This is a genomic window from Brevundimonas sp. LM2, assembly GCF_002002865.1.
Taxonomy (GTDB): Bacteria; Pseudomonadota; Alphaproteobacteria; order Caulobacterales; family Caulobacteraceae; genus Brevundimonas.
The window spans coordinates 1,077,697-1,135,367 of sequence record NZ_CP019508.1 but is presented as its reverse complement, the minus strand read 5'-3'; the positions used below and the strand labels follow the sequence as shown (position 1 = coordinate 1,135,367).

The window sequence follows — 57,671 nt, the reverse complement described above, 5'->3', positions numbered from 1 at the left end:
TCTCGATCGCGGTGGCCGCAGGAGCGGCGGCCCGGTCGGGCACGCCACGAGAGGGTTCGGCCCCGGACTCCAGCCGCGCGTAGCGACGCAAGGCGATCGCCTCGGCGATATGCAGGTTCACCAGGTTTATCAATTGGGTGATCGCCAGCCCGATACAGACGCCCATCAGGCCGAACTTCGACCCGATGAAGACGGCGATGACGGCGAAGATCGCCGCGAAAAGGCGGGTCGCGAACATCAGGCGGCTGGCGCGGCAGACGATCAGCAGCGTCTCGGAGGGCTGGTTCATGCAGATGATGAAGAAGGCGAGGGCCAGGACCCGGATCTCATTGGCCTGTCCGCGATAGGCATCGCCGAAGACCAGGCCCAGCAGGGGTTCGGCGAACAGGGCCACAAGGCCGAGGTAGGTTCCGGTCAGGCCCGCCAGCAGAATCCGGGTGCGCCGGATCGACGCCTTGAGACCGGCCACGCCCCCCCTGGCCAAAGCCAGGGCGGCGCGCGGCTTGTCCATCGAATCGATCGCGGTCACCATGCTGATCGCGGGGTTGGTGATGGTCCGCGCCGCGGTGAAGGCGGCCGTGGCCAGAGCCCCGCCGAACGCCCCCACCAGAAGCACGGCCGCGCTGTTGTAGATCGAATAAGGGAGATTGGTCAGGGCCTGCCACATCGCGAAACCGCGGTTGGAATACCATTCGGCCAGACCGGTCCGCACCTCCGGCCGACCCGGCCACATCGACAGGGCGCTGAGCGCCGCGGAGGCCAGGCCCCCGATGACCCAGGTCGCGGCCCCCGCCTGAGGCGTCCGGAAATACAGCAGCACGATCAGCGCCCCGCCCGCGTTCAGGACGAAATAGACCGTGGAACACAGGGCCGCAGTCGCCGGTCGGTGAGCCTGATAAAGCATGCGGCGCCCGAACTCCGCCAGGATCAGGCTGGGCGACACCACCGCGGCCAGCTGCAGGGCGGTTGCGATCCACGCCATTTCCGGACGCCCCCGCAGCGCGAGGGTCGCCACCAGCGCCACCACGCCGAGCAACAGGAAGATAAACGCCCCCGACAGCAGGTTCACCCACCACCAGTCGTTCCTCGGAGCGTCGCCCCGCGCCTCGGCTTCCGCGCTGGTCAGGATGTAGGGCAGCACCAGGGCGCTGCGGTGCGTGCCCAGGACGAAATAGTGGACCCCCAGCATCAGCCCGATCGCGGCGAACCCCTCCTGGCTCAGGCAGCGAGCCAGAATCGCGCTGACGACGACGTTGCCGACCCCCTGTATGCCCTGGTCCGCGAACGATGCGAGGCGACCCTTGAGGGTGTTCAGTTTGGCGCCGCCCGGCAGGCGGGCGATCAGCCGCGTCAGCCAGTCGTCAAAATTGAACATGAGCGTCCTGGTCACGCGCCTGCGAGATCGCAGTGCAGCATTATCGCCGCACTGGTCAGGCGGAAAGCACAAAGATTACCCGCAGAACCGCGGTCACCGCTTCATTGGCGTCTGTCGTCACCTTGCCACACCGACCGTTACGGTGGTCTACGGGAAACGGGGCGGCAGGAGGAACGGGTGTCATTCGACGTATCGAAATCGAGGGACAGCCGATCGCTGATTGCGCCGACGGAAGGGTGCGGCTTTGTTCTCGGCCTGTTGATCGCGGCCTTCACGCTCGTCGATTTGGTCTTCCGCCCCAGTTTCATTCCGATCCACATCGACTCCGACGACGTCTTGCGCGGGACGCCACCGATCGTCTCGATCCTGCACCTGGCCGTGAACGCAGCGTTCGCGCTTCCGGTCATCTATGGGGCCCTGAAGTATGGATTCGACCTGAAGCGGGTCTCCAAGTTCGCGATGGTCTGCGCGGCCCTGGTGGCCGTCGTGCTGATCAGCATCGTCGGAGTCTTCGATCTCGAACTCCTGGCCGTGGTCGTCATCCTCGTGGCCAATCTTGTGCTCGCCGCCCTGTTCGCGGCGACGAACTACACGCGCGACAGCGGACTGTCCGGTGTGTTCAAGGGCATGGCCATCGGTGGCACGCTCGTTCTCGTGGGCGTGCTGGCCGTCGGCGAATACACCTGGGGTCGGCTGTCGTCGAACGCCGGTCCCAACTGGTGGGGCGCGCTGGCCTTCATCAGCCTTCTGAGCGCCCTGGCCTTGCGCGGGTGGGTGGTCAAGACGGCCGTGGCCGCGATCTGCCTGGCTGTTCTCGTCCTGACCTCGTCCCGGGGCTCGATGATCGCAGTCGGCGCGGGGGGCGTTCTGGCGGCCGTCCTGTTGGCGCGCGGCATGCGGGGCAAGTCCGGCCTGCTGATGATCGCCGCCACCCTGCTGCTGCTGATCCCGTTTGTGATCGCCGGACCCTGGCTGGCCGAAAGCCTGTTCCACCTGTCTGACCCGGCGCGCGGGCTGAACTCGGGGGGAACCGGTCGATCCTACGGATGGCGTGATGCGTGGCGGCTTTTCGAGAGCCGCCCCATCTTCGGCATCGGGTTCAGGCGGCACGAGCTTTTCATGACGCGGACCAGCACCGCGCACCAGGCCTATCTGGCCGTGCTGGCAGAACTTGGCCTTGTCGGCTTCGCGGTGTACATAACCCTCGTCTTCGGCGCGACGATCCAGGCCTTGCGTAGAGCCCTGGCGTCGATTGCGCCGGTCTGGATTGCTGCATCCGCCTTCATGGCTGGCTTCCTGGCCATCGGCTTCGTGGAATCCAGCTCGCTCATGATGGGCGTGCCGACCTGTTTGCTGATGGTGATCGTCGTGGCCTGCGCGTGGGCGACTCGGCGTAGGGGGCCTCGACAAGACTTCTCTCTGGCGTCCCGTTCAATGAGGCCGATCTCCAATGACCGCCGCCACTCATAACCGCGCCCACATGCCGGAGCTGCAATCGCTGCGCGGCATCGCCGCCTGCATCGTGGTGATCGGCCACTGTATTTCCTATTTCGAGGCGCCCGACTGGTACGATCTGGTCAAGCGGCTGGTGAACACCCAGGCGTCGGTCGAGATCTTCTTCGTGCTGAGCGGCTTCGTTCTGGCCCTGTCACTGAAGCGACGCGGGTTCGGAAAGGTCGCCCTGGGCGCCTACTACGTCCGGCGGTTGTTCCGCATCTATCCCGCTCTGATCCTGGCCAGCGCCCTGGCCCTGTCCTACGTCGCCCTGCTCCACTACAGAATTCCGGGGCCGCACGACTCGGTCTGGATCACCGAACGGTTCCGCGCGGATCGGTACACCCCCCTGCACATCGCCGCATCCTTCGCGGGGATGCTGGCCTATCTGATCCCGCCGGTGTGGACGATATTCGTGGAGATCGTGAACTCGGTGCTGCTGCCGCCCGTAGCGTGGCTTGCGACGCGGCTCGAGCGCGGCTTCGGGCTGGTCGTGGCCGCCCTCGCCGCCCTGGGCGTGATCCTGGGCGGGTCGCTATATTACCATCTGGATCTGTATTTCTTCAACTTCGCGCTCGGGGTCGCGCTGACGCTGCCCCTGCCGCGCGTGATCGCCTTCTGTCGTCGGCTGCCGCTCAAGACCATCGTCGGGCTGGCGGCGCTCCTGCTGCTGATCACGCGCGCCTTCGTCGTCGTGCCGATCTACGACCCGTGGATGAACCTCTATGAGACGGTGCTGGCCGCGGCGATCATCTTCGCCCTGGGCCGGCTCGGCGTGGAGATCGCGGCCCTGCAGGGCCGGTTCATCGAATGGATCGGCGACATCTCGTTCAGCATCTATCTGCTGCACTTCCCGATCATGATGTATTTCAGCAAGGCGATCTATGTCTTCACGCCCGGGTTGGTGGATGCCATCGGCCCGATCGCGGCCGGCTTCGTGCTGCTGGTGCTGACGATGGCGACCACCATCGCGGCGGCCGGGCTCAGCTATCGCTTCGTCGAGCTGAACGGCATCAAACTGGGCAACCGCCTTCTGGTCGCTCTGGGCCTAGGTCGGGTCAAGGCGCCCGCCCAGGTCCAGATCACCTGATCTGGCCCCCCGTCCCGCCGTCCGACGCTCCGCACAGGCCCCCCCACCTCCGACGACGGCATTCCTCGACCGCACCACTTCCCGATTGAAAAGCCATACCGCAAGTGCAAAATCCAAAGCGTATGCGGACCCATCGCCTCAACGTAGACCGAAAACGCTGAAAATGGCTCAAGTCCGCACAATGCGCATGCCCACGCTGAGCATCGATCGTTTCCGCAAAAGGCCTGAGAAGGCCTCGTTTGATGCGCACCCGCCGCTCGATGACCGAGAGCGCTTCGTCGTTCGAACCGTTACCTGGGGCTATGCGCTGATCACGGCGACCCAGAAGGTCGCGCTCCTGCTGTTTCCCGGCACGGCCCTTCAGATTGCCCTGCTCCTGACCATGGGCCTGATCGGCATTCTGTGCTGGCGTGGCGGGATGGGGATCGATGTTCGCAAGGCCATGCTCTATCTCGCATTCGGTGCAGCCGCAGGCGTTACGGCTCTGGCAAACAACATTACAGCCACTACACTTCCGTCGATGCTGTTTGTGTATGCCGTCTACTCGATTTTTATATTTAGCGTTCCCTTGAGCAAGGGGGCATACGGAAAGATTCTGGATAACATCGTCTTACTGGGCGCGATCGCCGCCGGTCTCGTCTACATGGATTGGGCGGTCCAATTAGTCGGAATGGAAATGCCCAGCATGCATTCCATCCTTCCAGAACAGTTCCGGTTCTTCAACTATATCTATATTCAACCTATCGAATGGGGATCACCCTGGTATAAGCCGAACGGCTATTTCTTCCTTGAAACGTCGTTCGTCTCGCAGTTTACGGCTACAGCGCTGGTCATCGAGATTTGCCGGCGTCAGCGCCTGCTCTACCTGGCTGTAACCGCCAGCGGCCTGCTTCTGAGTTTTGGTGGCACGGGCCTGGCGCTCCTGGCGCTGTCGCTTCCGGTTGTGTTCTTTTATGTGCGCCCTCGCCTTCTTTTGATTGGGATCATGATGCTGCCGCTCCTGTTCGGTGTGGCGCTGAAGGCTGGCCTGGTTGACAACATCGAGACCCGAACCGGTGAGTTTTCGCAGGAGGGCAAGAGCGGGAACCAGCGCTTCACCAAACAGGGCGAAGTCATCGCGGCTACGCTCATGGGTCCAACGCGCGAGGCGCTCGTCGGCATCGGGCCCGGTCGCATGCCGCAGCGATTGAACCTGCTATGGATCCCCGCGACGAAGGTCCTCGTCGAATACGGGCTGTTCGTCTCCGTTCTGTTTTGGGTGTTCTATTTCTATTCCATCTTCGGCCGCGGCGTTCCGATCTTCGCTTCATGGGTCGTCGCCATGCAGTACCTGTTCCTGAACGGCTCGTTCCTGGTCCCTCTTCTCTCGGTCATCTGCGTCATCATCGCGGGAATGTACCGGATTGAAGACCCCGAGAAAGTCGCCAGCGCCGCTTCGCGGCGAAGGGCGCCGACGCGGCTTCGCAGGCCGATCCGGCGCCCGGCGGATGCGGCGCCGGCGGCCGAAACCCCCGGTTAACCGTCCCGACAAACGCTTCACTAAGCAAGACGCGCTACAACGGCTCCATCGCCACGGAGACCTGCAATGAGCGCCGCACGCAAGACCGAGACCGTCGTCACCGCCGCGCCCGAGACGGCAGCGCCCTCCGTTCCCGAGGTTCGTCGCGCCGGTCCCTCGGGCGCGCTCGATCCCGCGCTGTCGGGCTTCAATCCCCTCGCGGCCCAGCACCGTCTGCTGGAACGCGAGTTCCACAACGAGACGACCGATGCCGACGTCGGCCATTATTCGGCCGCCACGCGCCTGGGCATCGTCGTCGGCGGCGCCGCCGTGTGCTGGGGCGTCGTGATCGGCGTGATCGCCGCGATCGGGCTCCTGTCCTGACACCGGCGCGGCGGTGTTGGCAGGTCGTAGAACGACATGATACCGTCATCTAGCCAAAGCATTCTGCGACGGCACAGAACACGTCGCCCCTTCGGCGTGCGCTGCGAACAGAGGAATCGTCCGTGCGTCCCGCGGCATCGGGATCACAGCCCGGACGCAATCGGCTTCGCGCCGCTTGCGATCGCCGGGCGCCTTCGGGCCATGCTACCGATCCCACTGGCGTAAGTTGCTCGCCTGGGCTAATGCTGCAGTGCAGCGAAGAGGCCGTCCATGACACAAGAGCTTGCTTCCATACCCTCCAGCGCCAAGGTTTCGTCGACATCCGGCCCTGCGACTTCGTCGGCGAGCTGGTCCCCGACCGCCCGCGTGGATTGGGAGTACGGCGTGAACGCCACGCTCGCCTTCATCATCCTGATCGCCCTGGCGCCGCTGATGTGCGCCGTCGCCCTGATGGTGTTCCTGCAGGACCGCGGCCCGGTCTTTTTCGGCCACCGCCGCATCGGTCGTGACGGCCGCACCTTCGCCTGTATGAAGTTCCGCAGCATGGCCGTCGATGCCGAGGCCCGGCTTCAGCATCTTCTGGCGACCGACGAGAACGCGCGCCTTGAATGGGCGGCCGACCACAAGCTGCGCAAGGACCCTCGGATCACGGGTCTGGGCGTGTTCCTGCGCAAGTCGAGCCTCGACGAACTGCCCCAGCTGTTCAACGTTCTCCGCGGCGAAATGAGCCTGGTGGGCCCGCGCCCGGTCGTGCAGGCCGAGGCGGAACGCTATGGCCGCTGGTTCACCCACTATTGCGCGGTGCGCCCCGGGATCACCGGCCTCTGGCAGGTCAGCGGCCGCAACGAGGTCAGCTATCGCAAGCGGGTCGCGATGGATGTCCTGTATTCGAAGCGCAAGAGCGCCGGTCTGGACCTGTTCATCCTTCTGAACACCGTGCCCGCCGTGCTGCTGCGCAAGGGCTCCTACTGATCGTTCGGGTGGGTGTCGGCAGCGCCTAGTTTCCGGGCACCGGCAGGCGCTGAGCGTTGCGCCGCGTCGAACCGAACCATTCCGACGCCGGACGTGCGGGCGGCGAAGCCTGCGGCGCGGTCTCGGACGGGGCCGACGTCGACGCCGGCTGGTCCACGCCATCCCGCCGGGGCTCGGACGCCCGCGCGGCCGGCGGCGTCTCCGTGATGTCCGCGACGACCACCGTCGGTGCCGGAACGGCCGCTGCGGCGGCGGCGGCGGCGGCGGCGAGCCCCTCGGCCTCGGCCGCGGCCAGGGCATCCAGATAGGTCTTCGAATAGGGCTGGAGCAGCAGCGGCAGGATCTCGACCCCCGAGCGCTGCCCCGTGAAGGCGGCCGGCGTGCCCCAACCGCCCGTCCAGCGATAGAAGATGTGCAGGCCGATCTCGCGCACCTTCACCAGACTGTCGGCCCAGTAGGGCACGACATACCCCGCATGGTAATGCGTCGCCATGCCCACCGGCGCATAGACGTCGCCCTCCAGGCTCTTGACGGCGATCGCCCTCAGCCGGTCCCAGACCACCGGGTCCGGCATCATCGCCAGGGCGCCGTCGCAGGTGAAGCTGAACTGGCAGCCCGAGTACCGCTCGGCCCCCTGGAAGACCACGCCGCAGACCGTCTTGGGATAGGCCGGATGCCGCAGCCTGTTCAGGACGACCTGGGCGACCGCCCGCTGCCCATCCACGGGTTCGGTCCGCGCCTCATAGTACAGGGCGGCCGTCAGGCAGTCCGCCGCGTTGTTGACGTCGAGCGTGTCGGCGGTGCCCATGACGAACGGTCTGGCGGCGGGGTTCGGCAGGGTGGAGACCGGAATACCGCGATTGTAGGCCAGCGCCTCCTCGAAGCTGAGCGCCCTGAGATCGAAGGGCGTGATCGCCTCGCTGTCGCGTTCCATCGCCGCCTGATCCGGAGCCCGGGGCACCGGCGCCGACGGCCGGGTGGGCGCGGGGGGCACGTCGAACTGTCTCCAGGCCAGCCATCCGCCCGCCGCGACGACCACCGTCCCCAAGGCGCCGATCAGGAGCAGCCGATGTCGGTTGGCACCGGGGATCTGGTCGGCCGAGTTTGGCAAGCGGAGTCTCGCGGCTGGATTGATGATCGCAAAGGAACGGAAAACGTCGGTGTGCCCGACCGCTCGGCGACGGTCATGGAACAGCGATGAAGGCCTAACATGAACCGATGATTGCGGCGAGGGCAACAGCCGATGGATGCGTCGGCCGTGGAGGGCGCACCCGCAACGGCGGCTGACGACGCGCCGCAGGGTACCGGTGCCGAGGTCGCCTCGCTCTCCGGGCTCGCTTTGCGTTGCCTCATAAAGACCCCGTGTTGCGACGATACTCGATCCCCTGTTCGTATCCGCCTGGCAGGAGACTGCGATGCTCGCGCCTATATGGCCCCTTCTGATCGGCATGGCCGCCGGACTGTTCCCCGCGGGCGACACCCCGGTACGCCAGGATGCCGCGCCGTCCGAGACCAGGCCCGCCGACGAAGCCGCGGCGTCGACGTTTCGAAATGTCGACGGCCGCGCGCTGACGCTGTCGCCGTGGGGGCCCGGCAAATGGGTCGCCACCGTGGTCGGCGGCACCCTTGCCGGTCGTCAGACCGACGACACGCTTCAGGACCTGGGGTTCAGATCCACCCTCCGGGGTGCCGGCGGTCATGACACCTATTATGTCGTCGATCCCGGGACGACCGTGATGGAACGCGCGGACCAGGGCACGGACACCGTCTTCGCCTACCGGGACTACCGGCTGCCGGCGAACGTCGAACACGTGATCGGCGCCGGTAACGGCTATGCCTACGTCGGCAACGCCCTCGAAAACCTGGTCATCAGCCGCGGAACCCGCAATGCGATCGCCGGGGGGCGCGGCAATGACGTCCTGGTGGACGAGAGCCCGTCCACGACGCGCTTCGTGTTTGGGGCCGGGGATGGCCGGGACGTGGTGTTCGGCTTCACCGCCCGCGGCCCCGGCTTCGATCTGATCCGGCTGGACGGCTACGGATACCGCGACTTCAGCGACGTACGGCGGCGCATGGCCCAGGCGGGCCGGGATGTTGTGATCCATCACCCCAACGGCGACCGGGTCGTGATCAAGGACATGCAGATGACCAGCCTGTCCGCCGCGAACTTCCTTCTGCCGATCGATCTCTCCCACTATCGTGTGACCTTCCGCGAGGAATTCGACACCCTGAGCCTGGTCGATCCGACCACCGGAGCCGGTCTCTGGAAGACCCAGTACGCCTCGGGATCGCAGGACAGCATCTGGACCGGGTATTCGAGTCGGACGCTCGCGCCGAACGAAGAGCTGCAACTCTATGTCGATCCCCAACTGACCGGGAAGGGGAACAGGGCCCTCGGCCTGAATCCCTTCCGAATCTCCGATGGCACCCTCCGGATCCGCGGGGAGCGGACACCCGAAGCGGTCAAGCCGATCCTGTGGGACTATGCCTATACGTCCGGCTTGCTGACCACTCAGACATCGTTCGCCCAGACCTACGGCTATTTCGAAATCCGCGCCCGTCTGCCGTCCGGTCAGGGCGTCTGGCCGGCGTTCTGGCTGCTGCCGACGGAGCCGAACGGGATCTCCGAACTCGACGTCTTCGAACAGCTTGGCGGCACCACCATCCACCAGACAGCCCATTCCGGCACGACGTCCGCCCCGGTGCGCGCAGGGTTCGCAACCCAGGTTGCGACCGCCACCTCTTACTTCCACACCTATGGCGTCCTTTGGACGGCGCAGACCGTCACCTGGTACATCGATGGCGTGGCCTCCGCCGCCATGGCGACGCCCCCGGACATGCATCAGCCGATGTACATGCTGGTCAACCTCGCCATCGGCGGCAGCTGGGGCGGCAATCCTGGGCCCGACTTCGTCGGCGCCGACTTCCTCGTCGACTACGTTCGGGTCTATGCGCCGAACGGCACGGCGCCGTCCCCATCGGCAGCGCCGCGTTGAATCGAGCCGAGCGGATCGCTTGGCCAGCCGCAGACAGCCCTGCGCATGGCTTCATCGGCGCGTTCCGGATGGGGCGATGTCGCGGAGGCCGCCGTTGATGCGCCGGTCCACACCGACACCCTCGGACCGCGCATTGCCCGGGCGTCACACTGGCTTTCGGGCAACAACCTGGGCATGAGCGTGCGCGCGGCCGTTCAACCGGTCTGGCCGGCTGTTTTCACTGCCCGGCGCGATTCATAATTTCTTGCGGTCCACTCCCTACAGTCAAGCTCTCGGTTTCATCGCGTTGCGTAACGATCCTAACCTAGGGGTGTGGGCCGCGAAGTTTTAAGCTCGATTTCTAAACCTGTTTAGGCCAACGTTAGCACTGGAAGGCTTCTGAGCGGTGACTGGCCTGAGGAACAATCTGCAATTGCCGGGCAAGCCTGTTCTTGTTGCGATCTGGACGCGCGATCTTGATGGCGTAGCCTTGGCGGGACGCCTTCGCATCGCCCATTCCATCCGGGACGCGTTCCGGGAGCGCTTCGACCTGCGCGAGATCACCGCAAAATCGGCGGTGCAAAACCCCACGCCCGGCCGTATTGCGGGGTCGATCCTGGCTTATCTGACAAGCCTGTTTCGCGGCCAGGTCCTGCCTTTCCAGTCTGCGATCTTCGCCAGCCACGCGGAACTGGCCGCCATCGAGGCCCGCATTCCTGACGACGCGAGCTATGTCTATCTGGACGGCGTGCGGCTGTTTCCGCTGCTCAGCCATCTGCGCCGCCACCGCCCAAACCTGCGGTTGGTGGTCGACTTTGATGACCTCATGTCTCGGCGCTTCCAGCAGTTGTTCGACCGCGGCGAAGCGCCGGCCCCTGGCTATCTGGCGGGCAACCTCCATCGTCGGATACGCCAGCTCTTGGACTGGTCCATCTTCGGCCGCCTTGTGCTGCGCCACGAGGCGAAGACGCTGGCGGGACTCGAGAAGGAAACGCTGAAGCTCGCGGATGCGATCGTCCTACTGTCGCTCGCCGAGACCCAGCAGCTTCAGGCCCTGGCGACGCAGGTTCCAGACGCCCGCGCCGAAATCTTGAACATCGGCCCCTCGGTCGCGATGCAACACACCAACGCCGTGCTCAAGCCGCTGCGGTTCATCTTCGTCGGAACCGATCGCCTGACCCAGAACCGTCTGACGATCGACTACCTGATTGACCTGTGGCGCCGCTTGTCGCCGTCGGCGTCGCTGACCATCTATGGGCAGCAGGTGCGGGACCTCCCGCTCCCCGACGGGGTGTCGGTTGCCGGCTATGTGGACGATCTCAGCGTCGCCTACGATGATCACAGCGTGCTGCTGACGCCCTCCTTTCTCGCTGGCGGCGTCAAGACCAAGGTGCTGGAAAGCTTCAGCTACGGGCGCCCTGTCGTCGCCAACCCCACGACCTTCGAGGGCATGAACCTGACCGGATATCCACTTGTCTTCGACCGCGCCGACGACCTCGAGGCCTTCGTGCTCGCCCCAGACGATCACCTGGACGAGGCCGCCAACGCCGCCGACGTGGGAGCCGCCTATCTGATCAGAAGCCACGCTCCGGACCGCACCGCCGCCGCCTGGTGCAAGGCGATGTTGGGCGACTCCGCAGGCGCGGTGAAATGACCGTCACGGCCCCCCGCGCGGATCGTCCCGCGATCGTGGCGATCGGTTACGACCGTCCCGATTGCCTGCAGCGCCTGCTCACGTCGATCGGCGGCGGACACTTTCCGCCGGAAACGCCCCTGGTCATCAGTCTGGATCAATCCGGCGTGGAGGCTGTGTACGATGTCGCGGCGGCCTTCGACTGGCCACACGGTGAAAAGCGCATCATCCGCCACGCCGAACGCCTGGGTCTGCGCGCGCATATCCTGGCCTGCGGCGACCTTTCGAGCCAGTACGGCGGCGTCATTCTGTTCGAGGACGACATCGTCGCCGCGCCCTTCTTCTACGACTTCGTCGTCGGCGCGATCGGGGCATACGGCCAGGACGACCGGATCGCGGGGATCGCCCTCTACCACTATCTTTTGAACGAGTTCGACAATCAGGACTTCACGCCGGCCGAAGACGGTTCCGACGTCTATTTCTTGAAGGTCGCGGCCTCCTGGGGCCAGGCCTGGACCGCTGCCCAATGGCGCGGCTTCCGAGACTGGTACGCCAGCGCCAAGGATCGTTCCATCTCCACCCGCGACCGGGTTCCAAAGCAACTTGAGGCGTGGAAACCGTCGTCCTGGAAGAAATACTACATCAAATATCTGACCGAGACGGACTGCTGGTTCGTTTATCCGCGAGGGGCGCTGTCGACCAATACGGCCCAGCCGGGCACCCATACCAAACGCCAGGTCAGCATCTATCAGACGCCGCTCGACCTGCGTCCGCGTGACTGGCGCTTCGTCGGTCTGGATCAGTCCCTGGCCCGCTATGACGTCTTCTACGAGCCGGACGCTGATGTCCTGCGGCACGTCCAGCCGGCCCTGGCCGGGCAGGATTTCGACGTTGATCTGTTCGGCGCGAAACACGATGACGCCCTGTCCCGACCGCTGCTTCTGTCTTCGCGGCCGTGCCGCAAGCCGTTGATGGGGTTTTCGGTGGTGTCTGGCGCCGCGCCGGAGGCGGCGATCGATCTCGGCCGCGCCGGGCGGTTCTTCAGTCTCGGAAAACGAGAAGATTTCGGCCGAATGACGATCCGGCGAAAACTGGCGCTCGCCCGCGCGGTCCACCGCAGCGATCATGTGGGCAGGCTGGCCTTCCAAATCCTGAAACCCATCCAGACCGAGCTTCTGGTGCAAAAAGCCAAGCGAGCGGCGGGAGGGCCCCGTGGCTGAATCCCGGATCGTGGTGACGGCGGTTGTCGCCGATCGACCGAACGTGCTTGCGCGCGATCTGTCTGCCGTCAGGCCGGCCAAGCATCTCGTGGCTGATCTGGTGCTCCGCGGGCACCACGCCAAGAAGGTGGCACAGGACCTTAGCTGGTCGTGCGGCGACGTGCTGACCCAGGTGCCCCCGCAGGCCCTGAACCTTAACCTCGAACGCGGCATCACCCTGTCGCCGTTCGCTCTCCTTTTCATCGAAGCGGCCCTGCCCCAGGCGCAGGACGCGCGGCTGGCCGCCATTTCGCTGACGAGCTTCAGGAATCGCGGACCGGACGAGCCCTTCATGCCGCTCCAGGACGGGTCCGACGTCTTCTATGCGGCCGTCGCGCCTGGTCCGGCGGCGCTTTCCCTGGGACAAGGGCGCGGCGACGTCAGCCTCTTCCCCCGGTCGCCGCTCGCGACGATGCTGGACAACGGCCTGGTCGTCAGCATGGACCGGGCCGCGCGGCAATGGCGCATCGCGGGCATCGATGACAGCCTCGCCGTCTACGACCCGCGGCTCGAACTGACCGCCGAGGCGCTTCGACGCGCCGCCCCCTGGCTACCGCAGGTCGATTTCGCGGTCGATCTGTTCGGTGACCGTACCGAGACTTCGGCCCCCTATCTTCTGTCCTGTCGGCCGTGCCGACAGCCGATCGCATCCTGGGGGCTTCAGATGACCCCGGTGGAGGCGAATATCGTGCTGAATTGCCCCGGCACGGTCTTTTCCCTGGGGCCGACGGCCAGTTTCGGCGCGCTCGATCCCGTCGTGCGTCTCCAACTCAGGCGGCATCTGAACCGGCATTTCGACATGGGGGCCTTCGTCGGTCAGTTCCTCGGTCCGCTTGCCGGACTCGTTCGCAAACGGGCCTGAAGCGGTTGTGCCACCGCCCCGTTTGCGGCGAAATATTCGCCGTCACCCGTCGGATCCAGCCCACTAAATTTTGCGCTGCAGCATGAACCGGGCTAAGCAAGCCAGACAATAAGGAGAACGGCATGCGTATCGCAATCATCGGCACCGGCTATGTCGGTCTTGTGTCTGGCGCCTGCTTCGCCGACTTCGGTCACCAGGTGACCTGCATCGACAAGGATCCCAACAAGATCGAGCGGTTGAACCGCGGCGAGATCCCGATCTTCGAGCCCGGGCTCGAGCAGTTGGTGGCCGACAACGTCGCCGCCGGTCGTCTGTCGTTCACCCTAGAGGCCGCCGACGCCATCCGCGAGGCCGCCGTGGTCTTCATCGCCGTGGGCACGCCCACCCGTCGCGGCGACGGCCACGCCGACCTGTCCTACGTCTATGCCGCCACCGAAGAAATCGGCGGGCTGATCGACGGCTTCACCGTGGTGGTGACGAAATCGACGGTGCCGGTCGGGACCGGCGACGAGGTGGAGGCCATCCTGAGGCGTGTCCGCCCCGACGGCGATTTCGCCGTGGTCTCCAACCCCGAGTTCCTGCGCGAAGGCGCCGCGATCGAAGACTTCAAACGGCCGGACCGAGTGGTCATCGGCACCGAGGATGATCGCGCCCGGGCCGTCATGGCTGAACTGTATCGGCCGCTCAGCCTCAACGACTTTCCCGTCATCTACACGTCGCGCCGCACGTCGGAACTGATCAAATATGCCGGGAACGCCTTCCTGGCGATGAAGATCACCTTCATCAACGAGATGGCCGATCTGTGCGAGAAGGTCGACGCCAACGTTCAGCAGGTGGCCAAGGGCATCGGCCTGGACGGCCGCATCGGCTCGAAATTCCTGCATGCCGGACCGGGCTACGGCGGATCTTGCTTTCCCAAGGACACCATCGCCCTGGTGCGCACGGCGCAGCAGTATGGGGCACCCGTGCGGCTGATCGAGACGACCGTCGAGGTCAACGACGCCCGCAAGCTGGCCATGGCCGACCGGGTCAAGGCCGCGCTCGGCGACCTGAACGGCAAGACGGTCGGCGTCCTGGGTCTCACCTTCAAGCCCAACACAGACGACATGCGCGACAGCCCCAGCCTGGCGATCATCCCCGCCCTCCAGGCGATGGGCGCATCCGTCAAGGCCTATGACCCCGAAGGCATGCATGAGGCTGAGCACCTGTTCACCGGTCTCGAGCTGACGACCGGTCCGTATGAAGCCGCAGAGGGGGCCGACGCCCTGGTGCTGCTGACGGAGTGGAACCAGTTCAGGGCCCTCGATCTGGCGCGCATCAAGGACGCGATGGCGCAACCGATCATCATCGACCTTAGAAACGTCTACAAACCCGAAGAAGTTCGCGCCTTGGGCTTCACCTATTCCAGCATCGGGCGCGCCTGATCCGATCCAAGCGGCTCGTGGTTTTCAAGGTCTGCCGCCGGCAGGCTTTGGCGGCCATGAGCCTGTCCGGATCGGCGGTCCATCCAAGCGCTTCGCCCGGTGCGCCTGCGCCACGCGGGGGACGTCTTGATCCACGCAAACGCGGCTTGGCCCCCACGCGACCGGTGTGATGACGCGCACGTGAAAGGGGTCGCCGCGACCGAATCACTCGACTGACCGAGGGCGATGCGGGGCCGACGCACAGGTTTCCGCGAAGCCTGCGCGGCCAACGATGGTCTTCAGAGACCGAAATGCGACAATTTAAACCCAAGGGACGGTGGCGCGGGGCGTCACGCCGCAATTTTTCACGCGGTTAAGCTACCTAGGTCATAAAACGGACTTTTCTGTCGGCCTGAATCAGCTAGACATAGGGAACTCCCCGTAAGAGGGAATTTTTCAAGACTAGGGAGACGATTGTGAGACTGATTGACGAACGATCCCATCAGTTCGACATGCATCGCAAGGACCATAAGGGCCGCGCGATCATGCTGGTCCTCGCCCTGCTGGCGAGTTCGGCGGTGTGGATCCTGATCATCGCGGCCTTGACGCGCGTCTTCTAGGACGTCCCGTCCCGAGCGATGCAGGCGTTAGGCCCCCGCCCCTGATCCGGCGGAATGTCGGCTTGGCGTGACGACGGCCGGGGCCTTGACCCTGCGCCTGCGCGTACGACGGTCGTATCGGCGGATGTCGGCGAACGACATGTAGGGATTGCTGCGGACCTGGTGGCGGAGCCGCTCGACCAAGCCCGGCAGGGTGGCCGCGAGCACCCCTGCTCCGTCGGCCAGCAAATCATGGACCGAAGCGCTGCGGCCGGTCATGCCCTGCAGGACTTCGACGGCCACCCCGATCGCCATGGCGACGATGGCGAGGTCGGTGCGCCGCCAGCGCGGGAAACAGAGAAACAGCCCCATGGACAGGGCATAGAAGGCGATGGCGTGCGCCATGGTGTCGGTCAGGCCGAAAGCCTTTTCCGCCCCCTGAAACGGCCCCAGCATCAACACCTGAAGGGCGACGCCGCCGACGATGCACAGACCTTGCACGATGCGGCAGACCTGGAGTGGCGTGAGGGTCAGGAACATGCCCGCATCTTGGGGCGCGCCTTATAATTTCGGATGAAACCGCATGGTGTGCAGGACGTAAACGCCGTCCGCGCAGCGTCGCGATACGCGCGCCTTTGCCAAGTCGTCAACGATGCGGAGTTGGGTCAGCGTCATCCGGATATCTTTCGCCTCGCGGTCGCAACAAAGCGTCGCAGGATGGCGACAAACCTCGAGATGGCGCGTTCGACCCTTCTTTCAGGAGACTTCCATGATGAACCCTCTCGTTGTCACCTCCGTGCTCGCCTTGTCTGTCCTGACCGCCGGTCCGGTGCTCGCCGAGGCCGCGCCTGCAGCCGCGCCCACGGCCGCGTCCGAGGCCGATGCCGCCGCCGCCTTCACCTTGCCGGCCCTGCCCTATGCCTATGAGGCGCTGGAGCCGGCGATCGATGCGGAGACCATGCGCATCCACCACGGCCGGCATCACAAGAGCTATGTCGACAATCTGAATGCCGCGGTGACGGCGGATCCGGCGCTGGCCGGAGCCTCCATCGAGGATCTGATGGGCCGGGTCTCGACCCTGCCGACCGCCATCCGCAACAACGGCGGCGGGCATTTCAATCACAGCCTGTTCTGGACCCTGCTGGCGCCGGTCGGTCAGGGCGGCGAGCCCTCGGCCGCGCTCGCCGAGGCGATCACCCGCGACTTCGGATCGATGGACGCCTTCAAGACCGCCTTCAACCAGGCCGCCACGACCCGGTTCGGGTCCGGCTGGGCCTGGCTGATCGTCAAGGACGGCAAGCTGCAGATCGTCTCGACCCCGAACCAGGACAACCCGCTGATGGACCTGGCCGAGGTGAAGGGTGCGCCTGTGCTGGCCGTCGACGTGTGGGAACACGCCTACTACCTGAAATACCAGAACAAGCGGGCGGATTACCTGACCGCCTTCTGGTCGGTGGTCAACTGGAACACGGTCAACAGCCTGTACGCCGACGCCTCCTAGGGTTCGGGCGCTCGCGCCGGGTCGCCACGGCGGCCCGGCCCGAGCAAGGGCTCACCTTCCGCGATGGGCGATCCGGGCTTGCGGCGAGGTATGTTATTTCATAACACGTGGCATCCTCTCCGCTTGGACGTGATGTCATGACCGCTCGCCGCCTTACCCGCCCCCTCCTCCTCGCCGCCGCCAGCTGGACCGCCCTGGCCGGCGGCGTCCACGCCCAGGACGGCCGGGCCCCGGGTCAGGCCCCGGCGATCGAGCTGGAAGAGATCGTCGTCACCGGCGTCCCCTATGGCATCAGCCAGAACGCCACGACCATTGCCACGACCGTTCTGGACGAGGCCCAGCTGTCCGTGGCCCCGGCCGCGTCGCTGGGCGACCTGCTGAACGGCACGCCGGGCGTGCGCTCGACCAGTTTCGCGCCGGGTGCCAGCCGGCCGGTGATCCGCGGCCTGACGGGGCCGCGCGTCCAGGTCCTCACCAATGGCGTCGGCCTGATCGACGCCTCCTCCGTCTCCCCCGACCACCAGGTGGCCACCGACCCCGCCGAGGCCAATCGCATCGAGATCGTGCGCGGCCCGGCCACCCTGACCTATGGCGGGTTGGCGATCGGCGGCGTTGTGAACATCCTCGACGGCCGCATCCCCGAGGCCCTGCCCGAGGGTGGGCTGGAGGGCCATCTGTCGGCCCAAACCTCGACGGTCGATGACGGCTCGCTGTTCGGCGGACGCGCCGACATCGCCCTGGGCGGAGCCTTCGTCCTGCATCTCGACGCGCTGAAGAAGGAAAGCGACGACTACGAGATCCCGTCCTCGCCGATTTCGCAGCGTCTGGCCGACGCCGAGGGGGTCGCGCGCGACGACACCGGCGTCCTGCCCAACAGCGGCTCTGAGCTTGAGGCCTACGGTATCGGGGGCTCCTTCATCGGCGACAACGGCTTCCTGGGGGCGTCCTACAAGGAGACCGACAGCACCTATGGCGTCGTCGCCGAGGAGACCGTCTTCATCGAACTGGAGCAGCAGCGGTTTGACGCGCGCGGCGGCTATCGCTTCGATCAGGGGCCGTTCCGCGAGGTCCGGGCCACCTATGGCCAGGCCGACTATACCCATACCGAGTTCGAAGACGTCGGCGAGCCCGGCACCATCTTCGCCTCGGACGGCTATGAGGCGCGTGCCGACCTGATCCAGCGCGCGCGGGGCGGCTGGAACGGCGCGATCGGGGTCCAGACCCTGTCGCGCGACTTCTCGGCCATCGGCGACGAGGCCTATATCCCCTCGACCGGCATCGAGGAGGCCGGGATCTATACGGTGCAGCGGCTGGACCGGGACAGCTATGGCTTCGAGGGCGGGCTTCGCTTCGACCGCCGCACCCTGACCGCCACCCCGTTCGGCGCGACCGACGAGGTGGAGCGCGAGTTCGACAACCTGTCCGCCTCGGCCGCGGTCTTCTTCCGACCGGCCACCGGACTGTTCGCAGGCCTGAGCCTGTCGCGCACCCAGCGCGCGCCTTCGGAAGTCGAACTGTTCGCCGACGGCCTGCACATCGCCACCGCCGCCTATGAGGTCGGCGACCCGACCCTGGACAATGAGACCGTCACCACCCTGGAGGGCACGCTGCACTATGACGGCGGGCGGTTCCGGGGCGACCTGCACGTCTATGCGTCGAAATTCGACGGCTTCATCGACGTGCGCGACACCGGCGAGACCTTCGAATTCGACGAGGACGGCGAGATCGAGCAGTTTCCCATCTTCGCCTATCTGCAGACGGACGCCGACTTCCGGGGCTTCGAGGCCGAGGCGGCGTATGACGTCTGGACCCGCGGCGCGCGCGTCGTGACCCTGGAAGGCGCGGCCGATTTCGTGGACGCCGACACCGATCTGGGCCCGGCCGCCCGCATTCCGCCCTACTCGGTCACCGGCCGCGTCCGCTACACCTCGACGCCGGTGGATCTGAGCCTTGAAGTACGCCACGTCGGAGAGCAGGACGAGGTCGCAGAATTCGAACGGCCGACCGACGGCTATACCCTGGTGAACCTGTTCGGCGCCTGGCGGCCGTTCGCGGATCCGGCGGTCACCCTGTTCGCCGAGGGTCGCAACCTGACGGACGAGGAGGCCCGCGAACACGCCTCGTTCCTGAAGGACATCGCGCCCCAGCCGGGCCGCAACCTGCGGGTCGGGGTGACCTACCGGTTCTAGGATCGTCGATCCGTCGGCTCAGTCGGCGGCGCGGGCGGCGGTGACCTCGATCTCGACCAGGAAGCCGGGCGCGGCCAGCCCGGCGACCTGGACCGTGCTGCGGGACGGGCGATTGGGCTGCTCCGCCGTGCCGAAATAGCGATTGTAGGCGCGCATCATGGCGGCGAAATCCATCCGGTCCGATCCCGGAGGCGCGACCAGATAGACCGTCATGGAGACGACGTCGCCCATGGTCAGATCACGGGTGGCCAGCAGGGCTGAGATCTTGGCGAAGGTCGATTCCGACTGGGTCTCGGTGTCGCCATAGGCGGCCACCGTCCCGGGCGCGGCGGTGGTGTCGGCCACGTCGGGCAGCTGTCCGCTGAGGAAGATGATCTCCGAGCCTTCCGGCACCGTCACCGTCGAGGCGATGAAGGCCGTCGGCGAGGGATAGGTGCGTTCGATCTCCTGCGCCGTGGCCGGAAGAGCGGCTCCCAGCACGCAAAGGGCCGTGGCGAGGGTGAGGTGGGCGGTCATGGATCCGGTCTCCGGTTCAGGCGGCAAGGGCAAGACGGCGGGCGGCGATGGCGTTGACGGCGCGCCAGCCGGAGACGATCGCTCCCTGCTGCCAGGCTCCGACGTGGCTGAGATGCTCGCCGGCGAACAGGTAAGGCCCGTCGGGCTCACTCATCAAGGCATAGCCGGCCGGATCCTGCTGCGCGATCGGACCCTCGATGCCGAGGTTGTAGGGGATCTTGCCCCAGTGGACGGTGACGCCGTCGCTGAGCTTGCCGCCCTGGCCCGGATGCAGCCGCTCGACCGTCTCGCGGGCATAGGCCTGGCCCTGCGCCAGCGGCAGGGACCCGAGCCGGGTCGCCGCCTCGCCGAAACTGTAGCCGGCGACGAGGATGCCGGTCGGATGCAGGAACCGGCCCGACGGATACCAGGTCATCAGGGTGTCGCGGTCGGTGAAGCTGAGACCGCCGTAGATCTGGTCGTTGGCTTCCCAGAAGCGCGGCGCCTGGAAGGCGATCTTGACCGAGTCGTGGTAGACGGCGGCCTTGATCACCGCCTGGCGATCAGCCGAAAAGTCGTTCGCGATCCCCGTCAGGACCGGGAAGGGGATGGTGCAGATACAGTGGTCGGCCGTGACGGCGTGGACCCCTCCCGCTGCGTCCTTCCAGGTTGCCTCGACCCCCGATCCCCTGCGCTTCAGACCGGTGATCTCGGCGTTCAGTCGGATGCTGTCGCCCAGCCGCGCGGCGAAGGCCATCGGGATGCGGTCCATGCCCCCGACCGGCTGCATCATGGTGGCCTGCATGTCGATCAGATCGTGAAACGCGGGCGCGCCCCAGGCCATGGGATGCAGCAGGGCCGACAGGATCATGGCGTCGCGCGGCGTGCCGGTCACGTCGCCGGCCGCGGGTTCGATGGCGAAGCCCGACATGACGCTGTGGCGGAACATCAGGTCGGGATCCAGCTCGCCCCAGCCGATCAAATTCTCGACCAAAAGGGCCCGGTCTTCGGCGCTGAGGGCGGTGTCGACGCCCCCGTTCTGGATCCCCTTGGCCAGCAGGGAGGCCACGTTGCCGCGCACGCCGTGAATGGCCTGGCGCATCTGCAGCGGCTTGCCGCCGTTCAGCCCGTCGGCCTGGATCAGGGCCGAATGGGAGTGGTTGACCAGCACCTCCATCTCGACCCCCAGCTCCTTGCAGTATCCCAGCGTGGCCTGGTGGTGGCTGGGGATGCGGGCGGGCCCGGCATTGAAATACTGGCCCTCCTCGAAGCCGCAGACCTGATCGGCCCGGTCCGTATGGGCGATCTTCGCGCCGCGCCGGACGGTCCAGTTGCGGCCGCCGACGCGGTCGCGGGCTTCCAGCACGGTGACGGCATAGCCGGCCTTCTTCAGCTCATAGGCCGAGGCCATTCCCGCCAGGCCGGCCCCCAGGATGAGGACGCTGGACCCGTTGCCCGACCCGGGGGCGAGGGCCGGTGTCTGGGCGTGGGCGACCCCGTCATCGACCAGACCCATGGCCCGCATGGCCGTATACATCCCGCCCGTGCCGGCCACCGCCGCCAGCCGCGTCAGGAACGCCCGCCGTGTACCGCTCATAATCCAACCATCTCTCTCGCCACGGCGAGACAGCACTTCGGCTGAATTCGCACGCCCGATAAAAACAACGAGGCTTGGCCGAGACGCCCAGCCTCTACACAAGACCTATTGGCGGAAGGCAGGCGGGGCGCGGCCGCCTGTGCGACCACGCCCCGCCCCCCAGCCCCTAGTATTTCACGCCGATGCGCGCGAACCATAAGCCGCCGTTCATGCCGAACGGCCCGCCCGAGCGCGGATAGATCTGGCCGTCGGCGGTGCCGCCGGTCAGTTCGTAGATCGGGTTGGCCGACGTGCCGATGATCTTGTCCGGATACTCGTCGAACAGATTCGTGGCCCCGACCGTGACGGTGTAGCGGTCGTCGATGGTGTAGCTGACGTCCAGGTCGGCGGTGACCTTCGCGCCGAACTCCTGACCCGGATAGTCCTGGGCGCTGAGCCAGCTGCTGTAGTAGTTGGCGCGGCCGTTCAAGGTGAAGCCGCCGACCTGCCAGTTGGCCGAGAGAATGGCGCGGTGCTTGGGTGTCAGGTTCTCGATATCGGTGATCCGGCCTGTGTCGATGGCCACCGGATCGAAGTCCGTCACTTCGCTTTCGTTGAAGCTGTAGGCGAGCGTCAGGCTGAGAGGCGCCTCCAGCAGTTCCGTCCGATAGCTGGCGACGGCGTCGATCCCGCGGGTCTCGGTGTCGAACCCATTGGTGAAATACTGCACCGCACCGTCCACCCCGACGGCCGCCAGGGCCGGCTGGGCGACGATATCCGCCGCGACCACCGTGAAGGGGCTGGTGATGCTGATCCGGTCCGTCACCTCGATCAGATAGGCGTCGACGGTCAGGGTCAGGGCGTCGGTCGGCTCGAGGATGAAGCCGGCCCCGTAGTTGACCGATTCTTCGGGCGTCAGCGTCCCGGCCCCGAAATACTGGGCGATGGGGCTGACGACCGGATAGGTGCCGGTCTGGACCTGATCGCCGCCGGGCGAGAAGGCGGTGGTCAGGATCTCGGTCGCGCTCTGGCCCGGCGACGGGGCATGGAATCCCGTCCCGACCGTGCCGCGCACCGAGAAGGTCTCGGAGACCTGATACAGTGCGTTCACCTTGCCGACGAAGGTGTCGCCGAAGGTGTCGTAGTCCTCGTAGCGGCCGGTGACGCCCATCGACAGCGCGTCGGTGATGTCCGCCTCGGCACCGATATAGACGCCGTAGCTGGTCTGGGTCGTGACGTTGGCCGAGGTCGGGCTGGTGCCGCCATAGCCGCTGGCGCCCGGCGACTGACCGGCGGAGGCCTGGACGGTCGAGCGCGCGTACACGCCGGGAGCGATCTGGTCGTACAGTGCTTGAGAGGCGTAGGGGCCGGCCCCGTAGGACTGGGGATCGCCGGCCGTCGCCTCATATTCCTCGCGCCGATACTCGGCCCCGCCGGAGAGGGTCACCGGGCTCGCGAAACCGAGATCGATCGGATAGGTCAGATCCAGGTTCATGTTGGCCTCGCGCTGGATCAGCTCGCCGAATTTGAACTCGGTCTGGCTTTGCGGACCGAACGAGGCGTTCAGCGATTGCGTCATCGCCAGGTCGAGCGAGTTCTGCGCCAGGGTGGCCGATAGGTCGTAGGTCATGCCGTTGTCGGCGACGCCCCGGGTGCCGAAGGTCCCGTAGAGCTGGTCGGCCTCGCCCTGGAAGCGGGGCGTGAAACCCGCGGGGTAGATGCTGGTGAAGCTGAAGGTATTGGCGTCCCGAACGAAGCCGCCCGCCGGGCAGGTCGCGTTTCCGGTCGGGCAACGCGTCAAGAAGATCGGCGCGAAGGCTCCGTTCCGGCCCGGGGACCGCGTCGCCGGGCTGCCTGACCCATCGTCGACCGCCAGCGGCGTCGGAGCCGAAATCGGCGAGCGATAGTTGAAGCTCTGGTCGGCTTCGCGGTGACCGACGTTGACGGTCAGATACAGGCTGCTGTTGGCCGTGAGGTCATAACCGGAATTCAGGAACAGCTTGTAGCCGTCGGTCGGCGAGGAGCCCCAGATCTGCACCGGGTCGGGGAAGTTGGGCAGTTGGTTCGCCAGCGACGGATTGTTCGCCGCGAAGACGGCGGCGATGGGCCGGGTCACGCCGCGGCTGGTCTGTTCGTCCTTGAAGTATTCGCCCGACAGATTCAGGAACCCCGAACCCCAGAGGCTGAACCCGGCGTTGGCGGCGACCTGGTAGCTGGCGCCGTCGCCGGCGTAGGCCTGACCATAGCGGGTCTGAAGCTCGAAGCCGCTGTCATCCTCGCGGATGCCGTAGTTGATGACGCCGCCGATGGCGTCGGATCCGTACTGGGCCGTCGCGCCGTCCCGCAGGATCTGCAGGTTGGCGACGGCGATCGACGGGATCATGGAGATGTCGGCGCTCTGGGCGCCCAGCGAGAGGGCGGTGTCGCCGCCCGTCACGACCGTGACCAGGGCCGCGCGATTGTAGCGCTTGCCGTTGATCATCACCAGGATCTGGTCGGCCCCGAGACCACGCAGCGAGGGTGCGCGGACGAAGGTCGAGGCGTCGGAAATGGTGTTTTGCGGCACGTAGAAAGACGGGACCAGGTTCTTGACCACGTCCAGCATGTCCGCGGCGGGCTGCTGAGCCAGTTCCTCGCCGCCGATGACGTCGATGGGAGACGCCGTCTCCGTGGCCGAACGGTCCGTTCGACGCGTGCCGATGACGATGACCTCGTCCAGGTCAGACTCCTGGGCGGCGGTCGGCGCCGTTTGTGCCCATACGGGCTGGGCCGAAAGCAGGGCGGCGAGCGCGCCCCCGCTGCACAGCAAGAGCCGCAGCGACGTGTTCGTGGCATTCGTCTGCATTTGAGATCCATTCGTTGAGCGAAAAGATCCTGCAGCGTCCCTCCCCAGAGACCGGGGGTATCCTTTTACGAACTTAAGGAGATTGATAGCCGCGTCACACCGATTTGACCGCCCTGTTGCGGAATCGTCACGCGAGTCGTCCGCTCTGCAATCAAGCCTGGCTGAATACTTTGAACGGCAAGAAAAACCGCGCGATGCGCCGCTTTCGGACGTCGTCGTGCTAGCGCTGAAGGGAACGCAGCAGGATCGCCTTGATCCGCTGCTGGATCGTGCCTGTCATCGGTCCGAGCACGCCCTGGGCCGGCAACGGCAGATGCGACACCGGGTCGCCGCCGGTCTGGAAGATATAATGGTCGAAGAAGGCGCGCCAGCGCATCCGCTCGTCGGCCGGCAGGTCCCGGATGGTCAGCAGGGCGTGGAACATCGTCAGCATCGGGGTGGTCAGATAGTCCGGCCCATCGCGCCACCATAGATTGATCATGGCCCCGACCGCGTCGAGCGATTCGACATGGTGCCACCACAGGCTGGGCAGGTAGAGCACGTCGCCCGGTTCCAGTTCCGCGACCTCGGCCGCCGCCAGGGCCTCGCGGTAGCGGGGATGCCGCTCGAAGTCGGGATCGACGATGTCGACCAGGCTGATCGGCTGGCCCGCCAGGGTCACGTCGATGGGCCCGACGTAGAGGTTGGCGATCTGCTCGGGCGGAAACAGGGTGAACCGCCGGCGGCCGGCGACGACGCAGGCCAGGTTCTGGGCCAGGTCCCAGTGGGCGGCGGTCCGCGAGCGGTTGCCGATCCACAGCGACGTCAGCCGCTCGCGGGTGGGATCCAGCAGGGCCATCGGATTGTCTTCGGCCATGCCCGGCAGCACGACCGGCATCGGCACCCCGCCGGCATAGACGTGGGACGGCTCTGCGCGGTCTCGGCCGACCAGGACCTGATCCACCACGGCTCGCAGCGTCGTCTGGCGCTGGTCGTGATTGAACCCGGCCAAGTCGTCGGAATAGCTGAAACGGCCCCGCATCTCGGGCGCGCCGAAGAAGGCCCGGACCGCCGCGCCGTTGTCGAAGCGGGCGAAATAGGCGGCGAGCTCGTCGGGGGATGTGGCGGCGGCGCGCACGGCGGGCCAGTCGCGGACCAGGCCTTTCAGCACGGCCGGCCGGCCGGCGGGCACGATCTCCGCCTCGAACCGCGCCCGGTCGACGCCGTGGTGGACGGGCACCGAAGCCGAAGTCGGGGCCGGCAGGATGGGATGGGTCATGCGCGCGTCCTGTTTCTGGGACGCCCTGCCCCACGGCCGTCGCAGCGGCTTTTACGCCGCTGCCGGACCTCCGCAAAGCTGCTAGAGATCGGAAAAAACGGGAGAAGAAACAGGCATGGCCGAACCGATCAAATCCGTGCTCGTCGTCGGCGGCGGCACCGCCGGCTGGATGGCGGCGGCGGCGCTGAACCGATCTCTGGGGCCGCATTGCGCGGTGACCCTGGTCGAGAGCGACGACATCGGCATCGTCGGGGTCGGCGAGGCCACCGTGCCCCCCATCCGCGACTTCAACAACCTGATCGGTCTGGACGAAGCGGAGTTCATGCGCGAGACCCAGGCGACGCTGAAGCTCGGCATCGAGTTCGTCGGCTGGGGCCGCCAGGACAACCGCTATCTGCATCCGTTCGGCACCTTCGGCCCCGGGCCGACCCTGTCCGAGTTCCAGCAGTCCTTCCTGGCCCTGCGCGCCAAGGGGCGGATCGCCGACGATCTGGAGGCCTATTCATTGTGCGCCCAGGCCTGCAAGGCGGGCAAGGCGGGCCTGCGCGACCCCGATCCGCGCTCGCCGTTCAACGGCCTGTTCAGCGCCTATCATTTCGACGCCGGCCTCTATGCCCGGTACCTGCGCAAGGTCTGCGAGAGCCGCGGCGTCCAGCGGATCGAGGGCGAGATCGTCGACGTGGTCCAGCGCGCCGAGGACGGCTTCGTCGACCGGGTCCGGTTGAAGGACGGCCGCGAACTCGCCGCCGATCTGTTCATCGACTGCACCGGCTTTCGCGCCCTGCTGATCGAGGGCGCTCTGAAGACCGGGTTCGAGGACTGGAGTCACTGGCTGCCGATGAACCGGGCCTGGGCCGTGCCGTGCGAGCGGGTCGGGCCGACCACCCCCTTTACCCGGTCGACGGCCCGGCCCGCGGGCTGGCAGTGGCGCATCGCCCTGCAGCACCGCACCGGCAACGGCCATGTCTACTGCTCGGATTTCATCGACGACGATGAGGCCCGCCAAATCCTGCTCGACACCCTGGACGGACCGGCCCTGGCGGACCCGCGCCCGCTGCGCTTCACGACGGGGCGCCGGAAGACCTTCTGGTCGAAGAATGTGGTGGCCCTGGGCCTGTCGAGCGGTTTCATCGAGCCGCTGGAATCGACCAGCATCCACATGGTCCAGTCCGGCATCTACCGGCTGTTGCAGCATTTTCCCGACAGCCGGTTCAGCCCGGTCAACATCGAGAGCTACAATCGCAGGCTGGGGGCGGAGGTCGCCCTGATCCGCGACTTCGTGATCCTGCACTATCACGCGACCCAGAGGGACGACACGGCGTTCTGGCGGCACATGGCGACCATGCCGATCCCCGACACCCTGAGCCAGAGGGTCGAGGCCTTCCGCGATCGCGGCCTGCTGTATCAGTCGGGGGCCGATGAGTACTTCAGCCAGGGCTCCTGGCTGGCTGTGATGTACGGCCAAGGCATCGTGCCGACGGGTCACAACCCGCTGTATGATTTGCAGAACCTGGACCAGGTCGAAGCCGGCTTCGCACAGATCGCCGCCCGCTGGCGCGACGCCGTGGCGCGCATGCCGGAACACGACGCCTTCCTCAAGGCCCAGACCATGTGGTCCGGCACGGCCTGAAGCCCGGCCTCAAACGAAAGACGGCCGCGCGGTCACCCGCGCGGCCAGTTTCACGCCTTACCAGGCGGGGGCCATCCCCGGAGGGGAGAGGGAACGGCCCGGTATCGCCTCAGTAGCGATAGTTGAGACCGACGAGGAAGGTCCGGCCGTAGGTCTGGTAGTCGATGACCTGACGCTCATCGCCGTTCTGGAAGGTCGCGAAAGGCTCGTCGGTCAGGTTGTTGACCTGGAACAGGACCGAGGCCCCTTCCAGCGGACCCGCCTGGAACTCGTAGCCGATCTGGGCGTCGACCACGTTCTCCTCGGCGATGCTGCGCAGGGTGCGGCCGTTGCCGAAACCGGCGACCTCGCCCAGGAAGTCCGAGCGATAACGGTCCGAGATCCGGGCCTGGAAGCCGTTGGCCTCGTAATAGACCGTGAAGTTGGCGACCGTCTCGGACAGCCCGGGAAGCGGCGTGGTGTTGATCCCGTCCGGCGTGATCTCGCTGGAGGTCTGCGAGGCGCTGAACTGGAAGCCGAAGCCTTCCAGCATCGGCGAGACGATGTTCAGCGGCACCGACAGGGCGAACTCGACGCCCGAGATGTAGCCGCCCTCGCCGTTGTCCGGCGCGCTGACCACGCCCTGATTGATGACCGGGGTGACGCCGCCGGTCGGATAGCCGGTGAAGTCGAAGATCTGGTTGCGGGTGAAGCCGAAGCTCTCGAGGTACTTGTAGAAGCCCGCCACAGAGACATAGCCGGTCCGGTTGGCGAAATAGTGCTCGTAGGACAGATCGGCGACGTCGGCGATGGTCGGCTGCAACTCCGGGTTGCCACCCCCGCCGCTGAACGGCGAGTTCAGGTCGGGCTGCGCCAGGGGCGTATTGTTGGCGATGTTGAAGCTGAAGTTCCGCGAGGCGCGCATGTCGTCCATCCGAGCCCGCGCGAGGGTCCGGGCGACGGCGAAGCGCACGTAATGGTCCTGAGCCACCTCGAGAATGAAGTTCGAGGAGGGCAGGAACTCCTGGTATTCGAGGCCGCCGGACACCGGCGTTGAGACGGCCGAGGCCCCCGTGCCGGAAGCGGCGAAGCCGTTCGAGCTCTGGTCGGTGTAGACGTACTGCAGGCCAACGTTGCCGGTGAGCGGCATGGAGCCGAGCATGTGGTCGATGCTCAGCTGGACATAGGCCGTATTGACCTTCTCCAGCACTTCCCAGTTGCCCGACACGACGTCGGCGTTCGGGTTGCGGACCAGGTTATAGAAGCCGGAGTTGACCAGGCCGAGCGCGTCGTAGCTGAGCACCGGACCGAGGCCCAGATAGGTCAGCTCCGTGGACGGAAGCAGGAAGGCGGCCGGAACCACCGCGCTGGCCCCGCCGGGGACGCCGAGGAAGAACTGGTCGTTGACGAAGGACTTCTCGCGCTCGGAGATATTCACGCCGAACTCGATGGCGCTGAACGGTCCGTCGGCGTTGAGCTGGCGCGTCGCCTCGAGGCGCAGGGCCTTGATCTCGTCCTCGACGGACGGCGTGTTCAGATAGCCGTCCTGACCGCCCGGGATGATGTCGCCCCCCCAGCCCTGCGGGCTGGTCAGCCGGATCAGGTTCGGATCGGCGTAGTTCAGATTATGGGTAAAGCTGGCGACGTTGTTCTCGTCGAACGTATAGCCGATCGAGTCGGTGGCACCGGCGATGTTCCGCCCGGTCCCGGCGAGCGTTTCCAGAACGACGTCGTTGCGCTCCACCTTCGAGTAGTTGAGGTCGGCCATCAGCGACCAGTCGTCCGACGCCTGGAAGACCGTGTTCCAGCCCACCGAGGTGATGGTGCTTTCGCGGGTGTTGACGTCGTTGCGGACGACGCCCTTGACGTTGTCGAAGGTGCCGGCCGTGACGAAGCCGTTCTCAACGGTCGAACCAGCACGAAGAGCCGGTGCCGGACGGCAGGTCGCTGTCTGAACCGGCACCGTGCAGTCGCCAGCGGAGCCGCCCCACCACAACGGCAGTTCGATGCCGCGCAGGATCTGGGTGTTCTGGAACTCGGAATAGAAGGCGTCGACCGTCGAGTGGAACCGGTCGTTCGGCCGGAACTCGACGACGCCCATGAAGCCATCGCGCTCGAGGTTCGACGACATCACATAGGGCTTGGACCCGCCGAGCACGAAGTCGCCGGCCGGCGTCGTCGGATAGCCCCAGCTGTTGTAGCGCTCGGACTGGTAGGGGCTCTCGATGTGGGCATAGCCCAGGGCGATGCCGATGGTGTCGTCGGCGAACTGGTCGATGTAGGACAGGCTGTAGCGGTTGCCGTTGTCGTCCGTGCCCGAGTTCAGCGCGCCGATGTCGTTCTGTTCATAGCGGGCGTTGGCGGCGATGGCGCGACGGCCGAAGGCGAGCGGACGGACGGTCTGCAGGTCGACGGTGCCGCCCAGGCCCTGGCCTATCAGCTGGGCGTCGGGTGTCTTGTAGACGGTCACGCCGCTGAGCAGTTCCGACGGATACTGGTCGAACTCGACGCCGCGGTTGTCGCCGGTGGTGACCTGTTCGCGGCCGTTCAGCAGGGCGGTGGTGAAGTCGGGGCCGAGGCCGCGGATCGAGATGGCCTGCGAGCGGCCGTCCAGGCGCTGGGCCGTCAGGCCCGGCAGACGGGCCAGCGACTCGGCGATCGACACGTCCGGCAGCTTGCCGATGTCCTCGGCGGTGATGACCTCGACGATCGAGGTGTTGCGCGCCTTGGCCGCGATGGAGCTGGCGATCGAGGCGCGAATGCCGGTGACGACGATTTCGTCGACCTCGGTCGCGTCATCCTGCGGCGTCGTTTGGGTCTGCGCCTGGGCCGTTCCGGCCAGTGCCAGAAGGGTCAACACGCTGGCGGCACCGCCGGCCATCAGACGTGCACGCGTATTCGAACGGATTCTCATGAACTCATCTCCCTGATGGCCATCTCGCGTTTCTGACGAAGCGATCCCAGACCAATCGCAAAAATATGCAAAATCTTGGAATGTGGCAAGTGAGTAATTCAGCAGGCAGCAATGTGGCAACGGCAACCCGACCCTTCTCCCCCCATTATCCGCTGATATTGCGGCGCAGCATGAGGTCTGCCTCGCGTGTGCCGACCTGATCCATGGATTGACACCGTGGGCCGGTACTGCAAAATCTTGCAAATAAGCGATCAGGCGATGCATCTGAGACGCAAACCAGGAATGGAGACACCCATGGGCCACGCCTCGCGCTGGACACGATGGTCGGGGGCTGCTCTCGCGGCCTGCACCCTGTTGGCGGGCGCTGCGCCCGCGACGGCTCAGACCGCTCCTACCGCCCCGGACTATCGGGCGCGCCTGCCTCAGGACGAGGTGATCTATTTCCTGATGCCGGACCGGTTCGACAACGGCGACGCCGCAAACGACACCGGCGGCATCCCGGGCGGTCGGCTGGACCACGGATTCGACCCGACGCACGAAGGTTTTTATCACGGCGGCGACCTGGCCGGTGTAGAGCGCCGGCTCGACTACATCCAGGGCCTGGGCGCGACCGCCATCTGGATGGCCCCGATCTTCAAGAACAAGCCGGTCCAGGGCGAGCCGGGCCGCGAGTTCGCCGGGTCGCACGGCTACTGGATCACAGACTTCACGCGCGTCGACCCCCATTTCGGCGACGAGGCGGCGATGCGCGCCCTCGTCGAGGCGGCCCATGCGCGCGGCATGAAGGTCTATATGGACATCGTCGCCAACCACACGGCCGACGTGATCCGCTACCGCGAATGCCCGGCCAACGACTGCGAATACCGCAGCCGCGGCGACTATCCGTTCACCCGGCGCGGCGGGATCAAGGGCGAAGCGATCAACGAGGGCTTCGACGGCACCAACTTTAACCGTCTGACCCGGCCCGACTATGCCTACACCCCCTACATCCCGGCGGGCGAAGAGACGGTCAAGGTGCCGGCCTGGCTGAACGACCCGGCCTATTACCACAACCGGGGCGACACGACCTTCCGCGGCGAAAGCTCGATCGACGGCGATTTCGCCGGCCTCGACGACCTGATGACCGAGCATCCGCGCGTGGTGTCGGGCATGATCGAGATCTTCGGCGACTGGATCGACCGGTACGGAATCGACGGCTTCCGCGTCGACACGGCCCGCCACGTCAATCCCGCGTTCTGGCAGGCCTTCGTTCCCGCCATGCTGGAGCGCGCGAAGGCCCGGGGCATCCCCAACTTCCACATCTTCGGCGAGGTCTATGACGTCGATCCCGCCGTCACTGCCCGCTTCACCCGCGTCGACGGCTATCCGGCCGTGCTGGACTTCCCGTTCCAGTTCGCGGTGACCGACATCGTCGCCCGCGACGTGCCGCCGACGGCCCTGGCCAAGGTGTTCGACGCCGACGCCCTTTACGAAGGCGGGACCACCGGAGCGCTGGGGCTGCCGACCTTCCTGGGCAACCACGACATGGGCCGGATCGGCGGCTTCATCGTCAAGGCAAAGCCGGACATCTCGGACGCCGAACTGCTGCAGCGCGAGACCCTGGCCCACGCCCTGATGATGTTCAGCCGGGGCGCCCCGACCCTCTACTACGGCGACGAACAGGGCTTCACCGGCGACGGCGGCTATGGCGGCGCGCGCCAGAACATGGCCGACAGCCAGGTCGCCTCCTACCGCGACGACCGCATCGTCGGCGGGACCCGCCCGGCCTTCTCGACCGAGGCCCCGATGTACCGGTCGATCGCGGAGATGGCCCGGCTGCGTCAGGCCGACGTCCGCCTGCGCCAGGGCCTGCAGACCGTCCGCTTCGCGGCGGAGACGCCGGGCATCCTGGCCCTGTCGCGGCGCATGCCGGAGGCTGCGGGCGAGACCCTGGTCGTCTATAATACCTCTGGCGCGGCGATCACCGCCAATATCGAGGTGGACGCCGCATCCGTCGGCTGGTCCTCTGCGCGGGGCGACTGCCCGGCCACGGCCAGCGCGCCGGGTAGCGTCCGCCTGACCGTCCCCGCATTCGACTATGTGATCTGCTCTTCCGAAGGTGTGCGTTGACCGCTGACGTCCTGACCCACGACCCGCGCGCCCTGTACGCGGCCGCCCCCGCCCCGCAGTTGGAATGGTGGCGCGGCGCGGTGATCTATCAGGTCTATCCGCGCAGCTTCGCCGACTCCAACGGCGACGGGATCGGCGACCTGCCGGGCATCACGGCCCGTCTGGACCACATCGCCTCGCTGGGCGTGGACGGCATCTGGCTGTCGCCCTTCTTCACCTCGCCGATGAAGGATTTCGGCTACGACGTGTCGGACTATGTCGGCGTCGATCCGATCTTCGGCTCGATCGAGGATTTCGACGCCCTGGTCGAGCGCGCCCATGCCCTGGACCTGAAGGTCATCATCGACCAGGTCTATTCCCACACCTCGGACGAGCATGCCTGGTTCAAGGAAAGCCGCCGCAGCCAGACCAATGCCAAGGCCGACTGGTACGTCTGGGCCGATGCCAAGGCGGACGGGTCGCCCCCGTCGAACTGGCAGTCGGTGTTCGGCGGCCCGGCCTGGACCTGGGACGCGCGGCGTCACCAGTACTACATGCACAATTTCCTGAAGGAGCAGCCGCAGCTGAACGTCAGGAACCCCGAGGTCCAGCAGGCGCTGCTGGACGCCATGCGGTTCTGGCTCGACCGGGGCGTGGACGGATTCCGGCTCGATGCCCTGAACTTTTCGATGCACGATCCGAAACTGACGGACAATCCGCCGCTCGTCACCAACGGCAAGCGGACGCGGCCGTTCGACTTCCAGGACAAGATCCACAACCAATCCCAGCCCGAGATCCCGGCCTTCCTGACCCGCTTGCGTCGCCTCGCGGACAGCTGCGGCGAGGCGACCGGCCGCGCGCGTTTCCTGGTGGCCGAGGTCGGCGGGGACCGCGCCAATGAGGAGATGAAACAGTACACCCAGGGCGACGACCGGCTGCACTCCGCCTATGGGTTCCTCTACCTCTACGCCGATCGGCTGACGCCCGAACTGGTGGATGGAGGTCCGGCCATGTGGCCAGGCGTCGACGGCGAGGGCTGGCCGTCCTGGACCTTCTCCAACCATGACGCGCCGCGCGCCATCACCCGCTGGGCCGAAGGACGCGACGAGACCGCCTTCGCCGGCATGGCGATGCTGCTGCTGATGTGCCTGCGGGGCAATGTCTTCGTCTATCAGGGCGAGGAGCTGGGTCTGCCGCAGGCCCATGTCCCGTTCGACCGGCTGGTCGACCCCGAGGCCATCGCCAACTGGCCGGAGACCTTGGGTCGCGACGGGGCCCGCACGCCGATGCCGTGGCAGAAGGACGCCGTCCAGGCCGGCTTCTCGAGCGGCGAGCCCTGGTTGCCGGTCGATCCCCGGCACGCCGCCCTCGCGGTCGATGGTCAGGAATCGGACCCCCAGTCGATGCTGCATCTGACGCGACGGCTGATCGCCCTGCGCCACAGCCACCCCATCCTGCGCACCGGCGCCATGACGATGGTCTCGGCCTCGGGAAGCCTGCTGCAGTTCCAGCGCGGCGCGGGCGCAGAGACCCTGCTGTGCGTCTTCAACCTCGGTCACGAGGGCGAGGGCTGGAGCCTGCCGGAAGGCTGGCGGATCGTGGAATCGGTCAATGCACCTGACCTGGCGGGCGGCGTCCTGCCCCCCCTGGCCGGGCTGATCCTGGCCCGGTCGGCCGGATGAGCTCAGCCGCCGCAGGTCTCGCGCACGATCAGGTCGGTCGGAATCCGTTCCGAACGCCCCGCCCGGTCGCCGGAACTGTCGAGCAGTTTCGACACCATCAACCGGCCGGCCTTCATCGTGTCCTGGGCGATCGTCGAAAGCGCCGGTCGGCTGTAGCGGCTGAACGGCACATTATCGAAGCCGATCACCGAGACGTCCTCCGGCACCCGTTTGCCCGCGTGCAGCAGGGCGCGAACGGCCCCCAGGGCGATCAGGTCCGAGGCGGCGACGATGCCGTCGAACGGCAGACCGCGCCGCAGCAGGGAATCCACCGACGCCTCGGCCGATTCGACCTCGAAATGGGCCGGGACGATCAGGTCCGGATCGACGCCCAGACCCGCGCTGTCCATGGCCTCGGCATAGCCGCGCTGGCGCTGCATGGCCTCGGGCGGGTCGAGATCGCCCAGGAAGACGATGCGCTTGCGCCCCAGTCGCGCCAGGTGGGCCGTGGCCCGGCGGCCGCCGTTGATGTTGTCCGAGCCGACCGAGCAGTAGTGCTGGTCCGGAAGTTCGGCGCCCCAGACCACGAACCGGCTCTCGGTCTCCGCCATGCGGTTGAAGGCGGCGTGCAGGGTGCTCTGGCCCAGGAAGATCACGCCGTCCGCGCGGCTGGTGGTCATGGCCACCGACAGGTCGTGCAGGGTGCCCGGCGAAACGTGGCTCATCACCAGGTCGCAGCCCCGTTCGCGCGCGGCCTCGCCGACGCCGGCCAGCAGTTCAAGGAAGAAGGGATCGCTCAGTCGCCCTTCCCGCCCCTGCGGTCGCGGCGTCACCAGGGCGATCGTGCCCTGGGCCCCGATCGGGCCCGCCGGCATGTAGCGCCGGAACGGATAGTCGTGCTCGCGCGCCAGTTTCCAGATCGCCTGTTTGGTGCGGTCGTTGACGGCGGGGCTGTCGTTCAGGGCCCGCGACGCCGTGGCGATCGACACCCCGGCCAGCTTGGCCAGATCTTCCAGACGGGTGGTCTTGCGGCTCAAGGGTCGCGGCTCCGGGAATCACGTCTGCAAATTTTTCTGCAAATCTTGCTTATTCATGCGATGCCTCGGCCTCGCTTGGCAAGACCTCGTAACAAGGAAGCTTGACCATGATGAAGCGCCGCGCGTTCCTCGCCCTTTCCGGGGTCTCCGCCCTCGCCTTCGGCGTCCGGCCCGCCTTCGCCCAGACGCCCGCCGGCGCGATGCGTGCCTCGTCGCCTGGCGGCACCCTGACGGTCGAGGCCGGCGTCGATAACGACGGCCGCCCGGTCTACAGCGTCCACCGCATGGGCCGGCCGGTCGTGACCTCGTCGCGCCTGGGCTATCTGCTGACGGACGGTGTCGCCCTGGAGCGCAACCTGACCGCCACCTCCAGCCAGCCGGTGACCGTCGACGACACCTGGGAGCAGCCCTGGGGCGAGCGTCAGTTCATCCGCAACCACTACAACGAATGGCGCGTCTCCTATGTCGAGAAGACCTCCCTGGGCCGTCGGTTCGACGTGGTGTTCCGCCTGTACGACGACGGCCTGGGCTTCCGCTACGACGTCCCCGCCCAGCCCGGCCTGACCACCGTCCGCATCGCCGCCGAACTGACCGAGTTCAACCTGGCCGAGGCGGGCGAGGCCTGGTGGATCCCCGCCTGGGAGTGGAACCGCGAGGAGTACCTCTACAACCGCACCCCGATCGAGGCGGTGGGCAGCGCCCAGACCCCGATGACCGTGCGCAACGACAGCGGCCTGCACGTCTCGATCCACGAGGCGGCCTGTCTCGACTATGCCGGGATGAACCTGCGCCGGTCCGAGGCCCACAATTTCCGCGCCCAGCTGACCCCCGGCCTGACCAATGCCGCCGTGGTCCGCGAGGCCCCCTTCACCAGCCCCTGGCGCACCCTGCAGATCAGCGACACCGCCGCCGGCCTGGTCGAATCCAGCCTGATCCTGAACCTGAACGAGCCCAACAAGCTGGGCGACGTCAGCTGGTTCAAGCCGATGAAATACGTCGGCGTCTGGTGGGAAATGCACCTGGAGCTGAAGAGCTGGAACTCGGGACCCAAGCACGGGGCGACCACCGAGAACGCCATCAAACACATCGACTTCGCCGCCGAGCACGGCTTCGGCGGCGTGCTGGTCGAGGGCTGGAACCTCGGCTGGGACGGCCAGTGGTTCGCCAACGGCTCGGACTTCAGCTTCACCCAGCCCTACCCCGATTTCGACATCGAGGCCGTGACGGCCCACGGCCGGGCCAAGGGCGTCCAGCTGATCGGCCACCACGAGACCGGGGGCAACGCACTCCACTATGAAGCCCAGATGGAGGACGCCTTCGCCCTGTACGAGCGGCTGGGCATGCACAGCGTCAAGACCGGCTATGTCGCCGACGCCGGCGGGGCCCGGGTCGCGGGCCCGGACGGGACGCCGATGATGACCTGGAACGAGGGCCAGGCCATGAGCCAGCACCACCTGCGCGTCGCCGAGGCCGCCGCCCGGCACAAGGTCGCGGTCAATGCGCACGAACCGTTCAAGGACACCGGCCTGCGCCGCACCTATCCCAACATGATCAGCCGCGAAGGCGCGCGCGGGATGGAGTTCAGCGCCTGGGGCAACCCCGGCAATCCGCCCGAGCACGAGCCCAACCTGGTCTTCACCCGCCTGCTGGCCGGGCCGATGGACTATACGCCGGGCATCTTCGGCATGGAGACGCGCAGCCCCGGGGGCGTGCAGACGACCTGGGCCAAGCAGCTGGCGCTCTATGTCGTCATCTACAGCCCGATCCAGATGGCCGCCGACCTGCTGGTCAATTACGAGGCCAACCCCGGTCCGTTCCAGTTCATCAAGGACGTGCCGGTCGACTGGTCCGACACCCGCGTCCTGAACGGGGAGATCGGCGACTATGTCACCATCGTCCGCAAGGAACGCGGCAGCGACGTCTGGGCCCTGGGGGCCATCACGGACGAGCATCCGCGGACGCTGTCGGCCTCGCTGGGCTTCCTCGACGCCGGCCGCCGCTACCGCGCCGAGATCTACCGCGACGGTCCCGACGCGGACTTCAAGGGCAACCGCGAGTCCATCGTCATCGAGCGGCGTGAGGTGACCTCGGCCGACACCCTGACCCTGGCTCTCGCCCCCGGCGGCGGCCAGGCCATCCGGTTCGTGCCCCTGGGCCGGGCGCGCCGCGCGTGAGCCTCTCGTCGTCCCTGTTGACGGTGCGCCCTCGGCTGTCGCCGGCGGCCATCGTCAACATGTGCGTCGGCTTCTTCGGCATACAGATCGGTTTCGGGCTGCAGAACGTCAACACCAGCCGGATCTTCCAGACCCTGGGGGCCGAGGTCGATAGCCTGGCCATCCTGTGGATCGCCGCCCCCATGACCGGGCTGCTGGTCCAGCCCCTGATCGGCCATCTCAGCGACCGGACCTGGGGCCGGCTGGGGCGGCGCCGGCCCTATTTCCTCTTCGGGGCCCTGCTGACCACCCTGGCGCTGATCGCCATGCCCAACTCGCCCAGCCTGTGGTTCGCCGCCGCCATGCTGTGGGTGATGGACGCCGCCATCAACATCACGATGGAGCCGTTCCGCGCCTTCGTCGGCGACAATCTGAACGAGGATCAGCGCACCAGCGGCTATGCGATGCAGAGCGTCTTCATCGGAGCGGGCGCGGTCTTCGCCTCGGTCTTGCCCTGGGTCCTGTCGAACGGCTTCGACGTGGCCTCGACGGCACCCGCGGGCGTGGTCCCCGACAGCGTCCGCATCGCCTTCTACGTCGGGGCGGCCTCCCTGTTGAGCGCCGTGCTGTGGACCGTCTTCTCCACGCGCGAATACAGCCCCGAGCAGATCGAGGCCTTCGATCGCGCCTCCGCCCTGGCGGGGACCGCCGGACCCGACCAGGGCCCGGCCCGGTCGATCCGAGCCTATCTCGTCGGCGGCCTGATCTGGCTGGCCGTCGGAGCCGCCGGCTTCGCGGGCGTCGCCATCGCCGGCGTCGAGAAGGAGCTCTATGTCCTGTTCGGCGGGCTGGCCGTGTTCGGCCTGCTGCAGATCGCCGTCGGCCTGATGCACCGGGCCCGCGCCTCGAACGGCCTGTCCGAGATCGTGGACGATATCTTCCGCATGCCCGAGACCATGCGCGGTCTGGCGGTCGTCCAGTTCTTCAGCTGGTTCGCCCTGTTCTCGATGTGGATCTACACCACCCCGGCGGTGACCGCGGTCCACTACAACGCCCCCGCCCCGACCTCCGTCGGCTATGGCGAGGGCGCGGACTGGGTCGGGGTGCTGATGGGGGTCTATAACGGCGTCGCCGCCCTGGCCGCCTTCCTGATCCCCGTGCTGGCCCGGCGGATCGGCCGGCGCGGGGCCCATGCGACCAACCTGGTCCTGGGCGGTCTCGGCCTGATCGGGGTGTTCCTGATCCGGGATCCGGCGCTGCTGTGGATCCCCATGATCGGCGTCGGCTTCGCCTGGGCCTCGATCGTGTCGATGCCCTACGCCATCCTGTCGGGGGCGGTGCCGGGGCGCAAGATGGGCGTCTATATGGGCATCTTCAACATCTTCATCGTCGTGCCGCAGCTCGTCGCCGCCACCCTGCTGGGCCTGATCCTGAAGAGCGTTTTCAGCGGCCAGGCCATCTGGGCCCTGGTCATCGGCGGGGTGTCCTTCTTCATCGCGGCGATCGCGGCCCTGCGGGTCCGCGAACCGGTCAGGGGCTGAGGCGGATGGACCGCCGCACCCTGCTCGCCCTGCTGGCCGCCGCCCCCTTCGCCGGCTCGGCCCGCGCCGATGCCCCCGCGTCCGGGCGGCTGGTCGAACACACGGACGTGACCTCGGCCCACGCCGCCCCCCGAAACGTCACCGTCTGGCTGCCGCCGGGCTATGACGAAGGCCCCGGCCGCTACCCGGTCCTCTACATGCACGATGGGCAGAACCTGTTCGACGCGGCGCGCGCCAATTTCGGCGAATGGGGCGTCGACGAGCATCTGACGCGTCTGGGCGAGACCGGCCAGGTTCGGCTGCCGATCGTGGTCGGCGTGTGGAACACGCCGCTGCGGCTGCGCGAATATGTGCCCGCCGACCTGATCGCCGCCCTGCCCGGCGAGGTGCGGACCAGCCTGCTGGGCATGTATGGCGGCGAGCCCCTGTCCGACGGCTATCTGCGCTTCCTGGTCGAGGAGCTGAAGCCGATGATCGACGGGGCCTATCGCACTCTGCCGGGCCGCGACGACACCGTGATCGCGGGTTCCAGCATGGGCGGGCTGATCTCGCTGTATGCGATGATCAAATACCCCCAGGTGTTCGGCGCGGCCGGCTGTCTGTCGACCCACTGGCCGCTGCGGCTCGAGCGGCTGGAGGGCGACGCGCTTGAGCGGTGGCGCGAGACGGTGGTCCAGGCCTGGTCGGGCGTGATCGCGCGCGGCCTGCCCGACCCGGCCACGCACCGGCTTTACATGGACCGGGGCGACGAGACGCTGGACGCCTTCTATCCCTTCTTCCAGTCGCGCATCGACGGCGTCATCCGCGCCGCCGGATGGAGCCCGGACCGCTTCCGCACGCTGGTCTTCCCGGGCGCCGAACACAACGAGAAGAGCTGGAACAGCCGCCTCGACGTCCCCCTGACCTTCCTTCTGCCCCCTTCCGACCTGTGAGTTTTGCCATGCGTAGATCGATCCCCGCCCTGATGATGGGCGTCGCCCTGGTCCCCCTGGCCGCCTGCGCCTCGATGAGCCCCACCCCCGACGCCGCCGTCCGGCCGATGATCGAAGCGGTCGCTCCCGGTGCCCCGGGCGAAAAACCGACCTGGTCCAGCGCGGTCAAGACCGGCGTCGGGGCCTCGTACGAGGCCTATGTCGACGGCCAATACAAGGACGGCGGTCCGACCGGCGAGGTTTCGCGCGTCTGGTTCTCGATCGCCGACGGCGTCCTGACCGAGACCATGTACGGCCTGATCCACGAGGCCCAGATCAAGACCATGCGCTTCGCCGTGATGACCGAGACCGGCCTGTCGGTCGAGGGCACCGACACCACGGCGCGGACCGAATATCTGCACACGGACGCCCAGGGCCGGCCCCTGTCACCCGCCTATCGCATCACCACCACCGACAAACAGGGCCGCTACGAGATCGAGAAGCGGATCTACACCGATCCGAACGGCCAGAGCCTGGTCGTGCGCACCACCGTCCGCGCGCTGAAGGGGGCGGTGACGCCCTATCTGATGCTGGAGCCGCACATGGCCAATACCGGCATCGGCGATCGCGGCGAAGCGACACCCGGCACCCTCACCGCCTGGGAGGGCGACGTCGCCCTGACCCTGGTGCCCAGCGCGCCGTTCGAGGCCGCCAGCGTCGGCTTCATGGGGGCTTCCGACGCCCTGACCGACCTGGCCGACGGTCGGCTGGACCACGCCTATGCGGCCTCGGGCGAGGCCACGGGTAACCTCATGCTGACGGGGGCCCTGCCGGTCGTCGAAGCGGGCGGGGCCCTGAGCCGCGACTTCGTCATCGGCTTCGGGCCCGATGCCTCCGCCGCCCAGGCGCGGGCGGCCGCGACGTCGCGCGATCTGGACGGCGCTCTGGCCCGTTTCAACGGCGAAGGGACGGCCGTCGGCTGGCAGGACTGGATCGGTTCGCTGACCGAACTGCCGCGCATGGCCGAACAGGCCACCGACGGCGGCAAGCTGGCCTATGCCTCGGCACTCATGCTGAAGGTGCAGGAGGACCGGACGCATGCCGGGGCCCTGATCGCCTCGCTGTCCAACCCCTGGGGGGACACGGTCGACGCCTCGACCGCCTCGACCGGCTACAAGGCCGTCTGGCCGCGCGACTTCTATCAGGTGGCCATGGCGTTGATGGCGCTGGGCGACACCCAGACGCCCGTCGCCGCCTTCCGCTACCTGCCCCAGGTCCAGGTCAGCGACCGCACGCCGGGCAATACCGGGGCGACCGGCTGGTTCCTGCAGAAGACCCACGTCGACGGCCAGATCGAATGGGTCTCGGTCCAGCTGGACCAGACCGCCATGCCGATCATGCTGGGCTGGAAACTGTGGAAGGCCGGCCAGGTCTCCGACGCCGAGATGGCGCGCATGTATGCCGCGATGATCAAGCCCGCCGCCGACTTCCTGGTCGACGGCGGCACCATCGGCCTGGACTGGAACGACCGCACGGTGACCCCTCCCTGGTCGCAGCAGGAGCGGTGGGAGGAGCAGGAGGGCCACTCGCCTTCCACCACCGCCGCCGTCATCGCCGGCCTGACCGTCGCCTCCGAGATCGCCCTCGCCTCTGGCGACGCCGCCTCCGCCACCCGCTATCAGGCCGCGGCCGACGACTATGCGGCCAAGGTCGAGGCCCGGACCTTCACCACCAACGGCACCCTGGGCGACGGCAACTATTTCCTGCGCGTGTCGCGCAACGAGGATCCCAATGACCGCGCCCCGATCGGCGAGGCCAATGCCCAGGCCGCCCTGCCCGAGGACCGCATTATCGACGGCGGCTTCCTGGAGCTGGTGCGCTACGGCGTCCGCGCCGCCGACGCCAAGTCGATCACCGACACCCTGGCCGAATACGATGACCAGACGATCGAGGATCACCTGCGGGTCCGCTACGACTTCGGTCCCGAAGGCGACAAGACCCCCGGCTGGCGGCGGTACGGCAACGACGGCTATGGCGAGAACATCGAGACCGCCGGCAACTATGGCGACGGCGGCATGACGCCCGGCCAGCGCGGCCGGGTCTGGCCCTTCTTCACCGGCGAGCGCGGCACCTATGAGCTGGCACGCCTGCTGCAGGACGGCACCCCCGATCCCGCCGCCCTCGACCGGATCCGCCAGACCTATGTCCGGGGCATGGAGCGGTTCGCCAACGACGGCCTGCTGCTGCCGGAACAGGTCTGGGACGGCGTGGGGGCAATGCCCGAGGACTATGGGGTCGGGCGGGGCACCGACTCGGCCACACCCCTGGCCTGGACCCATGCCGAGTATCTGAAGCTGCTGCGTTCCATCGCGGACCGCCGGGTGTGGGACCGCTACGCCCCGGTCGAGGACCGCTACGCCCGCTAGACTCGCGAAACGCCGTCCTGCCCGGTCAGTGGAAATCCCGCGATCCGGGCAGGATGCGCGCGTCGCGCGGATGGGTGTGGCGCGAACTGGGCGGCAGGGGATGCAGCACGTGGTCGGCCCGGCTGAGGGTGATCTCGGGCCGGTGACCGTCCGACAGCCGGTCCAGCTCGGCCGAGCGGTCGAACACGCGCTGGGCCATCAGGTGGACCACGCCCTCGGGGCTCTTCTCGACCACGCCCTCGACCTCCATCAGCCGGGCCGACATGACGACGCGGCGGTATTCCTCGAACATCGAGGCCCACAGCACCAGGTTCGACACCCCCGTCTCGTCCTCCAGGGTGATGAAGATGGCATTGCCGTTGCCCGGCCTCTGGCGCACCAGCACCACCCCCGCCGCGCGCACCTTGGTCCCGCTGCGTTTCGCGGCCAGGTCGACGCAGGTCAGCATCTTCTCCGCCGCGAAGATCGGCCGCAGGATCGCCATCGGGTGGGCCTTCAGCGACAGGCGGGCGGTCTGGTAGTCGGCGGCGACGTGTTCGCCCAGCACCATCCGGGGCAGGTTGGCGTCCGCCTCCTCGCCCAGCTCGCGCGCGTCGGCGGCGGCGAACAGTGGCAGGGGCGCGTCGTCGGGCAGGCGGCGCACGGCCCATAGGGCCTCGCGCCGGTCCAGGCCGATGGAGCGGAAGGCGTCGGCGTCGGCCAATTTGCGCATCGCCGCCCCCGGCAAGCCGGCGCGCCTGGCCAAAGTCTCGACCCCCTCGAACCGTCGCCCCCGCGCCGCCATCAGCCGTTCGGCCCATTCCTGGCGGAAGCCGTCGATCTGGCGAAAGCCCAGCCGCAGGGCCAGCGATCCGGACGGTCCCTCCAGCGTATTGTCCCAGTCGCTGAGGTTGACGTCGATCGGCCGCATCTCGACCCCGTGCTCCTGGGCGTCGCGCACGATCTGGGCCGGGGCATAGAAGCCCATCGGCTGGGAGTTCAGCAGGGCGCAGGCGAAGGCCGCCGGGTACCGGCATTTGATGAAGGACGAGATATAGACCAGCTTGCCGAAGCTGGCGGCGTGGCTTTCCGGGAAACCATAGGAGCCGAAGCCCTTGATCTGGTCGAAACAGCGCTGGGCGAAGTCGCGGTCATAGCCCCGCTCGACCATGCGGTTGACCATCCGGCCCTCGTATTTCCACAGGGTGCCGTCGCCGCGGAAGGTGCCCATGGCCTTGCGCAGACCGTTGGCCTCCTTGGAGCTGAACTCGGCGGCGACCATGGCGACCTTCATCGCCTGTTCCTGGAACAGGGGCACGCCCAGGGTCTTCTGCAGCACCTCCCTGAGTTCGTTCTGATTGTAGCCGGGGCCGGGCTTCGAATATTCCGGCGTCTCCAGTCCGCCGCGGCGACGCAGATAGGGGTGGACCATGTCGCCCTGGATCGGGCCGGGCCGCACGATCGCCACCTGGATCACCAGGTCGTAGAAGGTGCGCGGCTTCAGCCGGGGCAGCATGTTGATCTGCGCCCGGCTCTCGACCTGGAACACCCCGATCGAGTCGCCCTTGCACAGCATGTCGTAGACGTCCTTCTGCTCGGTCGGGATGGTGTGCAGCTCGTAGGGCGCACCGTCGTGGTCGCGCATCAGGTCCAGCCCCTTGCGGATACAGGTCAGCATCCCGAGCGCCAGCACGTCGACCTTCATCAGCCGCAGGTCGTCGATGTCGTCCTTGTCCCATTCGATGAAGGTCCGGTCGGGCATGGCCGCATTGCCGATGGGCACCAGTTCGTCCAGCCGGTCCTGGGTCAGGATGAAGCCGCCGACGTGCTGGGACAGGTGGCGCGGAAAGCTCAGCAGCCGCGTGGCCATGACCACCGCCCGCCCGATCATCGGATTGTTCGGATCCAGCCCCGCTTGTTCGACGTGGCGATCCGAGATCTCCGAGCCCCAGCTGCCCCACTGGCTGGAAGCCAGGCGGGCGGTGACGTCCTCGGTCAGGCCCAGCACCTTGCCGACCTCGCGGATCGCGCTCTTGGGGCGATAGCGGATGACGGTGGCCGCGATGCCCGCCCGGTGGCGGCCATAGCGCTCATAGATGTGCTGGATGATCTCCTCGCGCCGCTCGTGCTCGAAATCCACGTCGATGTCGGGCGGCTCGCCCCGGTGGTCGGACAGGAAGCGTTCGAACAGCAGGTCGTTCTCGGCCGGGTCCACGCAGGTGATGCCCAGGACGTAACAGACCGCCGAGTTCGCCGCCGACCCCCGCCCCTGGCACAGGATGCCCTTGGCGTTCGCGACCCGGACGATGTCGTGGATGGTCAGAAAATAGGGGGCGAAATTCTGGGTCTCGATGAAGGCCAGCTCCTTGGTCAGCAGGTCCTCGACCTTGGCCGGCACCCCGTCGGGATAGCGGATGTGGGCGTGCCGCCAGGTCAGGTCCTCCAGCCACCCCTGCGACGACCAGCCCGGCGGCGTCGGCTCCTGCGGATAGTTGTAAGTCAGGTCCTCCAGGTCGAACCGGGCCCGGGCCAGCAGGACCTGGGTCTGGTCCAGGGCCTCGGGCGTATCGGCGAACAGCCGGGCCATCTCGGCGGGGGGTTTCAGGTGGCGTTCGGCATTGGCCAGCAGCCGCCGTCCCGCCGCCTCGACCGTCACCCCCTCGCGGATACAGGTCAGCACGTCCTGCAGGTCGCGCTCGGACGGGTCGTGATACAGCACGTCGTTGACCGCCAGCAGGGGCACGTCGGCCGCTTGCGCCATCGCCTTCAGCCGGGCCAGCCGCCGTCGGTCGTCGCCCTGTCTCAGCATCGCCGCCGACAGCCAGACCGACCCCGGCGCGGCCGCCTCCAGCCGCTCCAGCAGACGCGGCAGGCCCTCCAGCCGCCGTTCGGGCATGACGATCAGCAACAGGCCCTCGGGATCGGCCAGCAGGTCGGCCAGGCCGATCTCGCACTGGCCCTTGAGGGCCCGCCGGTTGCCCAGCGTCAGCAGCCGGGTCAGCCGCCCCCAGCCCGCCCGGTCCTCGGCATAGGCCACGATGTCGGGCGTGCCGTCGTTGAAGGCCAGCCGCGCCCCGGTCAGCAGCCGGAAGTCCTGGGCCCGCGCCTTGACCAGGTCCGACAGGGCCGGGTCGTTCATTGGATCCTCGACGAAGCTGGTCTCGCCCGGCCCGCCGCCGTCGCGGACCTTCTCGGGCGGGGACAGGCCCTCGTCGCGCAGGGCCTTCAGCGCGCTCCAGGCCCGCACGACCCCTGCGACGGTGTTGCGATCGGCCAGACCCAGGCCGGTATGACCGCGCAGGATGGCGCTGAGCACCAGCGACTTCGGGTGCGACGCCCCGCGCAGGAAGGAGAAGTTGCTGGCCGTCGCCAGCTCCGCATAGGCGATCGGGGGGGCCAGGTCCGTCATGCGAACAGGCCGTGGATATACCAGCGCGGCTCGGGCTCCTCGCCATAGAAGCCGGCGCGGAACAGCCAGAAGCGGCGACCGTCGCGGTCCTCGACGCGGTAGTAGTCTCGCGTGCGGTGGCCGGGCCTGCGCCACCATTCGCCGCCGATCCGTTCGGGACCCTCGGCGCGGGCGACCTGGTGCGTGACCCGCCGCCAGCGGAACTGGGCGGGCGGGCCGTCGGGGGCCAGGGAGACCGTCTCGATCGGCTGGGGCGGGTCGAACATCTGGAACGGGCGCAGCGGCGGCGATTCGGGATCGCGCGGGGGCCAGGGGGTCTCGGTCTGGCGCCGCCCGGCCCAGACCAGACGCGCGGCCCGTTCGGGCAGGTGCGACTCCACCGGCTCGAACCGGCTCACGGCCTCGGGCCCCAGCCGCGCCGTCAGCCGGTCGATCAGCCGGTCCAGGTCCTCGGTGCCGGGCGCCTCGGCCTCGAACGCCCCCTGGGTCGGGGCCAGGCTCTGGGTGACCGGCACCGACAGCCGCAGCTGGTCGAAGCCGAAGCCGGGATCCAGCGGGCTGGACAGGGCCGCCAGCCGTTCGCGGAATAGCCGCATGACCCCGGGGGCGTCGCGCGTCGCCCGCCCGGTCCGCACCGTGATCCGCCGCGTCGCCCCGTCCAGGCGGAAGAAGGCGACCTCGAACGCCCGCCCGCCCAGCCGTCGCTGATCCAGCCAGGCCATCCCCTCGACCAGCAGGTCGCCGATCACCGCCTCGACGTCGGTCGTCTCGGTGATCGGCTCGAACAGGATGCGGTCGACGACGCAGGGGGGCGCGGGGCGCAGCGGCGTGATCCGCACATCCTCCTGCCCCAGGATCCGCCCCAGCCGGACCGGCAGGTCGGTGCCGAACCGGGCGGCCAGGGGCGCGGTCGGACGGTCGTCCAGATCCCCCAGGCTGCGCAGGCCCGCCCGCGTCAGGGCCTGGAGTTCCTTGTCGTCCAGCTCCAGCGCCGCGATCGGCAGGGCACGCACTGCGCTCCGGTCCTGGCCCGGTTCAAACACGCCGCCCGGCCCGAACCGCGCCAGGGCCCGCGCCGCCTGGGGCGTGCCCGCCAGGGCCGTGCGCACGGCCAGACCGATGCGACCGGCCCGCCCCTGCACCGCCCGGACCAGTCCGGCCTCGTCGCCGAACAGATGGGTGCAGCCGGTGACGTCCAGGATCAGGGCGTCGTCGCCGTCGGTCGCCGCCATCGGGGTGAACCGCCCGAAATCGTCCAGCACCTGGGCCAGCAGGGTCGCGTCCGCGTCCGGCCGATGCACCACCGTCTTCAGGTCGGGCGTGCGGGCCTGGGCGTCGGCCAGGGTCATGCCGCGCGTCAGGCCCAGCCGACCGGCCGCCGGGTTCAGCGCCGCCAGACGCAGCGCGCCCCGGATCTTCTCGACCAGCACCACGGGGGCCACGGGCTCTGCGTCAGCCGGTGCGGCGAAGGCCTGTCGCGCGTCCTCGCGCCGCAGCCGATCCGAAGACAGGAACGGAAACCAGACGGCCAGATAGCGGCGCGGGCTCGGCGAAGGCGCGGGTCTCACGATCCCACTCCAGCGTCCACTCGGTCGGGGCGGCCCCCTGCCGGCTGCGGGTCAGGGCGGCGACGAAGGCGGGCCGTCCCGGAGCCCCGGCCTCCAGCCCGGTCGACAGGGCCGAGCGCACCGACCAGCGCGTCTCGGCCGCGCTGGGTGCCGAGGTGGCCGCCGCCCGCACCACGAAGGCCGTGCTGCCCCCCGCCCGCGCGGCCAGGGCCAGGCGCCGGCTGGCGGTCAGGCTCATGGCCTTGGTCTCGCCCCAGCCGCTCATCAGCACCGCGCCCACGGCTCCGCTCTTCAGCGCCTCCTCGCCCGCCGCCAGCAGGGCCGTGGCGTCGCGGACCCGGACGACCAGCACGCTTTCCGGCCTCAGCCCCCATTCGTGCAGACCGGGCCCGTGGAGCGCCCCGGCCTCCTGACCGGCCAGGGTCTGGATCGCCCAGACCATCGGCCGGTCCCGCGTCGCGCGCGTCGCCAGCCCCAAGGCGAAGGCATTGGCCGCCACGGCATCGGCGGGGCTTCGAGCATGGATATCGTGCAGGCAAAAGAGACAAGGTCCGGGGTCCAGATACGCATCGACACGGTCCATCCCGAGCGTGAACCGCCCGGGCTCGCCGCCGGTCTCGGGACGAGACAGACTGGCCAGCCGGGCTTTCAGCTGCGCGATCTGAAGGGTCGAGGGCACCAAATGTTCCTGTTATGTTCTTCTATATGCCTCCTACAGGGTGGCGGGAGTCAAGCGGGCAAGTGATTCGTATTGTTGACAGTTTGACCAGGCCGTCAGGCGCGGACCCCTGCCCCACCCGATCCGGATGCGGTATCGTGCGGCATGACCGCGCCCTTCCTGTCGCCTGCCCCCGCCCCGGCCCTCCGCCTGCACCCTGAGGACGACGTCGCCGTCTGTGTCCGCGCCCTCCAGCCCGGCGAGACGGTCCTGGGCGGGATCGTCGTCCGCGAGGCCGTGCCCGCGGGCCACAAGCTGGCGCTGCGCGGCCTGGCCCCCGGCGAACCCGTGCGGAAATACGGACAGGTCATCGGGGCCACCACCGCCCCGGTGCAGGCCGGTGACTGGGTTCACGTCCATAACCTCGGCATGGGCGATGTGACGACGCGGCTGGACGGCGCGGTCGTCAGGACGCGACCGGCCGGGACGGTCTCGGGCCGCACCTTCGACGGCTATCTCCGCCCCGACGGTCGGGTCGGGACCCGGAATTTCTTGGCCGTGGTCACCTCGGTGAACTGTTCGGCCATGGTCGCCAAGCGGATCGCCCGCGAGGTCGAGACCCGGCTGGGCGACGGCTTCCCCAACATTGACGGCGTGGTGGCGGTGACCCACGGCTCGGGCTGCGCCATGGAGTCCGCGGGCGAGGCCATGGACATGCTGCGCCGGACCCTGGCCGGCTATGCCCGCCACCCCAATGTCGCCGGGGTGCTGATGCTGGGTCTGGGCTGCGAGACCAACCAGCTGTCCGGCCTGACCGAGGCTGAGGGTCTGGCCTCCGGCGACGCCCTGTCGGTCCTGACCATCCAGGGCGAAGGCGGGACCTCGGCCACCATCACAGCCGGCGTCGCGCGGATGATGGCGATGGCGGACGCCGCCAATGCCCTGACCCGTACCCCGCAACCCCTGTCCGGACTGGTGGTGGGGCTGCAGTGCGGCGGCTCGGACGGCTATTCCGGCGTCACGGCCAATCCGGCCCTCGGTCATGCGGTCGACCGTCTGGTCGCCGAGGGGGGCACGGCGATCCTGAGCGAGACGCCCGAGATCTATGGGGCCGAGCACCTGCTGACCCGCCGCGCGGTCGATCCGTCCGTCACCGACCGGCTGATGGCGCGGATCCGCTGGTGGGAAGCCCATGTCGCGGCCACCGGCGGCGCGATGGACAACAACCCCTCGGCCGGCAACAAGGCCGGGGGCCTGACGACCATCCTGGAGAAGTCGCTGGGGGCCGTGGCCAAGGCGGGCTCGTCGCCGCTGAACGCCGTCTATGCCTATGCCGAGCCGGTGACGGCGTCCGGCCTCGTCTTCATGGACACCCCCGGCTACGACCCGGTTTCGGCGACCGGCCAGATCGCCGGCGGGGCCAATCTGGTGTGTTTCACCACGGGGCGCGGCTCGGTCTTCGGGGCCAAGCCGGCCCCCAGCCTGAAGCTGGCGACCAATACGGCGATGTACGACCGGATGGCCGACGACATGGACCTGGACTGCGGAGCCATCCTGTCGGCCGGAGTGTCGATCCCCGAGATGGGCGAGCGCATCCTGGCGCTGCTGATCCGCACCGCCTCGGGCCAGCCGTCGCGCAGCGAGGCGCTCGGCTTCGGTGAGGACGAGATCCAGCCGTGGCGTCTCGGCGCGGTCATGTAGTGGCGAATTTGCGACTTGCCCCCGGCCGGTCGGCGCTTCTAGTCTGATCCCGTCAGGTCGGGTGGGGCCGACGGGGAGTCTAACCATCTTGCATCCGCTACTCGGGATCGTGTTGGCCGGCGTCGTCGGCCTGCCGCAGGACGCCCCGACCCCACCGATCTTTCAGCCGGGTGCTCCCGGTACCGCCGCGCGCACCATCACCCCCGCCCAGGCGGTGGAACTGAGCCGCACTAGCTGCACGGCCGACGATGTCGAGTTCATGCAGCATATGCTGGTCCACCACGGCCAGGCGGTCGAGATGGTGGCCTTGCTCCAGGCGCACGGCGACAGCCCGCAGATCAAGCGTCTGGGCCAGAGGATCGCCCTGAGTCAGGCGGCCGAGATGGCCCTGATACGAAACTGGCTGACCGATCGCGGGCAACCCGTGGCCATGACCATGGCCGACCTCCATGCGGGTCATAGCATGGCTCATGCGATGGCGATGGAGACCTCGGCCGATGACGTCGCCCTGATGCCGGGCATGCTGACCCCCAATCAGATGAAGACACTGGCCGCCGCCCGCGGTCCGGCCTTCGACCGGCTGTTCCTCGAGGGCATGATCCGGCACCACCAGGGCGCGCTCGGCATGGTGGAGGCTCTGTTGGCTCAAACCGATGCGGCCCAGGACCCGATGCTGTCGGACTTCGCGACCTCGGTCGTGGCCGACCAGTCCGCCGAAATTCTGCGCATGCAGTCCCTTCTCTCCGACCTCTGACCCTGATGCTTGAAGGAGTGGCCATGACCATCCGACGCCCCCTGCTTTCCTCCGTCGCCGCCCTGGGCCTGGTGCTCGCGGCGGTGCCGGCCCTGGCCCAGACGCAGGTCCTGGTGCCGGACGCGCGGACGACCCTGTCGCCCGGCCTGCACGACGCCGGTCAGGCCGCTTCGGGCCTGGCGCTCGAACACGCCGTCGCGCCGCCGCCAGGCTTCTTCGACCCCGAGGCCCTGTTCGCGCCGCCGCCCCCGCCGCCCGAGGGCACCACGCCCCCCGCCCCCGAGGAACCGGCCGTCAAGCCGCGCTTCAGCCCCCTGGCCCTGTCCAACAGCGACATGGCGATGTCGAACGGCCGACTGTTCGTGGGCAACTTCAACGGCTTCAACGCCTATGACGTGACCGGCGAGGGCGAACCGAAGCTGATCCTGTCGGTCGTCTGCCCCGGCGGTCAGGGCGACCTGTCGATCCACGGCAACCTGCTGTTCATGTCGGTCGAACAGAACCGCGCCCGCCTGGACTGCGGCACCAGCGACGCCGAGGGCGACGTCAACGCCGAGCGTTTCCGCGGCATCCGCATCTTCGACATCAGCGACATCGATGCCCCGCGCCAGGTCGCGGCGGTCCAGACCTGCCGTGGGTCTCACACCCACACCCTGGTGCCCGACCCCGGCGACGCGAACGTGCTCTACATCTACAACTCGGGCACCAGCGGCGTCCGCCCCACCGCCGAGCTGTCGATCTGCTCGGCCGGTGAGCCGGGCGAGAACGCCGAGACGGCCCTGTATTCGATCGACGTCATCAAGGTGCCGCTCGACAATCCCGAGGCGGCCGCCATCGTCAATCGCCCGCGCATCTTCGCCGACAAGACCACCGGCGCGATCGCCGGCCTGTGGTCGGGCGGGGCCGCCGGCCTGGCCAGCCAGAATACGGCCCAGACCAACCAGTGCCACGACATAACCGTCTATCCGGCGATCAACCGGGCGGCGGGGGCCTGCAGCGGCAACGGTATCCTGCTGGACATCTCCGACCCGCAGAACCCGTCGCGGATCTCCGAGATGTTCGATCCCGACATGGCCTACTGGCACTCGGCGACCTTCAACAACACCGGCGACAAGATCGTCTTCACCGACGAATGGGGCGGTGGCATCGGGGCGCACTGCACCGCCGACGCCCCCACCACCTGGGGGGCCAACCTGGTCGCCACCCGGGATGAGGACATTCTGCGCGGCAAGGCCTTCCACAAACTGCCCGCCCCCCAGGGCGCGACCGAGAACTGCGTCGCCCACAACGGCTCGCTGATCCCGGTGCCCGGCCGCGACCTGATGGTCCAGGCCTGGTACCAGGGCGGGATCTCGATCATGGACTTCACGGATCCGATGAACCCGACCGAGATCGCCTATTTCGACCGGGGCCCGATCGAGGCCGAACGTCTGGTCGTCGGCGGGGACTGGTCGGCCTACTGGATGAACGGCCGCATCTACGCCAGCGAGATCGCGCGCGGCCTCGACGTTCTGAAGCTGGTCCCGAGCGACGATCTGTCGGCGGCCGAGATCGCCGCGGCGGAGGCCGTGAGCGCCGAGGTCATCAATCCCCAGACCCAGACCCGGGTCGAATGGGCCGACACGCCGGACGTCGCCGCCGCCTACCTCGACCAGCTGTCGCGCTCCGACGCGGTCAGCGACGCGGTGGAAGCCCGGGTGCGGGCCGCCATCGAGGCCTGGCGCGCCGGGACGGCATCCGGCGGCGCGGAGATCGTCACCGACCTGTCGACGGTCTCGGAACCAGCCGCCGCCGCCGACAAGGCCCGTCTGACGGCCCTGACGGCCCTGTTCGAGCGCCGCGCCCCGTCCTGATCAAGGGCTGAAACGACAAACGCCGACCGCGATCGCGGTCGGCGTTTTCGTGCCTGGTGTTCTGGCCGGATCAGTCGCGGATCAGGTGGGGGACGAAGCGGGACAGGTTGCTGGTGATGCGCCCCGCGTCCTCGCGCAGGCCGATGCCCGCCGGCTCGTCGCCCACCACCCACGATCCAACGATCACATGCCGACCGTCGAACAGGGGCGGATTGTGCACGGCCTGCAGGATGGCCCGGCCCTCATAGCCGCCGTCCAGGCCGCGTTCTGTGCCGGTCGGTTCGACGATGTCGATATTGGCCCCCTCGCGCGAGAACAGCGGCTTGCGCACATGCGCCGAGGCCAGGGCCGAGGCTCCGGGATCGCCCTCGAACCAGGCTTCCAGCAGGTTGGGATGGCCGGCGTGGCGCTCCCACAGCAGCGGCAGGATGCCCTTGTTGGACAGGATCGATTTCCACGCCGGCTCCAGCACCGTGACCTCCGCCGTCGGCAGGGGCTCGGCATAGTCATCGCGCAGCATCTGCTCCCACGGATACAGTTTGAACATCGCCTGGATCAGCCAGTTCTGCTCGTCGACGAACCGGCCGTCGGCGTTCAGGCCAATGTCGCCGATGGCCACGAACTTGGGGTCGAGCCCGGCCTGGGTGGCGAGGTCCTCGAGATACCGCACCGTCTGACGGTCCTCGACGAAGTCCGGCTCCGTGGCGAAATGGACGAATCCGCCCTGGGGGAAGATGGTCCGGAAGCGCCCGATCAGCGCCTCGTGCAGATTGTTGAACTGATCGACATTGGCCGGGATCGAGCCGTCCGCCATCCGGTCTTCCAGCCACAGCCACTGGAACACCGCGCTCTCATAGACCGAGGTCGGGGTGTCCGCGTTGTATTCGTACAGCTTGGCCGGGCCGGTGCCGTCGTAGGCGAAGTCGAAGCGGCCATACAGCGACGGGTCGCCCCGTTTCCAGCTGTCGGCGACATAGTCCCGCAGCGTTTCCGGGATCTCCAGCTGTTCCATCAGCCGCTCGGACTTCACCGTCTCGTCGACCAGGTCCAGGCACATCTGATGCAGCTCGGCCGTCGGAGCCTCCAGCCCCTCCTCGATCTCGGCCAGGGAGAATTCATAGGCCGTGGCGTCGTCCCAGTAGGGCGCGCCGTTGTCGTGGTGCCATGTGAAGCCCAGGCTGTCGGCCTTGGCCTGCCAGTCCGGGCGTTCGGGAAGGGTGATGCGTTGCATGGTGCGGCGCGCGCCTAGCCCGGCTCTTTCTCGCCCGGGGTCGATTGCCCGATGCGCGGCGTCACCACCGTGACATCCTGCTGGGTCAAACGGGCCAGCACGTCGTCGGCCGACGAATGGCCCGGCAGGATCCCCGCCTCCTTCAGCTTGGCGTCGAGGTCGGCCCCGGTGCGCTTGTCCTCGAATTCCTGGCCGACGCGCAGGCGTTCTTCCTGCACCGCCTGACGCTGCTTGATTCGCTGCAGGCTGTCGGCGGCCGAGCCGATGCGCGAATGCGCTCCGGCCGACTGCAGGGCCACCGAGGTCTGGGCCCGCTGGACGCTCTCGTTGACCTTCACGATGTCGATCTCGCGCCGCAGGGTCTCGATCTTCTGGTCAGTGGCGGCGATGGCGGTGCGCAGGCGGGCCTCGGCCGCCTTCATGTTCTCGATCACGGGCTCACGGTCGCCGATCTGGGACTCCAGCTCGGCGATGCGGCCGGCCACCTCGCGTGCCAGCTCGGTCTTGCCCTGGCCGAGAGCGGCGCGGGTCGAGCTTTCGTACTTGCCGATCTGGTCGCGGAACGAGGCCATCTCGCTCTCGGCCATGCGGCGGCGGGCGACGAGGCCGGCGAGGTCGTCGCGGGCCTTGCCCTGGGCGGTGTCGGCGTCGCGGATTTCCTGGTCGAGGATCTTCAGCGCATTGGCGTCGACCACCGACTGGCCCGCCTCATGGGCGGTGCCGCGGAACAGGGCGGAGAGTTTGCTGAGCATGGACATGGGTCTGGTCTCCGGTTCAGGCGGCGGCTTCAGCGCCGAAGGATTCGCGCAGGGCGGTCGCGTCGATGGCGTTCTCGGCCAGGGTGCGCAGTTCGATCAGGATGGTCTGGAGCGTGGTCTTGGACGACAGTTCGCCCATCAGCTCATACACGTCCTGATCGCCGACCGTGGTGATGGCGAAATTGGACAGGGGCACCACGCGCTGGGCCTTCAGCAGGAACTCGTTGAATCGGGCGGTGTCCGTCTGTTCCGAGACGGGCCACAGCAGCACCGAGACCACGATCTGCTCCCCGCCGACCGACAGATAGATCGGCAGGTCGCCGTACTCGTTCATGGTGGCCAGAAGCACGGGGTCGGCCCCCTCCAGCACGCGCAGGGTCAGCTCCCCCTCGCGCACCAGCGATGACTCTTCCAGCGCCCGCTTGATCGCGGGCACGGTCCAGGCGGTTTCGATCACGGCGTCCATGTGGGGCTCGGCTCCGGTATGTGAGGAAGAGGTGGGGCGTGGGCGACGCGGCGCAAGCGCCGGGCCTCGGGTGGAATCGGTGACGATGGCGTGCACGGCGGCGCGGACATCGTCCCTGCAGCCCTGGGGCACCCAGAACTCCAGCTTGACCATGCCGGCGTCGCGACGCGCCTGTCTCCAGGCCCGGATGCGGTCCGTGCCAGGGTTCGAGGTCATGTGCGCGGCATCGGTCATGTTGCATGTAACGCGTAACATGAACACTTGACGTTCGGCAAGCGGAGTGCGAATTCCGTTCATGGCGACCGCGATCTCGCGTAGAGAGACCTCCATGTTCAAGCGTCTCTTCGGTGGAAGCACGACCCCGGAGCCGGTCAACCGGCTGGCCGTCGTGCGCAACATCACGGTCGGCCGCACGGTGTCGCTGGATCCCCTGGCCTGGCGTCGCCTGCAGCCCGAGACCGTGTTCAACCTGGACACCGATGCGCTGGAGATCACGGCCCAGGGTACCATCGCCCTGGACAGCGGCCAGCACGTCCACCGCTTCTACACCGACGACCACGTGATGCTGCAGGCCATGAGCGACGACCCGTCCGGGGCCGAGGCCTATGACTTCAGCCTCTTCATCCCCTGGACCAGCGCCTATCCGCCCGGCGAAAAGGAGCGCCGGGTCTGGCGCGACCGGCTCAGCGAGCCGGTGTTCGACGGCGCGGCCGAGGAATTGCCGTCCTATCCCCGCTTCTGGTTCGCCGAGAGCGACGCGCGTCAGCCGCCCGTCACCCTGTGGGAGACGATCTGGGACGACCGCACGGCGACCACGCCCTTCTCGCGCATCTTCCAGACCTGCATGCTGTACGCGCGGGATCTGGCGGGCGGCCGCGAACTGATGCTGGCCCTGGAGATGGAGCCCGAGAAGGCCGCCGATAAGTCCGCCGACATCAGCCACGAGATCATGGTCGGCATCCCGCTCGAAATGGCCGAATTCACCGCCTAGGAAAGACAGCAGAATGTTTGACTGGTTCGCCTTCCAGACCGGGGCCGAGGCCTTCATCCTCGCCTTCGTGGCCGCGATCGCCTTCTTTTCGGCGTTCAAGTTCATCTATCAGATCGTCACGCCCTATCATGAGCGCGACCTGATCCGTCAGGGCAACACGGCCGCCGCGATCGGCCTGGGCGGAGCCCTGATCGGCTATGTTCTGCCCCTGGCCTCGGCCCTGTCGCACACCGTCAGCCTGCCGGAGTTCGCCGCCTGGGCCCTGCTGGCCGGCGTCATCCAGATCCTCGCCTTTCTCGTCGTCAGCCGCTTGCTCTACAAGGCCCTAGCCAGCCGGATCGAGGCGGGTGAAATGGCCGCAGGCGTCTATCTGGCCTCCATTTCCATCTGCGTCGGCTTGCTGAACGCCGCCTGCATGACGACGTGAGGGAGACCATGACCGACGCCCCCGTCACGACCTCGCCCGAAACCACCACGATGCGCCGCCTGAAGCGGTCGCGCACCCTGCAGGTCACCAGCCTGATGGCCACGGCCAGCTTCTCTTTGGCCGCCTGCGGCGCCCCCCAGGTCGCGGCCCCGGTGCCGCAACCGGCTCTGGCCTATGAATCCCTGACGGAGTGCAAGGCGGCCAACGACATCTCGGACACCGAGTGCGACGCCGGCTATGCCAACGCCGCCAAACAGGCCGAGACCACCGCGCCGCGATATGCCACCCAGTCGGAATGCGAAGGCCAGTGGGGCCCGGACCAGTGCCGCCAGAACGGCTCTGGGGGGTCCTTCTTCACCCCCCTGCTGACCGGCTTCGTGATCGGCCAGTTGCTGAACGGCGGCGGCTATCGCGGCGGCGGGCCCCTGTATCGCGACCGGACCGGCAGCCTGCAGAACGGTTATGGCGGCGGCTATCTGGGCCGCGACTATCGGACCGGCCGACAGGTCGCCAACGGTCGGGACTACGGCAGCGACGTCGCCCGCCAGGCCCCCAGTCGGGTGCAGAGCCGCACGACGGTGGTCTCGCGCGGCGGTTTCGGCGGTGGCGGGCGCGGCTTCGGGGGCTGAACGAACGGGCGGCCGTCCGGTCAGGGACTTGCGTCCGGGCTCCTGCCGTCCGTTGAAATGAACTCCAAAGGGACCAAGAGATCCGTCATGGTCTCACAGCGCCTTCACGATCCCCTCGACCATCTTCTTGGCGTCGGCGAACAGCATCATGGTGTTGTCGCGGAAGAACAGCTCGTTCTCAACCCCGGCATAGCCCGCCGCCATGCCGCGCTTGATGAACAGCACGGTGCCGGCCTTCTCCACGTCCAGGATCGGCATGCCGTAGATGGCGCTGGTCGGATCGGTCTTGGCGGCCGGATTGGTGACGTCGTTGGCCCCGATGACGAAGGCGACGTCCGCGCTGGCGAATTCGGCGTTGATGTCCTCCAGCTCGAACACCTCGTCATAGGGGACGTTGGCCTCGGCCAGCAGGACGTTCATGTGGCCGGGCATGCGGCCGGCGACGGGGTGGATGGCGTATTTCACCTCGACCCCCTCCTCCTTCAGCTTGTCGGCCATTTCGCGCAGCGCGTGCTGAGCCTGGGCCACGGCCATGCCGTAGCCGGGAACGATGATGACCTTCGAGGCGTTCTTCATGATGAAGGCGGCGTCGTCGGCGCTGCCCTGTTTGACCGGCCGGGTCTCGACGCGGGCCTCGCCCGCCGGACCGGTGTCGCCGCCGAACCCGCCCAGGATCACGCTGATGAAGCTGCGGTTCATCGCCTTGCACATGATGTAGCTGAGGATCGCGCCCGACGACCCGACCAGGGCCCCGGTGATGATCAGGGCGATGTTCTCGAGCGTGAAGCCCAGGGCCGCCGCCGCCCAGCCGGAATAGGAGTTCAGCATCGACACCACCACCGGCATGTCGGCTCCGCCGATGGGGATGATCAGGGTCGCGCCCAGGATCAGCGACAGGGCGAAGATGCCCCAGAAGGCCCAGACCGCGGTGCCGCCCGATCCGATCAGCAGACCGATCAGCAGCACCAGGGCCAGGGCCAAGCCGACGTTGATCAGGTGCCGGGACGGCAGGAGGATGGGCGCGCCGCTCATGTTGCCGTTCAGCTTGGCGAAGGCGATGACCGAGCCGGTGAAGGTGATCGCCCCGATGGCGACGCCCAGGGCCAGTTCGACGATCGACTGCACCTTGATGCCGCCCGCCCCGTCCGAGATGCCGAAGGCCTCCGGCGCATAGACCGCCCCGACGGCCACCAAGCAGGCCGCCATCCCCACCAGCGAGTGAAACGCCGCCACCAGCTGGGGCATGTCGGTCATCTTGACCTTGGCCGCGATGAAGGCCCCGCCCCCGCCGCCGACGATCACCCCGCCGGCCAGCAGGGCCAGGGTCAGCGGATCCAGCGCCCCGGTGGTGCCCAGCGTCAGCAGGGTCACGCCGACGGCGATGGCCATGCCGATCATTCCGTAGATATTGCCCTGACGGCTGGTCTCCGGACTGGAGAGGCCCCGCAGCGACAGGATGAACAGGACGCCCGACGCCAGATAGGCCAGGGCCGCGATCG

42 protein-coding genes (2 of these 42 only partly in view) are annotated in these 57,671 nt (G+C 67.6%); 26 read left to right on the top strand and 16 right to left on the bottom strand.

Annotated features, from left to right (window positions below; all coding sequences use genetic code 11):
- Positions 1-1,375, bottom strand: partial view of a lipopolysaccharide biosynthesis protein gene (locus tag BZG35_RS17565; protein WP_150125945.1) — the 5' portion only. It extends 14 nt beyond the left edge of the window; 1,375 of the gene's 1,389 nt are visible here — the first part of the coding sequence; its start codon is at positions 1,373-1,375; its stop codon lies beyond the left edge, outside the window.
- A gap of 177 nt (positions 1,376-1,552) precedes the next feature.
- Between BZG35_RS17565 and BZG35_RS17560 the strand changes: the two genes are divergently transcribed.
- The 5 genes from BZG35_RS17560 (at position 1,553) to BZG35_RS05560 (ending at position 6,813) form a co-directional block, all read left to right on the top strand.
- On the top strand, positions 1,553-2,845 hold the full coding sequence (locus BZG35_RS17560; RefSeq protein ID WP_150125944.1) for an O-antigen ligase: 1,293 nt from the start codon (positions 1,553-1,555) through the stop codon (positions 2,843-2,845).
- Complete coding sequence (locus BZG35_RS05575; RefSeq protein ID WP_077354752.1) at positions 2,826-3,959, top strand: acyltransferase; 1,134 nt, start codon at positions 2,826-2,828, stop codon at positions 3,957-3,959. Before BZG35_RS17560 ends, BZG35_RS05575 begins: the two co-directional genes overlap by 20 nt.
- A 187-nt stretch (positions 3,960-4,146) precedes the next feature.
- Positions 4,147-5,478 (top strand): hypothetical protein, encoded by a 1,332-nt coding sequence (locus tag BZG35_RS05570; RefSeq protein ID WP_150125943.1) that lies wholly within the window; start codon positions 4,147-4,149, stop codon positions 5,476-5,478.
- A gap of 66 nt (positions 5,479-5,544) precedes the next feature.
- Positions 5,545-5,841 carry a hypothetical protein gene (locus tag BZG35_RS05565; RefSeq protein WP_077354750.1) on the top strand — a complete coding sequence of 99 codons (297 nt, stop codon included), beginning with the start codon at positions 5,545-5,547 and terminating at the stop codon, positions 5,839-5,841.
- Positions 5,842-6,225: 384 nt separating this feature from the next.
- Positions 6,226-6,813, top strand: coding sequence for a sugar transferase (locus tag BZG35_RS05560; protein WP_253189277.1), 588 nt, complete (start codon positions 6,226-6,228; stop codon positions 6,811-6,813).
- Between the two features lie 25 nt (positions 6,814-6,838).
- Here BZG35_RS05560 and BZG35_RS05555 read toward each other — a convergent pair whose 3' ends face one another.
- Positions 6,839-7,924, bottom strand: coding sequence for a cell wall hydrolase (locus tag BZG35_RS05555; RefSeq protein WP_253189276.1), 1,086 nt, complete (start codon positions 7,922-7,924; stop codon positions 6,839-6,841).
- 304 nt (positions 7,925-8,228) lie between these two features.
- On the opposite strand from BZG35_RS05555, the gene BZG35_RS05550 reads away from it, so the two are divergent.
- From BZG35_RS05550 to BZG35_RS17865, 6 genes are all read left to right on the top strand, one after another.
- Complete coding sequence (locus BZG35_RS05550) at positions 8,229-9,809, top strand: glycoside hydrolase family 16 protein (RefSeq protein ID WP_077354748.1); 1,581 nt, start codon at positions 8,229-8,231, stop codon at positions 9,807-9,809.
- 385 nt (positions 9,810-10,194) lie between these two features.
- Positions 10,195-11,442 (top strand): glycosyltransferase, encoded by a 1,248-nt coding sequence (locus BZG35_RS05545; protein WP_150125942.1) that lies wholly within the window; start codon positions 10,195-10,197, stop codon positions 11,440-11,442.
- The gene (locus BZG35_RS05540) at positions 11,439-12,641 is read left to right on the top strand and encodes a hypothetical protein (protein ID WP_077354746.1); all 1,203 of its coding nucleotides are present in this window, start codon (positions 11,439-11,441) and stop codon (positions 12,639-12,641) included. Before BZG35_RS05545 ends, BZG35_RS05540 begins: the two co-directional genes overlap by 4 nt.
- Entirely contained in the window at positions 12,634-13,542 is a 909-nt protein-coding gene (locus BZG35_RS05535; protein ID WP_077354745.1) for a hypothetical protein, read from the top strand. The genes BZG35_RS05540 and BZG35_RS05535 overlap by 8 nt, the downstream gene beginning before the upstream one ends.
- Positions 13,543-13,664: 122 nt before the next feature.
- A complete protein-coding gene (locus BZG35_RS05530; protein WP_077354744.1) occupies positions 13,665-14,966 on the top strand; it encodes a UDP-glucose/GDP-mannose dehydrogenase family protein in 1,302 nt (433 codons plus the stop codon).
- Between the two features lie 455 nt (positions 14,967-15,421).
- Positions 15,422-15,565, top strand: a complete 144-nt coding sequence (locus tag BZG35_RS17865; protein ID WP_171981887.1) for a hypothetical protein — start codon at positions 15,422-15,424, stop codon at positions 15,563-15,565.
- Between the two features lie 27 nt (positions 15,566-15,592).
- Here BZG35_RS17865 and BZG35_RS05525 read toward each other — a convergent pair whose 3' ends face one another.
- A complete protein-coding gene (locus tag BZG35_RS05525) occupies positions 15,593-16,084 on the bottom strand; it encodes a VanZ family protein (RefSeq protein WP_171981886.1) in 492 nt (163 codons plus the stop codon).
- A 229-nt stretch (positions 16,085-16,313) separates the two neighbouring features.
- On the opposite strand from BZG35_RS05525, the gene BZG35_RS05520 reads away from it, so the two are divergent.
- Positions 16,314-17,045 (top strand): superoxide dismutase, encoded by a 732-nt coding sequence (locus tag BZG35_RS05520; RefSeq protein WP_150125941.1) that lies wholly within the window; start codon positions 16,314-16,316, stop codon positions 17,043-17,045.
- Between the two features lie 137 nt (positions 17,046-17,182).
- Complete coding sequence (locus BZG35_RS05515; protein ID WP_077354743.1) at positions 17,183-19,234, top strand: TonB-dependent receptor; 2,052 nt, start codon at positions 17,183-17,185, stop codon at positions 19,232-19,234.
- Between the two features lie 18 nt (positions 19,235-19,252).
- Here the strand turns inward: BZG35_RS05515 and BZG35_RS05510 are convergent, their stop codons facing one another.
- The 4 genes from BZG35_RS05510 to BZG35_RS05495 all read right to left on the bottom strand — a co-directional run bounded on the left by BZG35_RS05510 (position 19,253) and on the right by BZG35_RS05495 (position 25,408).
- Positions 19,253-19,750: a RidA family protein gene (locus BZG35_RS05510; RefSeq protein ID WP_077354742.1), complete on the bottom strand. Its 498-nt coding sequence runs from the start codon at positions 19,748-19,750 to the stop codon at positions 19,253-19,255.
- Positions 19,751-19,766: 16 nt separating this feature from the next.
- A complete protein-coding gene (locus BZG35_RS05505; protein ID WP_077354741.1) occupies positions 19,767-21,326 on the bottom strand; it encodes an FAD-dependent oxidoreductase in 1,560 nt (519 codons plus the stop codon).
- Positions 21,327-21,492: 166 nt separating this feature from the next.
- The gene (locus BZG35_RS05500) at positions 21,493-24,150 is read right to left on the bottom strand and encodes a TonB-dependent siderophore receptor (RefSeq protein ID WP_077354740.1); all 2,658 of its coding nucleotides are present in this window, start codon (positions 24,148-24,150) and stop codon (positions 21,493-21,495) included.
- Between the two features lie 220 nt (positions 24,151-24,370).
- Entirely contained in the window at positions 24,371-25,408 is a 1,038-nt protein-coding gene (locus BZG35_RS05495; RefSeq protein WP_077354739.1) for a cupin-like domain-containing protein, read from the bottom strand.
- 115 nt (positions 25,409-25,523) lie between these two features.
- On the opposite strand from BZG35_RS05495, the gene BZG35_RS05490 reads away from it, so the two are divergent.
- Positions 25,524-27,038, top strand: a complete 1,515-nt coding sequence (locus BZG35_RS05490) for a tryptophan halogenase family protein (protein ID WP_077354738.1) — start codon at positions 25,524-25,526, stop codon at positions 27,036-27,038.
- A gap of 109 nt (positions 27,039-27,147) precedes the next feature.
- Here the strand turns inward: BZG35_RS05490 and BZG35_RS05485 are convergent, their stop codons facing one another.
- Positions 27,148-29,931 (bottom strand): TonB-dependent receptor, encoded by a 2,784-nt coding sequence (locus tag BZG35_RS05485; RefSeq protein ID WP_077354737.1) that lies wholly within the window; start codon positions 29,929-29,931, stop codon positions 27,148-27,150.
- Between the two features lie 294 nt (positions 29,932-30,225).
- Between BZG35_RS05485 and BZG35_RS05480 the strand changes: the two genes are divergently transcribed.
- Both BZG35_RS05480 and BZG35_RS05475 read left to right on the top strand, forming a co-directional pair.
- Complete coding sequence (locus tag BZG35_RS05480; RefSeq protein WP_077354736.1) at positions 30,226-32,040, top strand: alpha-amylase family glycosyl hydrolase; 1,815 nt, start codon at positions 30,226-30,228, stop codon at positions 32,038-32,040.
- An 11-nt stretch (positions 32,041-32,051) separates the two neighbouring features.
- A complete protein-coding gene (locus BZG35_RS05475; RefSeq protein ID WP_371454838.1) occupies positions 32,052-33,701 on the top strand; it encodes an alpha-amylase family glycosyl hydrolase in 1,650 nt (549 codons plus the stop codon).
- 2 nt (positions 33,702-33,703) lie between these two features.
- Here the strand turns inward: BZG35_RS05475 and BZG35_RS05470 are convergent, their stop codons facing one another.
- Positions 33,704-34,717, bottom strand: coding sequence for a LacI family DNA-binding transcriptional regulator (locus BZG35_RS05470; RefSeq protein ID WP_077354734.1), 1,014 nt, complete (start codon positions 34,715-34,717; stop codon positions 33,704-33,706).
- Between the two features lie 107 nt (positions 34,718-34,824).
- Here BZG35_RS05470 and BZG35_RS05465 point away from each other — a divergent pair, with 107 nt between their 5' ends.
- The 4 genes from BZG35_RS05465 to BZG35_RS05450 are packed head-to-tail and all read left to right on the top strand — an operon-like array spanning position 34,825 to position 41,748.
- Positions 34,825-36,891 carry a glycoside hydrolase family 97 protein gene (locus BZG35_RS05465; RefSeq protein ID WP_077354733.1) on the top strand — a complete coding sequence of 689 codons (2,067 nt, stop codon included), beginning with the start codon at positions 34,825-34,827 and terminating at the stop codon, positions 36,889-36,891.
- Positions 36,892-36,950: 59 nt separating this feature from the next.
- A complete protein-coding gene (locus BZG35_RS05460) occupies positions 36,951-38,411 on the top strand; it encodes an MFS transporter (RefSeq protein ID WP_077357850.1) in 1,461 nt (486 codons plus the stop codon).
- A gap of 5 nt (positions 38,412-38,416) precedes the next feature.
- Entirely contained in the window at positions 38,417-39,343 is a 927-nt protein-coding gene (locus BZG35_RS05455; RefSeq protein WP_077354732.1) for an alpha/beta hydrolase, read from the top strand.
- A gap of 8 nt (positions 39,344-39,351) precedes the next feature.
- Positions 39,352-41,748, top strand: a complete 2,397-nt coding sequence (locus BZG35_RS05450) for a glucan 1,4-alpha-glucosidase (RefSeq protein WP_077354731.1) — start codon at positions 39,352-39,354, stop codon at positions 41,746-41,748.
- A gap of 25 nt (positions 41,749-41,773) precedes the next feature.
- Here BZG35_RS05450 and BZG35_RS05445 read toward each other — a convergent pair whose 3' ends face one another.
- From BZG35_RS05445 to BZG35_RS17555, 3 genes are read right to left on the bottom strand one after another with little or no spacing between them, the layout of a single operon-like run.
- The gene (locus BZG35_RS05445; RefSeq protein ID WP_371454837.1) at positions 41,774-45,127 is read right to left on the bottom strand and encodes an error-prone DNA polymerase; all 3,354 of its coding nucleotides are present in this window, start codon (positions 45,125-45,127) and stop codon (positions 41,774-41,776) included.
- Positions 45,128-45,132: 5 nt separating this feature from the next.
- Positions 45,133-46,704, bottom strand: coding sequence for a DNA polymerase Y family protein (locus BZG35_RS05440; protein WP_077354729.1), 1,572 nt, complete (start codon positions 46,702-46,704; stop codon positions 45,133-45,135).
- Complete coding sequence (locus BZG35_RS17555; RefSeq protein ID WP_150125940.1) at positions 46,589-47,383, bottom strand: ImuA family protein; 795 nt, start codon at positions 47,381-47,383, stop codon at positions 46,589-46,591. Before BZG35_RS17555 ends, BZG35_RS05440 begins: the two co-directional genes overlap by 116 nt.
- A 144-nt stretch (positions 47,384-47,527) precedes the next feature.
- Here BZG35_RS17555 and BZG35_RS05435 point away from each other — a divergent pair, with 144 nt between their 5' ends.
- From BZG35_RS05435 to BZG35_RS05425, 3 genes are all read left to right on the top strand, one after another.
- Positions 47,528-49,063 carry a UxaA family hydrolase gene (locus BZG35_RS05435; protein WP_077354728.1) on the top strand — a complete coding sequence of 512 codons (1,536 nt, stop codon included), beginning with the start codon at positions 47,528-47,530 and terminating at the stop codon, positions 49,061-49,063.
- A gap of 88 nt (positions 49,064-49,151) precedes the next feature.
- Complete coding sequence (locus BZG35_RS05430; RefSeq protein ID WP_150125939.1) at positions 49,152-49,817, top strand: DUF305 domain-containing protein; 666 nt, start codon at positions 49,152-49,154, stop codon at positions 49,815-49,817.
- Between the two features lie 23 nt (positions 49,818-49,840).
- Positions 49,841-51,670 carry an LVIVD repeat-containing protein gene (locus tag BZG35_RS05425; protein WP_077354726.1) on the top strand — a complete coding sequence of 610 codons (1,830 nt, stop codon included), beginning with the start codon at positions 49,841-49,843 and terminating at the stop codon, positions 51,668-51,670.
- 70 nt (positions 51,671-51,740) lie between these two features.
- Here the strand turns inward: BZG35_RS05425 and BZG35_RS05420 are convergent, their stop codons facing one another.
- Genes BZG35_RS05420 through BZG35_RS05410 form a run of 3 tightly spaced genes read right to left on the bottom strand, consistent with a single transcriptional unit; the run spans position 51,741 to position 54,359 of the window.
- Positions 51,741-52,901, bottom strand: a complete 1,161-nt coding sequence (locus BZG35_RS05420; RefSeq protein ID WP_077354725.1) for a glutathionylspermidine synthase family protein — start codon at positions 52,899-52,901, stop codon at positions 51,741-51,743.
- Between the two features lie 14 nt (positions 52,902-52,915).
- The gene (locus BZG35_RS05415) at positions 52,916-53,659 is read right to left on the bottom strand and encodes a PspA/IM30 family protein (RefSeq protein ID WP_077354724.1); all 744 of its coding nucleotides are present in this window, start codon (positions 53,657-53,659) and stop codon (positions 52,916-52,918) included.
- 16 nt (positions 53,660-53,675) lie between these two features.
- A complete protein-coding gene (locus BZG35_RS05410; RefSeq protein WP_077354723.1) occupies positions 53,676-54,359 on the bottom strand; it encodes a YjfI family protein in 684 nt (227 codons plus the stop codon).
- Between the two features lie 94 nt (positions 54,360-54,453).
- Here BZG35_RS05410 and BZG35_RS05405 point away from each other — a divergent pair, with 94 nt between their 5' ends.
- From BZG35_RS05405 to BZG35_RS05395, 3 genes are read left to right on the top strand one after another with little or no spacing between them, the layout of a single operon-like run.
- Positions 54,454-55,116 (top strand): YjfK family protein, encoded by a 663-nt coding sequence (locus tag BZG35_RS05405; protein ID WP_077354722.1) that lies wholly within the window; start codon positions 54,454-54,456, stop codon positions 55,114-55,116.
- Between the two features lie 13 nt (positions 55,117-55,129).
- Positions 55,130-55,543: a DUF350 domain-containing protein gene (locus BZG35_RS05400; RefSeq protein WP_077354721.1), complete on the top strand. Its 414-nt coding sequence runs from the start codon at positions 55,130-55,132 to the stop codon at positions 55,541-55,543.
- Between the two features lie 8 nt (positions 55,544-55,551).
- Positions 55,552-56,172 carry a DUF1190 domain-containing protein gene (locus BZG35_RS05395; RefSeq protein WP_077354720.1) on the top strand — a complete coding sequence of 207 codons (621 nt, stop codon included), beginning with the start codon at positions 55,552-55,554 and terminating at the stop codon, positions 56,170-56,172.
- A 93-nt stretch (positions 56,173-56,265) separates the two neighbouring features.
- On the opposite strand, the gene BZG35_RS05390 is transcribed toward BZG35_RS05395, so the two are convergent.
- Positions 56,266-57,671, bottom strand: the 3' portion of a protein-coding gene (locus BZG35_RS05390; RefSeq protein WP_077354719.1) for an NAD(P)(+) transhydrogenase (Re/Si-specific) subunit beta. The gene runs 10 nt beyond the window's last position; 1,406 of the gene's 1,416 nt are visible here — the last part of the coding sequence; its start codon lies beyond the right edge, outside the window; it ends in the stop codon at positions 56,266-56,268.

Coding starts and splice junctions, on each gene's coding strand:
- BZG35_RS05460 (WP_077357850.1), top strand. CDS start 36,951: ATGTGCGTCGGCTTCTTCGGCATACAGATCGGTTTCGGGCTGCAGAAC.
- BZG35_RS05455 (WP_077354732.1), top strand. CDS start 38,417: ATGGACCGCCGCACCCTGCTCGCCCTGCTGGCCGCCGCCCCCTTCGCC.
- BZG35_RS05525 (WP_171981886.1), bottom strand. CDS start 16,084: ATGTTCCTGACCCTCACGCCACTCCAGGTCTGCCGCATCGTGCAAGGT.
- BZG35_RS05500 (WP_077354740.1), bottom strand. CDS start 24,150: ATGCAGACGAATGCCACGAACACGTCGCTGCGGCTCTTGCTGTGCAGC.
- BZG35_RS05420 (WP_077354725.1), bottom strand. CDS start 52,901: ATGCAACGCATCACCCTTCCCGAACGCCCGGACTGGCAGGCCAAGGCC.
- BZG35_RS05495 (WP_077354739.1), bottom strand. CDS start 25,408: ATGACCCATCCCATCCTGCCGGCCCCGACTTCGGCTTCGGTGCCCGTC.
- BZG35_RS05400 (WP_077354721.1), top strand. CDS start 55,130: ATGTTTGACTGGTTCGCCTTCCAGACCGGGGCCGAGGCCTTCATCCTC.
- BZG35_RS05435 (WP_077354728.1), top strand. CDS start 47,528: ATGACCGCGCCCTTCCTGTCGCCTGCCCCCGCCCCGGCCCTCCGCCTG.
- BZG35_RS05465 (WP_077354733.1), top strand. CDS start 34,825: ATGATGAAGCGCCGCGCGTTCCTCGCCCTTTCCGGGGTCTCCGCCCTC.
- BZG35_RS05450 (WP_077354731.1), top strand. CDS start 39,352: ATGCGTAGATCGATCCCCGCCCTGATGATGGGCGTCGCCCTGGTCCCC.
- BZG35_RS05485 (WP_077354737.1), bottom strand. CDS start 29,931: ATGAGAATCCGTTCGAATACGCGTGCACGTCTGATGGCCGGCGGTGCC.
- BZG35_RS05530 (WP_077354744.1), top strand. CDS start 13,665: ATGCGTATCGCAATCATCGGCACCGGCTATGTCGGTCTTGTGTCTGGC.
- BZG35_RS05415 (WP_077354724.1), bottom strand. CDS start 53,659: ATGTCCATGCTCAGCAAACTCTCCGCCCTGTTCCGCGGCACCGCCCAT.
- BZG35_RS05515 (WP_077354743.1), top strand. CDS start 17,183: ATGACCGCTCGCCGCCTTACCCGCCCCCTCCTCCTCGCCGCCGCCAGC.
- BZG35_RS05575 (WP_077354752.1), top strand. CDS start 2,826: ATGACCGCCGCCACTCATAACCGCGCCCACATGCCGGAGCTGCAATCG.
- BZG35_RS05570 (WP_150125943.1), top strand. CDS start 4,147: ATGCCCACGCTGAGCATCGATCGTTTCCGCAAAAGGCCTGAGAAGGCC.
- BZG35_RS05405 (WP_077354722.1), top strand. CDS start 54,454: ATGTTCAAGCGTCTCTTCGGTGGAAGCACGACCCCGGAGCCGGTCAAC.
- BZG35_RS05550 (WP_077354748.1), top strand. CDS start 8,229: ATGCTCGCGCCTATATGGCCCCTTCTGATCGGCATGGCCGCCGGACTG.
- BZG35_RS05565 (WP_077354750.1), top strand. CDS start 5,545: ATGAGCGCCGCACGCAAGACCGAGACCGTCGTCACCGCCGCGCCCGAG.
- BZG35_RS05410 (WP_077354723.1), bottom strand. CDS start 54,359: ATGACCGATGCCGCGCACATGACCTCGAACCCTGGCACGGACCGCATC.
- BZG35_RS05520 (WP_150125941.1), top strand. CDS start 16,314: ATGATGAACCCTCTCGTTGTCACCTCCGTGCTCGCCTTGTCTGTCCTG.
- BZG35_RS05510 (WP_077354742.1), bottom strand. CDS start 19,750: ATGACCGCCCACCTCACCCTCGCCACGGCCCTTTGCGTGCTGGGAGCC.
- BZG35_RS05425 (WP_077354726.1), top strand. CDS start 49,841: ATGACCATCCGACGCCCCCTGCTTTCCTCCGTCGCCGCCCTGGGCCTG.
- BZG35_RS05395 (WP_077354720.1), top strand. CDS start 55,552: ATGACCGACGCCCCCGTCACGACCTCGCCCGAAACCACCACGATGCGC.
- BZG35_RS05490 (WP_077354738.1), top strand. CDS start 25,524: ATGGCCGAACCGATCAAATCCGTGCTCGTCGTCGGCGGCGGCACCGCC.
- BZG35_RS05540 (WP_077354746.1), top strand. CDS start 11,439: ATGACCGTCACGGCCCCCCGCGCGGATCGTCCCGCGATCGTGGCGATC.
- BZG35_RS05480 (WP_077354736.1), top strand. CDS start 30,226: ATGGGCCACGCCTCGCGCTGGACACGATGGTCGGGGGCTGCTCTCGCG.
- BZG35_RS05505 (WP_077354741.1), bottom strand. CDS start 21,326: ATGAGCGGTACACGGCGGGCGTTCCTGACGCGGCTGGCGGCGGTGGCC.